This is a genomic window from Arthrobacter sp. UYCu723, assembly GCF_054059215.1.
The window spans coordinates 2490321-2547745 of sequence record NZ_JBSSBW010000001.1 but is presented as its reverse complement, the minus strand read 5'-3'; the positions used below and the strand labels follow the sequence as shown (position 1 = coordinate 2547745).

The window sequence follows — 57425 nt, the reverse complement described above, 5'->3', positions numbered from 1 at the left end:
TGGGCGCCGGAGGCCCGGCGCTGAGCGGCTGCCATGAATCGAAAACCGAGTAGGCGATGATGCGCTCCTCGGACCCAAAACGCGGGTTGCAGCTGGTCATGGTCAAGAGCCGCTGCTCCGGCGCTGCGCCGGGCTGCATCGGCACCGGCGCCAGCACATCCGTCCGGTCCGGCAGCACGATCTCCTGGTTCCGGAAGACGTAGGTATAGAACCCGTCGGCCGTCTGAACGTAGATTTTGTCCCCGGGCACCAGCGTGTGGATGTTATCGAGAACCGCGCCGTGCGTCTGGCGGTGGCCTGCCATCACAAAGTTGCCCACGGCTCCCGGCATCGCCGTCCCCGGATAGCGGCCCAGGCCGAGTGTGTCGATGACGTCCCGGCTGGTGCCCTCGATGATCGGGCGGCTGTAGTCGGCGCCGAAGCGGGGAATGTAGATGACCCCGATCGCCGCTCCGTGGGCCGGCGCGGTGCCGACCGGCACGGCCGCAGGGTCCACCGGCGCTGCAGGGTCCGCCGGTGCGGTGGCGGGAGGGTCATTCGTGACGGGCACCTGGTGCTCGTGGACAAACTGTTTCACGGCAGCTCCCTGGGCCGCGCCCGCTTCAACGTTCGTCCACCACAGCTGCCAGGCGACGAAGAGGACGGCAATCACGCCGAGTGTTATCAGCAGCTCGCCCGCCACCTGGACGGCCATGAGGGAACGACGCCGGCGGGTGCTGTGGGTTTCCTGCGCAATCCCGGCGCGGCGGTTCAGTACCTTCGACATGCCACTCCTGTTGACTACCGCTGGAAGCTGCCAATAAAGCATCGCCCGTTCGGAAGAACCGGCAAGACTGACGTTGCCACAGTTCCGGACCGGATCTGCGCCATCACACATGCGTTGTCGCCCAGCACTCCAATTTCGACGGCGTCAGCGGCCAGTCCGGTGGGCGTTTTCGACGCCGAAACCTCCACCGTGGCCGGGGCGAACCCGACTGCGGACAGGCTCTCGCGGATTTGCTCCCGGCTCGGTTGCGGCGAGGCCACCAGCAAAGTCTGCAGCGCCGCGTCCACGGCGCTGGAAACGCCGGAGGGTGCGGCGGTTGCCGAAGCGGACGCGCCGGTGATTTCCTGGGACGGGACAGCCGATGCTTTCCCCTCCGGTGCAGGAGCGTTGCTCACTGAGCCGGAAGACACCGTCGGAGAAGGGGCCGAACACGCCGACACACCGATCACCAATGCCAGAACCGCAGCAACCAGCCCCGCATACCGGCGGCCGCTGTACCGTCGGCCACTGGGGCGGCGGAGCTGGGCGGGGTCGCGGGAAGTCACCCGAACATCCTCCCATACCGGGACTGGCACTCCGGTGCCGGCGCGGTGCCCGCCCCGCTCACGGGGACGGTTCCTGCACGGGCTGGGAAAGGCCCGGGTGCCGGAGCTCCCACACGTCGGCCGCGGCGCCGTGCGGCAATTCGATCTGCCATTCCTCGCCGGGGCCGGGGTAGGCGCGCAGGGTGGTGGGCACTGAGCCGTGGCGGTAGACCTCCACGATCGAGGCGTCAATGAAGATCCGCAGCTCATCGCCGCCCGCCACGGCGTCGGCGAACACGGTCCGCCGCTCCCCCGCCGTGATCAGGACCAGCCGCAGGGTGCCCTCTCCCCCGGCGACCCGGACCTCCGCCGCCGCCGGCAGGGCGACGGCCCCCGCCGCACCGCGGTGGAGCCGGGCGCCGCGGTAGGCGCGGAGTTCAGGGGCAGGTTCGACGGCGAGGACCCCGCCGTGCACGGACAGCTGGCGCGGGAACGTCAGGATCCCGGCCCAGCCGGCGTCGTCCGTCTGCGCCTGGCTGCGTCCAGTCCGGCCCTCGCGGTCCTCCAGTTCCCCGGACCAGCCCCAGAGCAGCGCCCGGTCCGGCAGGGAGAGGAGCTGCGGGGCGTAGAACTCCCGTCCCAGGTCGGCTTTCCCGCCCGACGCCGGGGTGAACACCGGCAGCCCGCTGCCGTCCACTGCCAGCGAGCCGAGGAGGTAGCCGACGCCGTTGGGGTGGTCGTGGTGGTCGGCCGCGAGCCACAGCGAGGCCATCAGCACCCAGGTCTCGGCGCCGGAGGAATCCGGGACCCGGACCAGCTGCGGGCATTCCCAGATTTCCGCGGGCAGATGCCGGGCCGCGAGCGGGTCCTCCGAGCTGAACCAGATCCCCTCGTACCTCCAGTGGCGGAGGTCCTCCACGCTGTAGAGGAGCACGGCGGCGTGGCCGGAGGCGAGCCCGGCGCCCTGGAGGGCGAAGCGGCGGCCCTGGAAGGTGAAGAGGAACGGGTCGCGGACGGCGGTGACCTGCGGGTCCGGGGGCACCTCGGCCGCGACGTGCCCGTCCTGGGACCAGGTGCGCAGGGCCTGATCCGCCCGGGCCAGGACTACGCGGGAGTGGCCGCCCACGGTGTCGACGCCGGAGTACGCGGCGGTGGGGACGCCGCCGTCGTCGGTCACCACACCGGACCAGCAGCCCAGCGCGTCCGGCCCGCCGGGCTGGGGCCGGAGCGCCACCGGCTCCTCGTCCCAGTGGACCAGGTCGGAGGAACTCAGGTGCCCCCAGCAGATGCTGTGGTGCCGCGCCGAGTCCGGGTTGTACTGGAAAAACACGTGGTAGCGGCCGTCCACGTAGCTCAGTCCGTTGGGGTCGTTGATCCAGCCTTGCCCGGGCCGCGGATGGAAGCGGGGGAAAGCTGGGTCCGGATGGTGCGCCGCGGTGTCCATGGCCAAAACACTACCCGTGCCGCAGCGGGTCGCCCTCAGAAACTTCGCAGGGTTCTGTGGGAACCTGAGATGGATGATTTTTCGGCAGGAACACACCAGTATGCAGCCGGCTTCGGAGTACCCGCAGCCGCCGTCCCCGCGGGCCGCCAGGGCCGGGGCAGCGGGTTCCTGTTCCTGCTGGCCACCCTCGCCAGCATGGCGGCGCTGGCCGCGACCTACTACTTCTTCGTCCGCACCACCACGGGCCAGTTCATCGACGAATCGGCCCTCGTGGAGGCGGTCGAAATCCACGGCACCGCCGGCAAGGCCGCCAACAAGCTCCTCGACTCGCTGCCCGCGCTGTCCCTGCTGATCTCCGCGGTGGTGGTCCTGATCGTCACCGTAGTGAAGCGGCGCTGGACCGCCGCGGGAATCGCGGTGGCGGCCTGCGTGGGCGCCAACGTGGCCACCCAGATCCTGAAGGACATCGTCCCGGACCGGCCCTACCGCGGGATCGAGACCCTGGAGCTGAACTCGCTGCCCTCCGGCCACACCACCCTGGCGGCGTCGGCCGCGGCGGCGGTGTTCCTGATGGTCTCCCCGCGCTGGCGTCCGCTCGCCGGTTTCCTGGGCGGCAGCTTCGCCGTCGCCACCGGGGTGTCCACGCTGATCAACCAGTGGCACCGGCCCGCCGACGTCGTCGCGGCCTTCCTCGTCGTGGCGGTGTTTATGCTGCCGGCGGGCTGGCTGATCATCCGCAAGGGGCCGCGCTGGAACGTCTGGGACGGCTACGGCCGGCACTCGTCCTCCTCCCCGCTGTGGCTCGCGCTGCCGCTGGTGGCCGGGCTCGCCGCAGCCGCTTTCTCATTGCTGAGTGTCGCCGCCGGGCAGGGCCTGGAGGACAGCACCACCCACTACTTCTGGGCCGGGACCGCGCTGATCGTCATCGCCGGCTACCTCGCCACGGTCACCGGCGTGTGGCTGTTCGGGCATGCGGCACGACGGCGGAGCGGGCCCCTGCGCTAGGCCGAGGCTTCCGGTCAGCTCCTGGGGGTCAACCTGCCAGCGGAGCGACCGGCTGACCAGAGTTCCTATGGCCTGCCCTCCCCCGGACCCGTCTAGTCAGCCACCGTCGTCGCCCGCGGCACCAGGACCGGCGGGAGCAGCGTTGAGCTCGCCGTTTTGCCGCTGATCCCCTGCAGCAGGGCCTCGACGCTGAGCCGGCCCATGGCCTTCAGGTCCGAACGGACTGACGTGAGCGGGACGGGCAGGTTGTCGGCCAGGATGAGGTCGTTGTAGCCGATGAGCGCTACATCTTCCCGCAGCCTTTTTCCAGCGGCCCGGATGGCACCCATCGCACCAAGGGCGGTGAGGTCGTCCACGGCAAAGATCGCCGTGGGCGGCTCGGGCAGTGCCAGCAGCTGCGCTCCGGCCACGCGACCGGCAGCCGTGCCGAATCCGTTGCTCACCACATACGGGTCCTCCACCGGATAGCCCGCGGCTTCGAACGCACGCCGGAAGCCCTGGGACCGTTCCCGTCCGGTGCTCGCCAGCAGGTCCCCGGCGATGATGCCGACCCGCTTGTGACCCAACTCCAAAAGGTGCTGCGCGGCCAGTCTGCCGCCAAGCTCGTCGTCGGTCGCCACGGACAGATGCCCCTCCAGCCGGCGCATCACGAGCACATAGGGGACGCCGCGGCTCTGCAGCTCGTAGCCGGCCGTGTCGCCGATGTGCGAATCCCCAATAATCACCCCGTCCATCCGCCGGGACAGCATGGCATCGAGCCGGGCCCGGCGGTGCTCGGGGTCGTCGTAGGTGTTCGCTACTACGGTGCTGTAGCCGGCCGACTCCGCAGTCGCGTCAATGCTCTCGTAGATCGTGGCGAGCGCCAGATCGGTCAGGCGGGGAACCAATACGCCAATCAGTCGTGAGCTTCCGGTCCGGAGCCCGGCGGCGCCTAGATTGCGGTGGTAACCGAGCATGGCAGCGAGCTCGCGCACGCGCCGGACGGTCTCGGTGCTGATCCCCGCGGGGTCGTCGCTGAGCGCCCGGGAGGCGGTGGAGACATGCACCTGGGCGTGACGGGCCACCGTGGCCAGCGTGACGGGCTTGGAGCGCCCGGGTGCGGGTGAATCGGCGATGGTGGTGCCCCCTTCGGGTGTTCCCAGAAGTCTAGAGCCATCCGGTTGAAATCCCATGCAAAGGTTTGCGCCGTTTCCCGAGGCCAGCATGATCATCCAAATTTTAATCGGGAAGAAACCTTGACGAAACAACAGGATTCTAGTGTGATGTACGAAACATTCCCCTCCGCGCAGTGTTGCAACCGGCGCAGCGCAATCGATTGCACTAACCGTCACATGTTCGGACCGATGCTCGACGAAGGAGCCCGATGCTCGATCTCACCGACCAGAGCCAGGAAGCCGCCGAACGACTCGGTGACGGCATCTTGGAACTGGCCAAGTACCGGGAAACGGCCCGGCCCGGCTGGACCAGGGAGGTGTTCAGCGAGGCGTACCGGGAGTCCCGGCAGTGGGTTTCCGAACGGATGGCTGCCGCGGGGCTGGAGGTCCAGGTGGACTCCGCCGGCAATATCGTCGGCCGGCTCGCCGGCACAGATCCCAACGCCCCGGCGCTGGTGACCGGTTCACACACGGACACGGTCGACGGCGGCGGCCGTTTCGACGGCGTCGTGGGGGTGCTCGGCGCGCTGGAAGCCGTGCAGCTGCTTCGGGAATCCGGACAACGGCTCAGCCGCGACCTTCTGGTGGTGGACTTCCTCGGCGAGGAATCCAATGCCTTCGGCCTCAGCTGTCTGGGCAGCAGGGCCATCGCCGGCGAACTAACCCCCGCCGATCTGGACCGGCAGGATTACCGCGGCGTCAGCCTCGGGCAGGCGTACCGGGACTTCGGGCTCAATCCCGGGGCCGTGTTCCAGACACGCTGGGCCCGCACCGCACCGCTCCATGCCTTCATCGAGCTGCACATCGAACAGGGCCCCACGCTGGAACAGCGCCAGCTGCCGCTGGGCATCGTCACCGCGATCACCGGGATCGAGCGGCTCGTCGCAACCTTCACGGGAAGCCCCGACCACGCCGGCACCCGGCCGATGAATGATCGAAAGGACGCCATGGTCGCCGCGGCCGAAGCGGTGCTCTCGGTCCGCCGCGAAGGCTGCGGAGCCCCCAACCACGGGGTCGCCACCACCACCCGAATCGAATCCGAATCGCGGTCGCCCAACGTGGTCCCGTCCCTCGTCCGGATGACCAGCGAAGTCCGGAGCGTCGACAACGCCTGGCTCAGCGGGGTCCGCGGCCGCCTGGCCGAGGAGATCCTGGCCAACGCCCGGAATCTGGGGGTCGACGTCGAGTTCGACTGGACCACCGACAACACCGTGGTTCACGCCCACCCCCGTATCCACGACGTCGCCGCCGCGGCCGCCAACGCCATCGGCATTCCATGGATGCCCATCCCCAGCGGGGCCACCCACGACGCCGTTCACATGGCGGCGCTGGCGCCGATGGGCATGATTTTTGTCCCCTCCAGGGCTGGCAAGAGCCACTGCCCGGAGGAATGGACCGATTTCGCGGACATTGCCACCGGCGTCGGTGCCCTGGCGCAGACGCTGACCCTGCTCGACCGCACCGAGCCGTCCCCCGCAGTTCTGAACTGAATCGACTGGACCTGATAACTGAACAGAACTGACCTGACCTGACCTGAGCTTCACTCACCCAGCAGCACGCCACTCCCTTATCCGCTCGCATCCTCATCCAGCATCGGAGCATCCATGACTACTGCAGAAACTCCCGGGGCCTCCACGGACATCCTCTCGATCGCCAACATCCCCGTCCTGTGGGTTCTGGCCATCGGTGTCTTCGGGGCCATCATTCTCCAATCCGTCATCTACATGCGCGCCGCCAGGAAGGCCGGGCCGGCCGCTGACATTTCCCAGACCGAGTTGAAACAAGCATTCCGTGCCGGGGGCGTGGCGGCGATCGGCCCGTCCCTCGCCGTCGTGCTGGTCAGCATTGCGCTGATGACACTGTTCGGGACGCCCGCGGTGCTGGTCCGGATCGGCCTGGTGGGTTCCGCAGCCACAGAATCCGCATCGGCGAGCCTCGCCGCCACCACCATGGGGGCAACGCTCGGCGGCCCGGGTTACAACCAGAGCGTCTTTGCGGTGGCGTTCATGGCGATGAGCATGTCCGGTGCCATGTGGATGATTTCGACGTTGATCCTCACCCCGATCCTCCGGCGCGGTGATTCGAAACTGCGCAGGGTCAACCCGGCCCTGATGGCGATCGTTCCCGCGGCGGCCCTGATCGGGGCGTTCGCCAGCCTTGGCGTCGCGGAGCTCGGCAAGACCCCCGTGCATATCATCACGGTCATCGTGTCCGCCCTGGTCATGGGCATCTGCCTCGCGCTGGCCAAGAAGTTCGACGTCGCGTGGCTCCGGGAATGGGGACTCGGGATCTCGATCCTGGTTGGCCTGTTCGTCGCCTACGCCGCCCACACGTCCGGCATGGCTGCCTAGGCAGCGAATTCCAGCCATATCCCGTCTCGAAAGGATTGATTTTCATGACTGCTCTCGCTACTGATGCCTCACGCGCCGCGACCCTCCTTGAATTCGACCGCACCACCTCCCGCTGGGGCCAGATCACCATGGGCTCCGCGCTCATCCTCTCGCTCGCGGCTCCGCTCTACCTGGTCCTCTTCGGCGACCTGGGCATCACCTCCGGCCAGGTCTGGACGGCCTTCTTCGCCGTCGCGGCCGCGTTCTTCGTGTTGTGGTTTGTCGAACCCATCACCTACTACCCGGTCCTCGGCCCGGCCGCGATGTACCAGGCCTTTATGATCGGCAACATCGCCAACAAGCTGCTCCCGTCGGCCCTCGTGGCCCAAGCAACCATTGGCGCCAAGGCAGGCACCAAACGCGGCGAGTTTGCGGCCCTCATGGCCATCTGCGGAGCCGCGATGGTGCACGTGTTCTCGATGCTGCTGTTCGTCGGTGTGCTCGGCACCTGGCTGGTCAGCGTCATCCCGGCCGGCGTCGTCGACGTCGCCCGGCTTTACATCTTCCCCAGCATCATCGGCGCGGTTCTGGTCCAGCTCGTCGTCACCATGAAGCAGCCCCGGGTGACGGTTATCGCCGTCGTCGTCGCCGTCGTCGTCCTCTTCGTCTTGGTCCCCGCCGTCCCGGCGCTCGCCAAGCCGGCCACCGGGATCGTGGTCCTGCTGACGGCGACCCTGGCGTGGTTCCTGCGGCCCCGCAAGGACGTGCCCGCCGCCACCCTCGTGAACTAGGCGCATCTGCACCCAGCGAACCAGGCCCGCTGAACCAAGCCCACAGAGCGCCCCGAACCAGACTCCGAACTCCGAACTCTTCCGGAAGGAACACCATGACCACCAGCACTGCCTTGTTTGAACTCACCGACACCCGCCGGGCCGAAATGCACGAGCTTTACCGCCACCTTCACACCCATCCTGAACTCTCCATGCAGGAGACCAACACAGCGGCGTTCATCCAGCAGAAGCTCGACGCGCTGGGGCTGGAAACGTTTATCTGCGGCGGCACCGGCGTCGTCGGGATCCTGCGCAACGGGACTGGACCCGTCGTGGGCTACCGTGCGGACACCGACGGCCTGCCGATGAAGGAAGACACCGGTCTGGAGTTCGCCAGCACCGCCACCGGCACGCTCGCGGACGGCACGGCCGTCCCGGTGATGCACGGCTGCGGCCATGACACCCACATGACCGTCGCCCTGACGGCCGCCCAACTGCTGAGCGAAAACCTGGACGCGTGGTCCGGGACCGTGGTCTTCATCTTCCAGCCCGGCGAGGAAACCGCCGCCGGGGCCAATGCCATGATCGAAAACGGCCTCTGGGACAAGGCCCCGAAGCCGGAAATCATCTACGGGCAGCATGTCTGGCCGGGCCTGTCCGGGACAGTCAACATCAGCAGCGGTACGGCCATGGCCATGGCCGACTCCTGGAAGATCACCGTCCACGGCCGCCAGGCGCACGGCTCCCAGCCGGAACAGTCCATCGACCCGATCGTCCTCGGCGCCCACATGGTGGTGCGGCTGCAGACCATCGTCTCCCGCGAGGTCCACCCGATGAAGTCCGCCGTGGTGACCGTGGGCACCTTCCATGCCGGGCTGAAGGAAAACATCATCCCGGCCACGGCCGAGTTCTCCGTCAACGTCCGGACGTTCGACGTCGACGTCCGCACCCGCGTGCTCGATTCCCTGCGACGCATACTGCACGCCGAAGCGGACGCCTCCGGAGCCCCCGCCCCCGAGATCGAGGAAATCTCCAGCTTCCCGCGGTGCTACAACGACCCCGCCTCCGCTGACGCCCTGATCAGCGAGTTCCAGGCCGCCCTCGGCGAGGACTGCGTCAACGTGGTCCCGCCGGTGATGGGCAGCGAGGACTTCGGGCTCCTCGCCGAGGTGCTGGAGGTACCGTCCGTGTACTGGATGTTCGGTGCCTACACGCAGGAAAGGCTCGACGCCGAGACTCCCCTTCCCGGGAACCACTCCCCGTACTTCGCACCGGACATCGAACCGACCCTGAGCACGGGCCTCCGCGCCGCCTTGACCTCCCTGCTCTCCCGGGTGGGCCGGTCCGGGGCCGCGCTATGACCGAGGCGGCGGCCCGGTCCGGGGCCGGCCCGGCCACACGCCCAGCGGCCTTCGCGGCCGCCGACGGCATCAGCGCGCTGTCCGCCACGGAGCTGACCGCGGCCATCCGGCGTCGGGACATCTCCGCACGGGAGGCCCTCGATGCGCACTTCGCCCGGATCGACGCCGTGAACGGACAGCTCAACGCGGTGGTGACCGAGGACCGCGAGGGTGCTGCGGCGCTGGCCGCGGCCGCCGACGCGCTCACCGCCTCCGGGGCGGAGCTCCCGCCGTTCCACGGCCTGCCCATGACGCACAAGGACACCAACAACACCAAGGGACTGCGGACCACGCAGGGCTCGGTCATCTTCCGGGATTTTGTGCCGGACTTTGATGACCTCATCATCGCCAGGTTCAAGGCGGCCGGGGTGGTCACCACCGGCAAGACCAATGTGCCGGAGTTCGCGGCGGGCTCGCACACCTTCAACGACGTCTTCGGCACCACCGTCAACCCCTACGACACTGCCAAGAGCGCCGGCGGCAGCAGCGGCGGCGCGGCCGCAGCCATCGCGGCCCGCATCCAGCCGCTCAGTGACGGCAGCGACATGGGCGGCTCGCTGCGGATCCCGGCGTCGTTCTGCAACGTGGTGGGGTTCCGGCCGTCGGTGGGCGTGATCCCGGTGGCGCCGACCCGCAACGCGTGGGCCTGGCTCGCCCGGACCGGCACCATGGCCCGCGACGTGGAAGACATTGCCCTGGCCATGGCGGCCGTGGCCGGGCCGGACTCCGCAGTGCCCTACGCCGCTCCGGTGGCGGCCGGGCGATTCACCGAACCGCTGCGGCGCGACCTGACCGGCCTGCGGATTGGCTGGTCGCCGGACTTCGGCCTGGGCGTGCCGGTGGAGAAGGAGGTGCTGCGTGTCCTGGAAAGCCAGCTGCGGATCTTCGAGGATCTCGGCGCCACCGTGGAGGAATCCACGCCGGACCTGCGGGACGCGGATGAAGTGTTCGGCACCACCCGGGCGTTCGATTTTGCCCTGGGCCTGGGTGAGCTGGTGGCCAAGCACCTGGACGTGGTCAAGCCCGAGGTGCGCTGGAACGTGGACAGGGGCCGGGCACTCGGCGGCCAGGACCTGGTCTCCGCAGCCCTCGCCCGGACCCGGCTGGACACCAGCGTGCGGCGCTTCTTCGGCCGGTACGACGTGTTCGCCAGCCCCACCGCGCAGTTGCTGCCCTTTGAGGCGTCCCTGCGGTACCCGACGTCCATCAACGGCGTCGAGTTCGAGACTTACCTGGACTGGATGCGCTCGGCCTGTCTGATCTCGGCGACCGGCATCCCTGCCATCTCGGTCCCGGCAGGGTTCAGCGACGGTGGCCTGCCGGTGGGGCTGCAGCTGGCCATGAACCACGGGCAGGATTTCGAGCTGCTCCAGGTGGCCTACGGCTTCGAGCAGGCCACCGGCCACGCGAGGCGGGAGCCGGCGGTGGGGTGAAGGGACGGCGGGAATCGCGGTGGCGGCCTGCGTGGGCGCCAACGTCGCCACCCAGATGCTGTTCGGGCATGCGGCACGACGGCGGAGCGCACCCCGCCGCTGACCGCGGACGCGGGCATAAGTGGCGGTGGGGCCGCTGAAGCTGAACGGCAGCCGGGCACACGAAAAGCCCGGGAGCCCCAGGACTCCCGGGCCATTTCGGGTTCTGCGGTGGCTATTTGAGGAGTTCGCAGATGTCGACGGCCTTGCCCGCGGTCGCGTCGACGTTGCTCACGTTGTTGGTCTTCGGTGAGTCAACCTGGAGCACAACCCGTCCGGTGTACTGGTAGGCCCCGGCCCCACCCTCATCTGCGGGCCTGTCCGTCGAGAAGTAGACAAATCCGTTTTGGCCGGTGAGGGTGAGCGTATAGGTCTTTCCGTCCGGGTTCAGGACGTACCTGGCCACGGAACCGGACGTCTTCACCGTGTACGTCTTGCCGTTCTCTTCATTGGACCAGGTGAGGATGACTCCGGTGCCAACCTGGTAGACGTTGCCGTTGCTGAGTTCAATCACCCTGATGTTGCCGCCCGTCGCCGCGAGACCAAGGTCAAAGTCTCCGCACGACTCCGCTGCCGGGATGACTACATCCGGATCGGTGTGATAAGCGCTCGCGGGCGAAGCGGCGAGAAGCACGGCTGCTGTTGCAGCCAGCGGCGCGATCCAGCGGGACTTTTTTTGCTAACATGGGTATCTTCTCCATTTAGTACGGCGAAACGCATCACCCATCCGGGCGGAGACCATGCGTGGCAAATAGTCACGGGCGAACCCTGACGGCGGCACTCCTGCGGCCCCACGTAGGGCCGGTTTTTGGATGCACCGGCGCGCTCGCCCGAACGTACTAAGCCCCCTGAGCTTCCGCCCGAGTAGTGGGTACTCGTTAGTTCCCCCCGGGGTACCCGCCCCGATTGAGGTCAACCCGAACCCCGTTTACATCCGGCCCGCCGAGGGCCAGAATTAGTCCCGCCCAGCCACTGGCTCAGCAGCGCGCTGGCACTTCCGTCCATACGGTCAAGCCACGTCTCGAGGGAGTGTCATGAGTTCTGATTCTCCGGCTTCACCGAGCGCTCCACGGAGCGCCTCACCGAACGTTTCACGGCGCGCCACCACCCTCGCGTCCGTCCCGTCGCAGGAGCGGATCAACACCTTCCTCCGCGACTCCGTCTACGCCCGGCGCCAGCATGAGCCGGGAATCTGCGACCTCGCCCTCGGCAACCCGCACGAGATGCCGCCGGCCGCCTATGTTGCAACCCTGCGGGACGCGCTGACGCCCCGGAACGAGCAGTGGTTTGCGTACAAAACCAACGAGCCGGAGGCGCAGGCCGCGGCGGCCGCCTCCCTGCAGCGCCTGCTCGGGCTGCCCTTCGAACCGGCAGACATCCACCTCACCACGGGCGGCTTCACAGCGATCCCGCTGGCGCTGAAGGCCGTCGCCGACCCCGGCGACGAGGTCATCTTCACCCTGCCGCCCTGGTTCTTCTACGAACCGCTGGTGATCGAGGCCGGGCTGGTGCCGGTCAAGATCCGCTGCGACGCCGAGACGTTCGACGTCGATCTGGCGGCTTTGGGGGCGGCCATCACCCCGCGCACCCGGGTGGTGATCGTCAACACGCCCAACAATCCGACCGGCCGGATCTACCCGCCGTCGCTCCTGAAGGATCTGGCCGCCATGCTGGAGGGGGCCTCGCGCAGCAACGGGCGGCGGGTCTACCTGCTCTCCGACGAGCCCTACAACCGGATCGTGTACGACGGCGCCCGGTTCCACAGCCCCGCCGAATACTATCCCTACACGCTGCTGGCCTACTCCTACGGTAAAACCCATCTGGCGCCCGGCCAGCGGATCGGCTACCTGGCGCTGCCGCCCGCCATGCCGGACCGCGACCCGCTGCGGGAGGCGATCAGCGCCCTGCAGATGGCGATGGGCTGGATCTACCCCAACGCCCTGCTGCAGCACGCGCTGCCGCGGCTGGAGGAGTTCTCGATTGACGTCGGGGAGCTGCAGCGCAAACGCGACCTGCTGGTGGACGCTCTGACCGGCCTGGGGTACCAGGTGACGCGGCCGGAGGGGGCGTTCTACCTGTTTGTCCGCACCCCGGCCGACGACGACGAGCAGTTCACCGCCGCCCTCGCGGACCAGGGCGTCTTTGTGCTGCCGGGCACCCTGTTCGAGACCCCGGGCTATTTCCGGATCTCACTCACCGCGAGCGAGGACATGATCCAGCGGGCCCTGCCGGTCTTCGCTGCGGCGATCCAGCACTTCCCCCAAGTAGCTGGCAGTTAAAGCCGTTATGAGCCCTCAAAACGGCCCCTGCTGCCAGTTAGTTGGGTAGCGCGGCCGCAACACCCGCGCCTGATCCTCAGTAGTTGCGCCGGTGCTTGAGCCTGGGAATGGTGACGGCGAAGACCGCGGCGGCAGCGAAGCCGAGGACGCCGGTGGCGGCCACCCCGGCCCCGAGCGAGGCCACGGCGGTCACGCCTGAGAGCAGCACCGGGCCGCCGGTGGCCCCGGCGTCGGCCATGAACCGCCAGATGCCCAGGAACTGGCCGCGGCCGTTGTCGGGTGAGAAGTCTGCCCCCAGCGTCATGTTCAGGCCCGAACTGATGCCGTTGCCGAAGCCGATCAGGAGCGCCGCGAGCAGCAGCCCTACGAAGCCGGTGCTGAGCGGGATCAGCAGCATGGCCGTGCCCATGATGAGCGTCGACGGGATGGCCACCCATTGCCGGCCCTTGCGGTCCATCAGCTTCCCGGCCGGATAGAACACCAGCATGTCAATGGCGCCGGAAAGCCCGTAGATCAGCGAGGCCTGCGTCGCGTCCATCCCGAGGTGCTCGGCCCACAGCGGGATCACCACCTGCCGGGACGCGCGCAGCGCACTGAGCAGCAGCACCCCCATCTTCACGGACAGGAACACCCCGGCGTGGGAGACGGCGATGCTGCGCAGCGTCGCCTGCTGGACGGGGACGCCATCGTCCGCCGCGGGTTTGGCCACCAGGTCCGGGATGCGCACGGACACGACGGCGGCCGCCGCCATCGCGACGACGCCCACCCAGTAGGCGCCGGTGATGCCCGCGAACTGCATCGCGGCCGCGCCGATGAACGGCCCGATGAAGATGCCGATCCGGTTGACGCCGCCCAGCGTGGACAGGGCGCGGGCCCGGAGGATCACCGGCACCGCCTCGGTCAGGTACTTCTGCCGGGCCAGGCTGAAGACGCTCGCGGCCATCCCGACCACCAGCATCGCCGCCGCGAGCAGCCACAGCCCGCCCGGGACCAGCGGGGACAGGGCCGCGGCGGCCAGTGCGACGGCGCTGGCCGCCGCGGCGCCCACGATCGCCCAGCGTTCGCCGAACTTCAGGGTAATGAGCGAGGCGGGCAGGTTGAAGAACCAGGAGCCGAGGCCGATCAGGGTGACCACCAGGGCGGCGACGGCCACCGACGCGCCGAGGTCGCGGGCGGACAGCGCCACGACCGGAAGGATCGCTCCCTCGCCGATACTGAACAGCAGCGCCGGTCCGAAGGCGGGAACGGCGATGCCGCGGAGGCTGAAGGGGGCGGTGTGTGTGGTGGTCATCCCCTTCATCCTAGGCCGGGCTGCGGGCCCGCAGGCTCAGGCGTCGAAGTGCGTGCGGACTTCCGTTGCGCTGAGATTCCGCAGGACATCGGCGGCGACGTCGCGGAGCTTCTGGTTCCGGTTGCTGGACACCCGGGTGAGGATGCCCATGGCTTCCTCCTGGGAGCAGCGGTTCTGGGCCATCATCACGCCGCAGGCCAGGTCGATCGACGTGCGGTGCTCCATGGCGGCCTTCAGGTCCTCGGCCCGGGACTGGGCGGTCCCGATCCGCACAGCCAGGCGGACGGAACGTTCTGCGAGGTCGGCAAATCCGGAGGCTTCGGCAATGATTTCCTCGGTGAACATATCGGTCTTGGCGCCGAAGAAGTTCAGGGCCGCGGCCGCGTCCTCGCCGATTTTCAGGGGCACGCCCAGGGTGCTGCGGACGCCCTGGGTGGCGAGCTCGCGCTGGTACTCCGGCCAGCGCGGATCGGTGTGGACGTCCGCCAGCAGGACCACGGAGCCTGTCCGCAGGGCCTCGATGCACGGGCCGTCGCCGAGGCTTTGTTCGATGCGGTCCAGTTTGAGGGCCCGGGGGCTGCTTCCCGCTACGGTGGCGGTCTTTTTCCGGCGCTGCAGCGTCACGCCGCATTCGATCTCGGCGCCGGCGGCGTGGCTGAGCGTGGCCGCAGAGAATTCAGCGAGGCGGCCGAGGAAGTCCTCGACGTTTTCCGTTCCCATCAGGAGGTCCTGCAGTTGCAGGGCGGCTTCATCCCCGAGGTTGTTGGTCATGCCCTAATCTAAGCCGGTCCCCGGCGCGAAACAACTTGACTGCCGAGCGGTAGCGTGAAGCTTCGCGAGGGCCCGCGTGATGATACGCGGCTCCTCTGGTGTCTGCGGAAGTCTCATGTCGGAACAGGTGTGGCGGCAGAGGAATAATCACCCTTTCTTCCTATGGCACGGCGGTCGCCTGATGGACGCCGCAGAGACCCTGCACCAGGATGAAGCCGTCCTCGTGGCCACAGCCGCCCGGACCAGCTGGACACAATGGTGGAGCTTTTGGGGGGAAGAAGCTGGCTCGAAAGGCCGTCCGACCTCCCGGCTATTCGCCATTACTCGCACTCCCGCACCCGGTATCATGCGCAATGGAACTGTGACATCGACGTGTACTGCAGGTTTCCCGGGATGGAAGCCTCCCCCGATATAGCCTTCGGCGCGCTCTGGCACGACAGGCACTATCTGGTCATGGCGGCCAGGGGCGTGCCCGTTCCTTCCATCCCCGCAGCGGTGATCTTTCCGGCCCTCCACAGCTTCCGTGCCATGGATGATCTTCGTCATCAGCGCGAGTACTCAGGTTTGCTCCAGCGGGTGGCTACCAGCATGCATCAGGAGATCGTCGATCTAAGCGCAGAGCTACATGCGACGCCGGCCCTGAACCCGCTCCTGGACGACCCAGGCAGGGCAGACCTGCTGATCCGGCCTGTGGCTGTCAGCGAGGAGTGGCGCTACCGGACAACGGTGCAAGGCCCCGGCACGGCCTGCCTGGTCGCCCTCCTGGAAAGCCCCTGTCGATCCAAACCGAGAGTGCTCGCTCGGGCGGTCTTCCCTCCCGGCAGAGCTTACGGCACGACGACCTCTACCTTGACGACTCCGTTACCGGGCTGCTGCAGGCCCACGTTGCGCGCTGGCGCCGCGGACTGGCCGGCCTTCCGGCAGCAGCACGGAAGGTCAGGGCATCGCGCGAGCAGTAATGCTCTGGCCTAAACGTACCCGTCCACAATCGCAGCCGCGATCTCCCGGTAGGCGCGCCGGGTGTCCGGGCGCAGCACATCCAAGGTGACCAGGTCGCCGTCGGCCACGCCGCGGTCGTGCGGGACCGCGATCAGCTGGCGGCAGATCCCGGACAGGTGGTCCTCGATCGCGTCCTTGTCCACCCGGGAGGAGACCTCGTCCTTGTCCGTGATCACGACGACGGCGTTTCGCGCCAGTTCCTCGTAGCCGTGGCTGGCCAGCCAGTGCAGCGTGCTCCGCGCCCGCTTGGCGCCGCTGACGGCGTAGCCGGCGGCGATGATGAGGTTGTCCGCGGACTGCAGGATGCCGCTCATGGCGTTGTGGGTAACGCCGGTGCCGTAGTCGGTGAGCGCCACCGAGTAGTAGCCGGAGATGAGCTTGCGGATCCGCAGGTACTCCTCGGCCGTCAGCGAGTCCGAAACCTCGGGGGCCTGTTCGCCGGCGATCAGGTGGAGCCTGCCGGCGTGGTGCATATAGCGTGCGAGGTCCGTGAGGGTGTCGACGGACTCGATGTTCCGCAGCAGGTCTGTGATGGTGCGCGGGCTTGCCTGCTGGTAGATGCCCTCGCCGAGGGCGCGCTCCACGAGGTCGCCGGAGTCCGGGTTCGCGTCGATGGCGCAGGGCGGGTCGCCACGGAATTCCGCCATGGTGAGGCCGACGCCGACCGTGGTGGAGGTCTTGCCGATGCCGCCTTTGAGGCTCAGGACGGCGGTGTTGTAGCTGCCCTGGAGCTGGCGGGAGATGCGCCGGGCGAGTTCGTCCTCTTCGCGCTGGCGTGCGCTCGGACCGAGATTAATTCCGCCGCCGGTCATCTGGTACAGGGCACCGCGGAAGCCCCCCCACCGGCTTTGGCTTCTGCTCGCGGACGAAGAGCCCGGGTGAACTGATGAAGTCGGGAACCGGGGCGGTCGCCAGGGCGGCCGACCGGGTGGCGGTACGGGTCGAGCGGCCCGGCTGGGCGGGGACGGCGGGTGCGGTGACGGGGGCGGCGGGAACATCCGCAGACTTGGTGCCCTTGGTGGCGGACCCTGCGGGAACGAGCGCCGGAGCGTCGGGCGTGTCCGCGGCATCCGCGGCGGCGGCGGCCTCGGCCCAGGAACTGCTGCGGACAGTCCGCGCAGGTTCGCTGCCGACTTCGTTGGGCGTGATGATCGGCATGGTTCCTGTCCAGGCGTCGGGGTCCTCGCCGCGGCGGCGGTAGCGCCGCAGGGGCACCTCCGGTTGCTCCGCGTCGACGGCAGCGTTGACTGCTTGATTGTCCACCGGTTTGGGCATGATTGTTCCCCCAGGGCTCACAGAGCAGTCCGCTGCTGTGCTCGTTTGAATTGGTCCAAACAGCAATTCTAGTGGTGTGTCTCCAAAATAATCTATGAGACTTCCGTTAAACTGAAGGTATGTCGAATCCAGCTCCTGCTTTGGTGGTCTCCGATGGTCAGCGTGCCGCGTTGGAGGTGCTGTCGAAATCGCAGACGGCGTCCCATCGTGAGGTGCAGCGGGCACAGGTCTTGTTGTTGGCCGCGGAGGGGCCGGCCAATGAATCGATCGCGAAGGTCGCCGGGACAAGCCCGGGGACGGTGCGTGCGTGGCGGGCCCGGTTCGAGGATGAGGGCCTGGCGAAGCTGGGGAAGGTCCGTGCCGGGCGGGGCCGTAAGCCCTCGATTCCGCAGTCGAAGATCGATGAGATCGTTGAGCTGACGCGGAACTCCAGGCCGGAAGGGCATACGCACTGGTCGGTGCGGACCATGGCCGCGAAGGTCGGGGTGTCCCCGGCGCAGGTGCAGCGGATCTGGGCCGCGCGGGGGCTGAAGCCGCACCGGGTGGAGGCGTTCAAGCTTTCCACCGATCCGCGGTTCGAGGAGAAACTCATCGATGTGGTGGGCCTGTATCTGAACCCGCCGGAGCAGGCGATCGTGTTGTGCATGGATGAGAAGTCCTCGATCCAGGCCCTGGACCGGACCCAGCCGTCACTGCCGATGAAGAAGGGCCGGGGCGAAACGATGACCCATGACTACAAGCGCAACGGCACGACCACCCTGTTCGCCGCCCTCGATGTGGCCACCGGCAAGGTCATCGGTTCCTGTCTGCCCAAACACCGGCACAACGAGTTCCTGACGTTCCTGAAGACACTCGAGAGGGAAGTCCCGGACGGACTGGAGGTGCACCTGATACTGGACAACTACGCGACACACAAACATGCCAACGTGAAGGCCTGGCTGGAGAAACATCCCCGGTTCCACCTGCATTTCACGCCCACCTCCTCGTCCTGGCTGAACCTGGTCGAGCGGTGGTTCCGGGAACTGACGGACAAGGCCCTGCGGCGCGGAGCGTTCCACTCAGTCCCGGACCTGATCACGGCGATCGAGGGATACCTCGCCGCCCACAACGATGAGCCCAAGCCCTTGGTGTGGACGGCGACAGCGGAATCCATCCTCGAAAAAGTCGCCCGCGGCCGCGTCGCACTCCAAACCGTCAAGCAAAACTGAGACACACCACTAGGCGCAGGCTTGCACACTCGCTGACCAGCGCAGCAGCACACGCCGCGCCTGCCGACGCGATGAGCTAGTTCAGGGGGCATTCCGAGGTCTAATCGGTAACCCGACGTTTTCGACGGCACTCCCCCGCTGACGGCCGCAGCCAGGCAAGCTGCAGCTAACGGGCCAGCGCCAGGGCAACTATGCAGACGGTCGCGACGGCCAGGACTGCCAGGCCCAGGTACGCCGGCCACGTCGGCTTGGAGCGATGCGGGTTGATGTCGTTGTACGCCATGCCTAGAGGCCCTCGGGTCCAGCGGCAGGAGCCGGGCGTCGACGCCGGGAGCGCATCACCAGGTAGACGCCGGCGGCAAGAAATAGCAGGCTGCCGAGCAAAATGCACAGCGCAAGGACGTAGTCGAGCAATGACACAGGTGAGACCTCCTGAGGGCAGCGGCATCATTGACTCGAGCCGTGGGATCCCCATTCTCCGGGCGAGCTGAGCGCTGGCGGAATTGGACCCTAGGTTGCGGATCCCCCACGAGGTTACTCAGGGACCCCCGGAGTTGTCCATTCGACGCGCGGCAGGACATCCCCGCAGCTCAGTGGTGCGCCCGCGTCTCCTGCAGCCGGGTAATGAACCATCGTGACTGCTCCGGGCCGTAGGGAAGGATCGGGATGGCCTTGGTGGCGTCGTCGGGGGTTTCCCGTGTGGCTTGGGTGGCCTGCCGCACTGCGGTGCTCATGGTGTTGGCCATGGTCTTGACGAACTGGTCGCTGCAAGGCTCCCCGTGGCCGGGGATCAGGAATTCATACCGGTGGCGCAGCGCGGACAGGTGCCGGAGGGCGCCCGCCCACTCCTCCGGGTACGAGTCCTCAAACGAAGGGTGCGAACCCTGCTCCACGAGGTCACCGGCGTACAGCGTCGTGCCTGTCCCAACGAGGAGGTCCCCGTCGGTGTGGCCGCGGCCCAGGTAGAAGAGCGTGACGGCCTGCCCGCCGAGGTCCACCAGGACCGGCTGGTCCTGGACAATCGCGTTCGGCACGACGAGTTCGACGTCGCTGCCTTCACGGGCGGCCATTTCCGGTTCCTCGGCGGCCACGGCCCGGCGCTGGCTGTCCCCGTTTTCTTCGATTTCCGCGGCGCAGTTCTCGTGCGCCCAGAACTCTGTCACGCCCTCGTCAGCAAAGACAGCGTTGCCGAAAAAGTGGTCGTAGTGCGCATGGGTGTTGACGACGATGAGGGGAAGATCGGTCTTCTCCCGGACGGCGGCCAGGATCTCGCGTCCCTGCCGGGGACCGCCACCGGTGTCGACCACCATGGCGCGTTCGGCGCCGACCACCAGGCCTGTGTTCAGCAGGGATCCCTGGGTTGTCAGAACGTAGTTGTCCGGACCGACCTCGGACCATCGTGACATGAAATCTCCATATTCCAACGCTGTTCAGCGCCTTTGGTGTTGCGATGTTCAGGCCTCGATTGTACCCAGCGGCAGGCAGCTGGGAGGGAACCCACGCCCCACGTGCGCCCTCCCCGCAAGGTTCGGCTACTCCGGCAGGATCCCCGAGCGGCTCAGCAGCGCCCGTGTCTTGGGGTGCTGCGGGGCAGTGAAGAGAACGCTCGGTGGTCCCTGTTCCACAATCACGCCCTGGTCCATCACGACGATCCGGTCTGCGATGTCCCGCGCGAATGGCAACCCGCTGCTTCTGCCCGCCGGAGAGCTTGCTGGGATAGTTCTCCATCTTGTCGCCCAGGCCCACCATTTCGAGGGTGGGAACGGCGATGGCCCGGGCCTCCTGCGCCGAAAGCTTTTTGACGTCCCGGAGGGGCGCCATGACATTGCCCAGCGCGGTTTTGTTCAGGAACAGGTTGAAGTGCTGGAACACAAAGCCGATGTCGGTGCGTTTCTGAGCGGTGACGCTCGCTTTTTCTGCAACCAACTCGCCGTTGCGTTCCTCATAGCCGATCAGGTGCCCCTTGACGTAAATCCGGCCGGCGTCGATGGTCTCGAGCTTGTTGATGCAACGCAGCAGCGTGCTCTTGCCGGATCCGCTGGAGCCCAGAATGGCGATGGTCTCGCCGCGGTGGACCACAAGGTCCACCCCTTTGAGCACTTCCACCCTTTTCTGCACGTGCACCTGGCCCCTGAGCCGCTGCCACATTGTGGGCTTCGTATCCGAGACGAAGGTCTTGTGGACGTCGCGGACGTCGATGATCGTCTCGTCAGCCATTGGCCCGTGCCTTTCGTTCCAGCACTACCACAACGCGCGAGAGTGGAAGGCTGATGATCAGATAAAGAATGGCGGCTGCAGTATAGATGGCCGTGGTCTGGAAGGTTTGGCTGTTGAGGATGTTTGCGGTCTTCAGGATCTCGGTCACGGCAATCACCGAAGTCAGTGCCGTGTCTTTGATCATGGCGATGAAGTAGTTGCCGATTGGCCCCATCGAGACCACGAATGACTGGGGAATGACCACCTTCCACAAGGTCTTTCCGGGCGTGTAGCCGAGGGACAGCGCGGCCTCGGTTTGGCCGTGCTCCACGGACAGGATGGCGGAGCGGAAGACTTCGGAAAGGTAGGCGGCGTAATTGAGCCCGCGCCCGAGGATGCCTGCCGGGACCGGCTCGATGCTGACGCCGATGCTGGGAAGTACAAAGAAGATGTAGACCAGCTGGACCAGCAGCGGGGTGCCGCGGATGACCTCTAGATAGACGGTAGCGATGGCGCGGAGGATTTTGAGTGAGGAAATGCGCGCCAACGCGATGAGCAGCCCCAGGACCAGCGCCAGCGCCATCGCGCCAAGGGCCAGTTGTACGACGACGGGTACGGCCTGCAGAAGCGCCGGGAACACGGCCAGGGTGTTTTTGATGAAGTCCACTTGGAGTCCCGAAGTAAGGTGGGGCAGGGCCGGCAGGCTGCTGCCGGAAAGCGGATGCCCGCCGGCCCTGAGTGTTGCTGGAACTTACTTGGCCACGTTCGCTTCGCCGAGACCGTACTTTTTAAGGATTTCGAGATACTTGGGGCTCTTCTTGAGCTCAGCCAGGCCCGAGTTCAGGTCCGCAAGCAGCTGGGTATCGTCCTTGCGCACGCCGGCTCCGATGATGCCCGGGTAGAACGGTTCGTACGGGGCGACCAGCTTCAGCTTGGTGTTCGGTTTCTGGACCAGACTGTAGCCCACCACAGCGCTGTCGGTGAAGAAGGCGTCGACCTGCTTGTTTTCCACAGCCGCGAGCAGGGCAGCCTGCGAGTCAATGAGCTTGACCTGGCTGCCCCCCAGGCTGTCGACGAGATCCTTAAACACGGTGCCTGTCTGGGCGCCCAGCACCTTGCCCTTGACGTCGTCGCGTGAGGCCAGGGTCGAATCGGCCGGGACCACCATGGCTTCACCCTCGGTGTACCAGGGATCGGTGAAGTTGATTTCCTTCTTCCGCTCATCGGTGATGTACATGGCGTCGACACTTGCGTCGGCCTTCTTGGCGTTCATTGCCGCGATCAGCGTGGCGTACTCGGAGGTGAAGACCTTGATCTTCCATCCCTTGGCTTCGGCAATGGCGTTGATCATCTCGCCATCGATGCCTTTGAGCTCACCGGACGCCTGGTCGGTGAATGAGAAGGGCGCATCGTTGGATGTCGCGATGGTGATGGTTTTCTGCTGGATGCGCCGCCTGACGAGCCGCACCCGGTGAGGGCAAGGACAGTTGCCACGCCCAAGGGCACGAGGGCGGAGACGATTGCGGAACATTCTTGAAGTCATTCTAAAGGGCCTTTGTTAGGAATGTGTCGGTCGGTTGAAGCGGTCAAGTCGCAGCACGGCGGTGGCCTTGTGGGCTGCCATGCCTTCGGCGTCGGAGATGGTGGTGACGTAGTTGGCCAGGCGCGGGGTCGCGTCCCGTTCCACCCGTTGGAAAGTGAGGGGTTTAAGGAAGCGGGAAACGGAGAGCCCGGCGGAGGACCGGGCGCCTCCGCCCGTGGGCAGCACATGGTTCGTGCCGGCGGAGCCTTTCTCCGAGTAAGCCACCGTGGACCACCGGCCCAGGAAGATGGAGCCGTAGTTCTGCAGGTTTTCATGGTAATAGGAATCGTCCGCGGTCTGGATTTCGAGGTGCTCCGGCGCCAGCCGGTCCATGATCTGGACGGCCGTTTCCCGGTCCTCGGCCACGTAGACGGTGCCGTAGTCCCGCCATGCCGGCCCGGCAATGTCCCTGGTGGGCAGCGTCCGCAGTTGCTGGTCGATGTGCCGGAGAACTGCCTCGCCCAACTCCCGCGAGGTGGTCACGAGGGAGGCCGGTGACTGCGGGCCGTGTTCGGCCTGGCCGAGAAGGTCTGCGGCAACCAGCTCGGCGTCGGCGGTTTCATCGGCGATGACGGCAACCTCGGAGGGGCCGGCCAGGAGATCGATGCCGACGCGCCCGAAGAGCTGCCGCTTGGCTTCGGTGACGTACGCGTTGCCGGCGCCCACCAGGATGTCCGCCGGCTGCTCGTCCAGAAGGCCGAATGCCATAGCGGCCATGGCCTGCACCCCGCCGAGGACGAAGGCCCGGTCCGCGCCGGCCAGGTATGTGGCGTATAGCACGGCTGGGTTTCCGCCGTCGGGCCCCACGGGTGGGGTGCAGGCCATTACGTTGCGGACCCCGGCCACCTTGGCCACGCCGACGGTCATGAAGGCGCTCGCGAGAATGGGGAACCGGCCGGCCGGGAGGTATGCACCCACCCGGCCCACCGGAACGTATTTTTGTCCGGTGAAGACGCCGGGAAGGAGCTCGGTTTCGAAATCAGTGAGCCGTTCGCGCTGCTCCACCGCGAAGAGCCGGGTCCGGTCCGCGCCGGCAATGAGGGCCTCCCGCAGTTCCGGGGAGAGCGAGTCGCCGGTCCGGGCGAGGTCGGCACTGCTGACCTCCAGGTTGCCGCCCTGCCATCCGTCCAGCTGCTGCGCATACCGGACGACGGCGTCCATGCCGTTGGCCTCGATGTCACCGAGCATCTCAGAAACCGTCGCCACCACCTCGGGCAGCCTCTGGGCCGGCACCCCGCCCACGTCCGGACCTTTCAGTGTGACGATGCTCCCCTGAACGTGCGCCGCGTCACGTACCGATAGCTGCATGGGTCAAAGCTAGTACTCCGCAACCCCTCGCACAACGGAAGCTGAAACGGTATATGCCACAGGGCCATCCGATGACAGCAGCGGAGTGTTTCACGCACGTAACGGGGGCCCTTCAGGCGGCATTGAGCCGAGTGAATCCGAGCCGTTCCGAGCCGGACGTAGGTTGCTTCATGACCTTTCCGCGGCGTGGAGGCGCTGAAATTCATGTGGTCGCTGGCTGGCGGCGTCTGCACTTTCGGCGTACTGCGTTACGGCGCCCACTATGACCTGGCCGACCTGGTGCAACGCTGAGGTATTTTACGTATCTGCCACCCGCAGCCTCGCCCTTGGTCCGGTCACCTTGGAGGGACTCACCGCGTCGAAGCTGGTGCTCTATGACGCCTTCGCCGGCTGGCAGGACCCGACGAGGCGGCAGCTCTTGGAGCGCGCCCGGCTCAAAGGACTGAAATTCGATCCGGCGATGAGGTGGAACACGATGATACCGCCCTGGGACCTGTCGCTGCCGGGCCGCCTCCACCTTCGCCCCCCCAAGCAATTGTCAACGGCCCGAGCTTCCCCAAGAACGTCCCTTTTGCCGAGCCGTTGTATGACACTATCGCCCTGATCCAGCGCGAGGGCGCCTTCTTGTCCCCCCACCCGCCAGATGGCCCAGATGGCCGCGCAGACCCTTCTGGCGAAGATCACGCCTGAGCAGACCGTTAAGGCCTCCGCGACCCGCAGCCAGTGATACGCCTAACGCGCCAATGCTATGACCACCCCGACGATGGTCGCGGCGGCCAGCACGGAAAATCCCACGTATGAAAGCACTTGCCGGCGGCGGCGCCGGATCTCGCGTCGGGCCTGCCGTACATATAGTCCACTCATTAGCCCCGCCCTTCAATGGATGCCCCTGGCCCGGTTCTGGCCGACGGGCGCGTTAGGTGGGCGTCCGCTCCTTGGATGAACGCTGACCGCGACGCCACCGCCATCGCCTCCTGCGGCGTCGCCGTGTAGCCTGTGGCTACTTCAGTTGCTTCGTCGTGGACTGGGAGGTTGCTCCCGATGGAATCCGGCACGTCACTGGAGCGGATGGTGTTCTTCAGCGACGCCGTCTTTGCGATCGCGCTGACGCTACTGGCACTGGACCTGAAGCTGCCTGCCGGCATTCCGGCGGAGCAGCTGGACGATGCCCTGGTCGCTGCGCTGCCGCAACTGCTCGCGTATGCGCTTTCATTCCTCATCATCGCCAGGACCTGGATGTCACACCATTCCGACTTCGCACGGATCCGCCGTTTCAATGTGAACCTGGGCCGGCTGAATCTGGCCCTCTTGTTCTTCATCGCCATGCTGCCCGGTCCGACGTCTGTGCTCAGCCAATACGGGGATGACCCACGCCCTGGCCGAGTGTTCTGTACGCCGCCAACATCGCCGCGGTCTACCTGACCATGGCGGCCATCTGGGGGTACGCCAAACATGCAGACCTGATGGAGCGGGAAATGGCACCCGACGGCCACCGGAAGGTATTCAGCATTCGGCTGGCCGGGGCGCTGGTCTTCCTGCTCTCGATTCCGGCGGCGTTTGTCCTCAACGCCTTCACACCGTTCCTGTGGCTGCTGCTGGTGCCAGTGTCATGGCTGACCCACCGGTTCTCGGCGCCGGCATAGGGACCCGCCGGCTTCACACGTCCGAAAGTACACCCCCGGGTTCTCGATCGTGTCGGCGACGAAGCGCGAAGCCGGCGGACGGCGAGCCGATCACCACCCAGGACTCGTCGATGATCCGCCCGACGCCGAGGATTCACACCATCCATTCAAACTCTCACGTGTTGCTGTTGATCCCCACCGGGGGGTCTGCAGCTGACTGCGACGTGTCGATGCTGACCAGAAGTGAGAGCACGTTAGCGACGAAATCCCCGCGAGCTTGGGCCGCGGCAGATGGCCATAAGCGACAGGACAAGCGTGGATGCATCTCGCAACACCTGTCACCGGCTAGAACCCAAGTACGTCTTTGTACCTGCCGACCATTGACTCATGAGTGTAGACGGACGGCAAAGTGACCCTTTCCGCCGCGACCGATGCCGCAATCTCGGCCGACAGGGTCGTAGGGTCCGAGACGTCGGTGAATCTCAGGCACGGAACGAGGTCCGCATCCCACGTTGAATCCTTGGGGACGACGACCGGCAGACCGCACGCAATTGCCTCAAGTACGGCCAACGGGAGGCCTTCCCGTTGAGCATCGCGCACCGGGAAGATGAACGCATCTGAAATGCGCAGAGCTTGCCCCACCCCGGCTTTGTCCAAGTGACCACTGAACACGACACGATCAGCAACACCTGCGGCGGCGGCCTGCGCGCGTAACGTCCTAGATTCGGGCCCGTCACCGACCACCAGTAGCTTTGTGTCGGGGGTACTGGTCACTATCGCTTCAATGACCCGGTCAACGCCCTTCTGGCGGACCAGCCGGGACACAGTGACTACGACAGCATCCTCAGCGCTAAGGCCAAACCGGCTTCGTGCAGCACTATCTGGCAGCAGGTTTGGCGGGGTCACAACACCATTGGCAATGACGGCGAACTCCGTCTTATCCCACGTACGGGAGTATCGGGACTGCTTGAGTTTGCCACCGACTATGTCGCTGACAGGGACCACAGCATCAACGAGCTTGTAGGTACTTCTGTCAACTAGGTCCCAATAGGCCAGGCGCAGCGCCTTCAGTGGCCATAGCCTCGGCTTACCGGCCAATAGTGCTAGTAGCTCAGAGAACGCGGTACCGTGTGCTTGAAAGACGTACCGCGGGGACCTGTTGAAACGGGCCATGCTGCTGGCGCCGGCGCTGACGCTCAGGACGGCGTTGTAGTGGCTGGCCTGCGACCATAGCGCTGTCTTGACCCACCAGGCCGGAGAGTATCGACCAGGCTTGGTACCCGAAATGGTCTTGACATGCACTCCATCAGCTACAAACTGCGCGCCGTGACCGGGCACTGTAGTGGTGAGGACGTGGACCTCTGCCATGGGTGCAAGTCCTGTCGCCAGGTCCCAGGCCACGCCCTCCATGCCACCAGCGCAGCTGTGCATAGGGATTGAGCGAGTAACGATCAAGATTTTCATGGAAGCCCTCATAGATTAATTGCCGCGATCGTATCTGCTGCCTGATATAAATGCGCCAGTCGGCTGCCCCGACCCGAATCAGCGAGCGCGCCCATCACACTTGAGCTTCTTCCCGAACACTTGGCTTAGCGATTCGCAGCTTGGGACTGCCCATGAATCTCATTTCTACCGCCAAGAAGAAGAGCCTAGTGACAAATATCGAGGTGACTAGGCCTACGGGAACCAAAACCAGAAGCGACACCCCGTTGTAGACTCCGAGCCCCAGCGGAGCCATTAAGTATTGATAGATCATCTGTTCGATGGGGGCATGGAGCAAGTAGAGGCTGTATGAGCTGACGCCTATCCACACCAGGACCCGAGCTTCAAGAACCCTGCGCAGCCAACCTGTTTTTCCCAGTGCCATGCTGACGATCAGGGCTGAGGCAGCGATAGAGAGTACGGGATTCACAAGGCCGTAGTTTCGGGTTGTCACGGCGAGAACTGCCGCCACGCCAAAGAACCCCCCGGACACCAAGGTCCACCGCGGCGCAACTGTGCGGCCGAGGACCATAAGTTTCCCACGAGCATGAACAGTGTGTGCACCTAAAGCGCCCACGGCAAAGCACCCGATGAAGTTGAACGACTTGAAGAACCACATTCCGCTGTCTTCCATAGCAACGGAAACGACTGTTGTGGCTGCCAGCACCAGGAGGGTGGAAACAACCGGGTCAACTTTGCGCCAAATGAGCAGCAGGAGCGGGAAAAGGAAGTAGATGTGCCACTCAAGGGCAATCGTCCAAAGTACGTGATTAATGCTCGAACCGTATGCGAAGTCCTGGAACAGAAAAACATGGACGATGGCGGATTCCCAAGTCACAGGTAGCGATGAGTCCCAGTGTGTGCCGGTTTTCTGTGACACAACCGTAAGCGCCAGCAGAACCGAGATCGCCAGAGCGAACCAGTAAGGAATCACGATTCGCCGGAAGCGTCCACGGAAGAATGAGAGTGCGCCGTCACGCAAGCGTCCGCCATTCCGGGCGGGGCTCAGCATGAGCGAAAATCCGGAAACGACGATAAAAACTGTGACGCCGAAGCTGCCAAAGCTCATCCAATAGGTAGCCGCACCAACCGGGCCGTGAATCTCGAAGTCCGGATAAACGGTCAGCCACGCGTGGTGCACAACCACGAACATAGCGGCTAGCGCTCGAACGCCGTCCAGGAAATGCATACGGCTGGGCGCGACGCCCACTCCCCCAATAGTCATGCCCACAATGATAAGTGCTCTCAGTGATCGATCGAGCCGCGAAGTCCTCCGCGAGCCGGTCATGGCCTGACCCGGTGGTCGCTGGAGTAGTACGCGTTCTAGTGGGTTCAGCCGCCTTACAGAGTGTGGTTGGCAAATACGGCCTTCCGAGAATGGTGCGGCATTGGTCAAAGACCCGGCGGATGCGGGACCTTTCGGATCGGGTATGACCTCTCGACGTCGGCAAGGTGCGAGCGGTCCCCCACGGCTTCGTAGACTTTTGCGGTCGATAGTCCCGCCCATCACGGCCTCTCCGTGCCCTTGGACGCCCAAGCCGTCGTCGTGGGTCTTTTCGAGCATATTCACCTAGACGCAGCTACTCGCAGCCTGAGTAGACGGACAGCGCTTGCGTGAGCTTCGCGTTCAGGATCGGTAGGAGGAATTACCAGTGCTTACCCCCAACATCCCCAGCCGGTCAGCGCCGGTTTTGCCGGGGAAATATGCTCAACGACGGGCTACCCATGGTCGAGGCCACGAGTCAACCGGGCACAGGTGGCTGAAGAAATACGGGTCCGCGGAAAACGTTGCGGCGTCCGAACGAACCCTTTGTGCAGCGGCCGAACGGAGTTCGCAGTCTACGCTAGGTGAGACCCAACTCTTCCACGTATGAAAGTTCTAGACGCTGCGATTCGTGCCGTAGACCTGCACGGGGTGGGGAACGCGGGCGATTTTGTTCTGAACATCATCTGATCCGCCCGCATTGGGCTCGTGCAGCATGAATCCCATGAGCAGGCCGAGAAATATGACCGTCCTAATGTCCCCGTAAAATGTCACTGCGTCTGCCATGCCATGGATCCAAGTCCACAGAAAGGCAGCTAAGCTCCACCCCCAAGCCGCAGACACTGGCGAGGGAGTGGAACCCATCCTTTTGAAATGTCCCGTCACGACGATCGCGATCAAAGCGCAGAGCAGGAGGGCACCCACTATGCCGTTGTCCGCCCAGGTCGCTATGACTATGTTGTGCGGAGGAAAGTACCGACCCAGAGCTCCTCCACTGAAAGCATAGAAGTTCTCACCCCAGCCGCCGAAGCCCAGTCCAAGCCATGGGGATGAGGCGAACAAAGCCCCAGCTACATCCCAGATGATTACCCGCGTCCCCAAGGAGAGCGAAGAGTTGGAGGCCAATTCGACGGGAATCATAGCGTCAACCAAAGCTTGAACGAGCATCGCGGCTGGATACGCCAGCAATAGGAACGGAAGAATGTAAGGTCGCCCACGTGGCCGAGCTAGGTGCGTACCCACCCACGCAAGGGCGGGCATTGCGATCAGTAGGACCAAGCCAGTCTTCGACCCAGTGAAGCAAACCGCGACAGCAGACACCACCGCGGTCAGCAAGAAAAACTTTGACCGATACCGCTTGTACACGCAGACAAATGCACACGCTGAAACCCCGAGGAACATCGAGGCGGTGTTGGCGTTTAGCCAAAGGCCGCCCGCCTTGAGCGGGTCAAAGACGTTATCGGGAGAACCTGAAAAGAAGTTGCGCATCTTGTCCGATCCGATGAGTAACTCAGCGGCTGGACTCTTTAGAAACGCCTCTTCCAAGGACGGTAGCAACCTGAAGGCGATAACGAGGATCGATTCAACAAGAACCCCGACCGACAGCCATCTGAAGGTCGTTGTCAGTCCCTTCGGATCCTCCTTAAGAACGTACGCTGCGTGAAGCGCAATTGTGACGAGAGAAAGAACCTGAACAGCAGCGATGACAGCGAAGTTTGGGAGTGGGGACCAGAGTGCCGCTACGAGGGTAACTGCGGACATCACGAGCAGCACTTGGACATAAACCGACGAAAATCGAGGTCTTTCGCGCAGCAGCATCACGAGCGCACAGACTGCCACCCATATCTGAAAAAGTGAAGCCGATTCGATTAGACCCGGCACCACGAGCTGCGGGACAGCCAAAAGTGCAATGACCGATAGTCGTGCCCTCAGCGGCATCTGGAAAAGCGCCAGACCTCCCATTACCGCAACAACGATTCCTGTTGCCAGCAGCATGACGCCATCGACAGTTGCCGCGCTTACAGAATGCAACATCAACTGCGTTTACTGCGGGATTGGGCGAACTGGAAGACAAATGATCCGGTGGCCATCTTGCTAACCAACCTACCTATCTTCCCGAACTGGTAACGGATGAGCAGACCTCCGCCACCCGATATTTTGGCGCCGCCCCCTGCATACCTGACCCCATCGACCAGTGTCGAGGTTACACGCCCGCCTCGGCCTGTGGCTCGGCGCTTGCTGGACCCCGGTAGATTCCCCATGCCTCAATGATAAGGGCGGCAACGGTCCCTAAGATGAACATGGGCTGAGTCGAAGAAGTCTTCTAACGCACCCAACGTTCCGTCAGCGGAATCGAAAGGTGTAACCCAGGGTCGGAAACACCACGTACGCTCAGCTTGGACGGACTGCCTCTGATGTTCGTCATCACGGTTACATGTGTCCTTGAAATCGCAACGGAATCACATATCCGCCAGAACCACCCCGGGATTGGCCATCGCGTCGGCGACGTAGCGGAGGAAGCCCCCGGCAGTGCCTCCGTCGCACACCCGGTGGTCGAACGTGAGGGTCAGCTCGGTGACCTTGCGGACGGCGAGCTCGCCGCCGACCACCCACGGCTTGTCGATGATCCGCCCGACGCCCAGGATTCCCACCTCGGGGTGGTTGATGATCGCGGCCGAACCGTCCACCCCGAACACGCCGTAGTTGTTCAGCGTGAAGGTGCCGCTGCCCAGCTCCGCAGGGGTCGCCTTACCCTCCCGCACGACGGCGGTGAGCCGGCGGATCTCGGCGTCCAGTTCGCGGGCGCTGAGCTTGTCCGCGTTGCGCACTGAGGGCACCATCAGGCCGCGGTCGGTCTGCGCCGCAAAGCCGAGGTTGATGCCGTCGAAGGCTACGATCTCCTGGCTGGACCCGCCCGCTGCGTCCTCGGTGGTCACGATCCCAGGACTCCGGATATCGCGATTTAATGCCTCGGAGCCGGCGCCTTGGATTTGACCTCGTATTTGAGGATGAGGTCGGTCCCGGGGTAACGCGTCGCGGTTTGGGTGAGGTGTTCGCAGAGTTCGGCGATCGCAGTGGTTTTTGCCTTCGTGGGCAGCGGGTCCAAGCTGATCGTCAGGATGCCGGGGACGGTGGGGTCAATGTTTCCTGACTGGCTGAAGGCCTGGCGGATGAGGGCGTGGGCTTCATCGGCACTGCGCTTGTAGCCGGTGTTCGTGCGGATCTCCCGGGCGAGGGTCATCATCGTGTTGTAGGCGCCCATGCGGATGCCGTGGTGGATGAATTTCGTCTCGGTGTCCAGGACCTGTTGGCCGGGGGCGAGGTCGCCGAGGCGGATCCTGGCAGGGAGCTCGGCGTGGGCCGTTTCGGCCTGGGTGAGGGCTGTTTCCGCGTCCCAGAAGGGTGCCTTCAGCTGGTTGATCATCGCATTGGTGACCATGAGCTCCTCGGTGTCGGGCGGCGGGGTCTTCAACACGAGTTCGGCGGCATCAACGGTCGCGGTGACCTCGGCGTGGTGTTTCCGTGCTGCCACAACCCGTTGGTAGGCCTTGGCCTTGGCGGGGTTGGGGACCATCCGCTCCGGATCATCATCAGCGCTGGTGTAGGAGTCGTGGGAGTCCAGGTCGAAGTGCATGCGGGCGTAGCGGAACTGGTTTTCCTGCCGCCACCGGTTCCCCATCCGGTGGATCGCCTCCCCGGCCGGGACCGTGTGGTCGGTGGTGAGGATATGAATCTGACGGGTGCCACCACCGGACGCGGCCACGATGCGGGTGATCTGGCGGATCCGGAACACCTCCCCGGTCTTCGCAGTGGTGGTCAGGGGCAGGTCAACGAGCATGTCCGCTGCGGAGAAGGTGCGGGTTTCCCCGTGCTCGTCGGCGTGGGTGATCTCGGTAAACAGGGCCTCGTCAACGTCGTCGGTTTTGCCTTTCCGCCAGGTCAACACATCAAAACCCTGCTCCTTCATGTGTTGGAAGAGGGCCGGGGACCAGCCGCCGCGGTCAAAGCCGACCAGCACCCGCCGCTCATCGCCGATGATGTCCCGCAGCTTCGGCAACAGGGCGCGCAGTTCCCCGGCCAGGGAAGCGCCGGGGGCCGCCATGACCAGGAACACCGGGGATCCGTTGGCGTCAGAGACCCAGGTTTCCTCCGTCGCCGGGACCGGGAACTTCAACCGGGTGGAGTAGAGCTTCCCGATCTTCTTCGTGCCCTGGTAGGCGCGCACATGCCCATCCACATAGAGGACCGCGGCCAAGTTTTCTCCACCATTCTCCCCGCCCGGGCCCACGTTGCCCAAGTGGTGGGCGGCCAGGGCCGCAATCAAATCCTGCGCCTTCCCTGTCTCGGCGAGTTGGGCGATGCGCCGGCGGATCGTCTTCACTTCCGGGGCCCGATCCAACCCCAAGACCCGGCCCAGGTCCTCCGGGTTGAAGCGGGTGGCGCCCTCCGCCCGGGCCTCCCCGGCCAAGGCCCGCAACACCGAGTCGATCAGGATCGTTTCCAGACCGTAGAACCCGTTCGGCAACGCCCCGTAGGTGGCTTTCGCACAGGCCAGAAGGCCGGTGGCCTCCAGTGCGGGGAAGGCCAGGAACAACCCAGCATGCGGGACCCGTGCCGCCGGGGCAAACACCGGTTCAGCGCATTCGGCCAGGCCGGCTGCGGTGCGCTCACTGGTGCGTGGCACGGGGGCTGGCAGGATCGGCAATTCCGGCTGCACCACAACAGCCGACACCGGCGTTTCCGGCTCACTGGCACCGGGTGCTGTTGCTTCTATTGCGTCTTTGGTGGCCTGTTCAATGGCTTGTTCGGCGGCGAGTTTCAGGGCCCGGCGGACACTGAATTCCGAGACCCCCACAGCATCCCCGACGGCCTGCTGGGACAGGCCGGTGGCGCGCAGTTCCACGATCTGGTTGATGACATCGGCACTGAGCCGGGATGCCTTCTTGGGGCCCTTCTTTTCCGGCACCAGGGCCACGATGCCGCCGTCGGCCAGCAACTGACCCCACGCCCACACCGTGCCGGGCGTGACCGAGAAAGCTGCTGCGATCTCACCCAGCGGGGCAGCCTTGAGCTGTACCAGCTTCACTGCTGCCCAGCGGCGTGCGGTTTCGTCGCCGCCATCCCAGGCAAACGATATCTGGCCATGCAGGTACACGGCCCCGCCACCGCTGGCATCCTTCACCACCGAACCCGCCAACCCCAACGGCACGGCATCCGAAACCATCGCCACGGGAAGAGGTGGCTGAGCAGTCATAAGACTCATCATTCCACCCTTCTCAACGACACAGATTCTATGATCTATTATATCGAAGAATGGGTGAAGTTAACAGCCCTCACCAAGCAAAAACACCGAAAAATCAACAAACCCGCAAAACCGCCACCCGACCATGACCAGAGTCCTGGATCCGGGTGTTCAGCTCCGGGAACTTCTTGAGCCCTGCGGTGACAAAGCGGGCAATGAAGGCGAGCAGTCCGGGCGTGTTGTGCGGGTCCGCCTTCTTCAGCGCGGCACGCATCTCCACGAGCGCAGTGGCGTCCACGTCCACCCAGACGGTGGCTTCCGGGATTTCGGAACGGCTGCGGGACATGTTCGCCGCAACGGCCTTCCGCACCCCCCGGACGGCCGTGCGTCCGGTGATGCCTAGCCCAGTGCGGGAATCTGTGCCGGTTTGTGCCGCAGGTTCCACGGCCGGACGCTCCACCGCCGGACGCTCAGCCACGAGCGCCGGCTTGATCACGGCCTCGACATCGCGGCGCATGATGAGCCCACTGGCCCCCGACCCCTGGAGATCACCCAAATCAACCCCATGCTGGCGCGCCATCCGCCGGACCAGCGGAGAAATAACGGCCCCCAGCTTCCCAGGCACCCGGGTCCGCAGAAGCACTAAGTCATCGGCAGCCTTCTCGGCCGCAGACACCCCGCTGGCAGACTCAGCCATCGCGGCCCGCTTAGGAGCCCGGGTCCGCCGGGCAACCCCATGCCCGCCCGGAGTCCCGTACCCAATCAAGACATTGCCCGAACCAGCCTTCTCCTCCTCGCGGTACGTTTCGGCAGCGACATCGGCGGCATCATCCGCGGCGGCCCGGCTGGACGCATCGACAGGCATCACCGAGATCAACGGCTTGCCGACGTCGAGCGTCTGGCCGGGTTCGCCGTGCAGCACGGCCACGGTGCCGGCGTACGGGGAGGGCACCTCCACCATGGACTTGGCCGTCTCCACCTCGGCGATCGGCTGGTCCACGCGGATTTCGTCGCCCACAGCCACGAGCCAGTGCACGAGCTCCGCTTCGGTGAGGCCTTCGCCGAGGTCAGGTAGGAGGTGCTCCACCATGGACTTGGCCGTCTCCACCTCGGCGATCGGCTGGTCCACGCGGATTTCGTCGCCCACAGCCACGAGCCAGTGCACGAGCTCCGCTTCGGTGAGGCCTTCGCCGAGGTCAGGTAGGAGGAATACTTTCGGTTCGCTCATGGTCAGTCTTCCCACTGGAGGTCGTCAACGGCGTCGAGGATGCGGTCCACGCCGGGCAGGTAGTAGTGCTCGAGTTTCGGCGCCGGGTAGGGCACGTCGAAGCCGGTGACACGGCGGATCGGCGCGGCCAGGTGATGGAAACAGCGTTCCTGGACTCGGGCGACGATTTCCGAGGCCACGGACGCGAAGCCGTGCGCCTCGGCGATGACGACCGCGCGGCCGGTCTTGCGGACCGAGGCGCAGACCGTCTCGTCGTCGAACGGCACGATCGAGCGGACGTCGATCACTTCCAGGGAGCGCCCTTCCTCGGCGGCCGCGGCGGCGGCGTCGAGCGCCGTCGGGACGGAGGGGCCATAAGCGATCAGCGTCGCGTCCGTGCCCCGGCGGGCGACGGCGGCACGGCCCTCGGACGAAGTCCCGCGCTCGGTGTTCGCCGCGTGCTCGGCACGCAGCGCGTCCAGATCCACCTGGTCCTTGGACCAGTAGAGCTTCTTGGGCTCCATGAACATGACCGGGTCGTCCGAGTCGATGGCTTCGCGGAGCATCCGGTAGCCGTCCGCCACAGTGGCCGGCGTGAAGACCTTCAGGCCGGCGGTGTGGGCGTAATAGGCCTCGGAGGAATCGCAGTGGTGCTCCACTCCCCCGATGCCGCCGGCGTACGGGACCCGGATGACCATCGGCAGCCTGACGGCGCCCTTGGTGCGGTTGTGCATCTTGGCGACGTGGCTGACGATCTGCTCGAAAGCGGGATAGGCGAACGCGTCGAACTGCATCTCGATGACCGGGCGCATGCCGTTCATCGCCATGCCCACCGCCATGCCCACGATCCCGGATTCGGCCAGCGGGGTGTCGAAGCAGCGGCTCGTGCCGAAGGTTTTGGTGAGTCCGTCGGTGATCCGGAAGACGCCGCCGAGCATGCCGACGTCCTCGCCGAAGACCAGGACCGAGGGGTCGGCATGCATCGCGTCGGCCATCGCCGCGTTCAGCGCCTTGGCGAGCGTGATGGACTGTGGGCCGGTCTGCTCTGTTTTCTGCTCGGACGCAGCCGCGGCCTTGGCGGCCGCTCGCGCGGTGGCCGCGCTGACGTTGCCGTTCGCCTCGGACGAGGTCGTGATGGTGGGGCTCATTTCGCGGCCTCTTCCCGGGCGAGCTCATCGGCGAGCAGGGCGGACTGTTCCGTCAGCTGCGGCGTGGGGGTGGCGAAGACGTATTTGAAGAGGTCCTGGGGGTCCACCGGGACGTCCTCGCCGAGGCCTTCGCGCAGCTGCGCGGCCACGGCTTCGGCGTTCTCGGCGATCCGGGCGGCACGTTCGTCGTCGAGCAGTCCGCGGTCTGTCAGGTAGGTCTTCATCCGGCTCAGCGGGTCTTTGGCCACCCACTGCGCGACCTCGCTGTCCTGGCGGTAGCGGGTGGCGTCGTCGGCGTTGGTGTGGGCCTGCATCCGGTACGTGTGGGCCTCGACGAGCAACGGCCCGGAACCATCGCGGGCCAGTTTGACGGCGCGGCCCAGCACGGCGAGCAGGGCCACGATGTCATTGCCGTCCACGCGTTCCCCGGCCATGCCATAGCCTACGGCCTTGTGGGCCAGCGACGGTGCGACCGACTGGTGCGCCAGCGGGACCGAGATCGCGTACTGGTTGTTCTGGACAAAGAAGACGACCGGCAGGTGGAAGACCGCGGCGAAGTTCAGCGCCTCGTGGAAGTCACCCTCGCTCGTGGCGCCGTCGCCACACATGGCCAGGACAACGGTGTCCTCCCCGCGCAGCTTGGCGGCATGGGCCACCCCGACGCCGTGGAGCAGCTGCGTGGTCAGCGGCGTGCACTGGATCCCGACCTTATGCCTGGCGGGATCGTAGCCGCCGTGCCAGTCGCCGCGGAACAGCGTCATGGTCTGGACGGGGTCTACGCCGCGGGCCATCACGGCCACCGAGTCGCGGTAGGTGGGGAACATCCAGTCGCCGTCGGAGAGGCAGAGCGCAGCGGCGACCTGGCAGGCCTCCTGGCCGTGGCTGGACGGGTAAACGGCCATCCGGCCCTGCCGGACGAGGGCCGAGTTCTGGTCGTTGACCCGGCGTCCGACGACGAGCTGCTCGTAAGCGGCGACGAGTTCGTCGTCGCCGGGGAGGCTGTACTCGTGGCCGGGCTGGGCGCCCTGTTCGGTCTGGAGGTTCAGGGTGCCGTCCGGACCCACCATCTGGATCTGGTGCCTCGCCGGGAGCATGTAGTCCTCGACCGTGATGCCGAACTTGCGGACGGCCTCGGTGGCGGCGTCTTCCGGCATTTCGGCTTGGCCGGCCGCTGGCACGCCGGGAGCCGCGTCCTCGGCGGCCGGGTGCTGCGCAGTGTGGTCTGCGGAGATCGTCATTGGTCCGTCCTTCTGTAGCCACCATTCACTCCCAGTATGCTGCCGAGCGCTGTTTCGTATCCACCTCCGCGGCAAATTATGGAGAAGTCCCTGAATTAGGCCTACTCTGGGAGACGAATTGTAAGTGTGAGCTGGATTACGAGCGGAAGTTGTAGATAAATGGCGCAGACGGAATCCGAGCAGGCGGCAGTGCCGCTGGACGACGTGGACCGGGACATCATCGCGGAGCTGACCCGGGACGGCAGGATGTCGGTGACGCAGGTGGCTGAGAACGTCCATATCTCAAGGGCGCACGCCTACACGCGGATCGCCCGGCTGACCGGGGAGGGGGTCCTGACCAAGTTCACGGCACTCGTGGACCCCATCAAGGCCGGACTGAAGTCATCGGCGTATGTCACGCTCAAGGTCCGCCAGCATTCCTGGCGAGAACTGCGGGAGCTGTTGCGGGCCATCCCCGAGGTCCATCACATCGCCCTCGTGGGCGGGGACTTCGACGTCATCCTGCTGGTCCGCGCCTTGGACAACATTGACCTGCGCCGCGTGATTTTCGACCAGTTGCAGTCGATGCCCGGGGTGCTGGACACCCAGACGTTTTTGGTGTTTGAGGACGTCGATACGCGGTAGCTTGCGGGCCGCCGCCTGTACTCGCCGCCGTCCGACCCCGACTTCCGAGAGCAGGGCGCATCAACCAGCCGTCAAATTCTTCAGCAGCGCGGTGCTAATTTCAGGCGAGTATCGGCCCGCCGCACAGTAGGAAATATCGGCGTGCGTCCGGCTGGCTTCTGTGGCTAGAATCCACCACCATTTGGCGCCCCTCACGGTGGCGACGGATAAGGGTCAGCGCGAAGGTCAGTACAATAGCCGTGACCGCGCGAACATTTCCGTTCCGGAGGCCTGCCGGACTGCAGCTTCGAACGATCGACACAGGGGGACCTCGTCTTGGATCTGCACGACTATCTACGCATACTGCGTCGCAACTGGGTGATGGTTATGGCGATAGCCTTGGCGGGACTGCTCGCAGGAGGCGCTGCCTCTATCTTGGTAAAGCCGACGTACACGGCCGACACGCAACTGTTTGTCGCTATACAGAGTTCAGGCTCGGTTCAGGAACTCCAACAAGGCAACACGTTTAGCCAGGCTCGAGTGCAGTCGTACGTCAAGACAGTGAGAACCCCCGCCGTTCTGCAGCCGGCGATTGATAGCTTGGGACTCAACATGACCGCAGGCGAACTATCAAAAAAAGTCGCTGCAAGCAACGAGCTCAACACGGTTTTGATCAACATTTCAGTACTAGACAACTCTCCCGCGCAAGCCGCGGCGACAGCACAGGCAGTGGCCAACAGCCTTATCAAGGCTATAGACACACTTGAAAGGCCGCGGGCAGGTGGGACCTCCCCCGTCAATCTGTCTATAGTCACGCCTGCTGAGGCTCCAACAACACCGTCTGCGCCCAACACCCGGCTCAATCTACTTCTGGGCCTCATCGTCGGGCTAGCGTTAGGCGTCGGAAGCGCCATTATGAGGACCACTTTGGATTTTCGAATTCGCGGCGAAGCAGATCTCCGCCAAGTCTCCGACGCTCCGGTTCTGGGGGGAATCAGCTTCGACAGCAATGCCACAAAGCGCCCATTGCTAACTCAGTCGGCCCATCAAAGCCCCCGCGCGGAGTCCTTCAGGCAGCTCAGAACAAATCTGCAGTTCGCGAACGTTGCCGGAAGAGCAAAAACCGTGTTGATAACTTCGTCACTGCCCGGAGAGGGCAAAAGCACTACTGCAACTAACCTAGCCATTGCCATGGCGCAGTCCGGTCAGACGATATGCCTCATAGATGCGGACCTGCGCCGCCCCATGGTTAACGAATATCTTGGGCTGGAACGCAATGCTGGCCTAACCACCGCTTTGGTAGGCGCAGTTGATGTAGACGAACTTCTGCAACCGTGGGGAGAGGGAAGTCTTTTCGTCCTGACTTCGGGCCAGATTCCCCCTAATCCGAGCGAGCTCTTGGGCTCCGAAGAGATGAAGAACCTGATTGTGAGGCTCGAGAGCGTCTTCGACGCTGTAATCATCGACGCGCCGCCGTTGTTGCCCGTCACAGATGCCGCAGTTCTGGCTCAGCACGTTGGGGGCGTCGTCATTGTCGTCGGGGCCCAGAAAACAAAGCGCCAAGATCTTCAGAAGTCACTACGTGCACTGGAGATGGTTAATGCAAACCTGCTCGGCGTTGTCTTGAACAGATTGCCGTTGAAGGGGCCCGACGCATACGCATACTCCTACTACAGCAGTCAGAAGGAACCTGAGAACCGAGCGGGCCAGCAAGCCAGCCCCGGCGAAGGATCTACCAACGGCAATATCGGCGGCGAGAGTTTTTCTTCAGCTTCTCGCCCCCCGATGGTATTTCCTCGCGACACCGTGGAGAGCCCAAGGCGCAGTGCTCTGAACCGCTCAGGTGAGCGCAGTGCTCTGACCCGCTCAGGTGGTTAGCCGTAGCAAGACTTTGACGAACTCAGGTCGCATGTGACGTCAAGACACCAGCGGCAGGTGGTTCGCCGAAGAGAGTTTTTTCGGCTGGGCCAGAATTCCGTCGGGCCGGGCCTTCCCTGCGGCAGCGTCCTCGACCGGAGCGGTACCCAATAGGGCGCGCAACTGCTCTTTCTTATTCCTTGAGGTCTTTGTTTTCCAGTTGTCATCGAGGTTGAAGACCCGCGCGACGTCCGGGCCGCGGGCTGAGTGTTTCACTTCCTCTCTGCAGCGGCCTCCGGATGGCCGGAGTAGTCTGTAGCACGTCCACGCCACCCCTGACGAAGGTTGTTGCCTGACCTCCGTGAGCAAGATCTTCCCGAGCAGAACCGGGTGGAAGGCGTCCACGGATACGGCCATGCGAGGCAGCCAGATCCGACGCACTTTGCGAAAGGCTACCAACGTCGAGCGGGCGTTAGAACGCCACACGGCGATTCCCTTGCGGTCGCGGCCCTCGTCCACACCGAGGACCCGCTGGCGTTCAGACCACGATGACCCGCGGCCAGGCTCGCCGAGGAAGCCACAAGGTTGCGCCGGATCCCCTACAGACCCGCCCACGGGGTCGTATTCGGCCTGGCCCGCACCGTTCCAGAGAACACGCCGATGGTCGTCCGAACCTTCGTCCTGGGCGCCGCGGTGTTGGTCGTGGTAAGGGGATTCATCGGGGGGCCTCTCCCGGGGGTTTGACGACGTTGTCTAGGCGTACGCCCGCGCGCAGCGGAGGGAATCGGCCGAAGTCATCAGGGCCTCTTCACGGAGGAAGCCCGCAGGCCGGGTACGGTCCAAGCTCGCCTCCCGCCGCAAGGCCGAAAGGCCGCAGGCTGACGTTGGCGTTCAGGATCGAGGCAAGGTTCGGGTGCGCGAAGAGGCAGGGCTGCGTCGCATGGCCGCCGGCAGACAGTTTTACTGGCCGCTAGCGGGCATTTTTCTGGCCGCTTACGGGCAGTATTTCACGGCCCCCAACAGGGTTGGCCCACATGGTTTAAGTCAAGTCAGTAGTGTTACTCCTCACGCCCCTCGCACTCAGGCTTGACCGTGCGCTGGCCAAGGGCGTAAAGGAAGACTGTATTACTCGATGCCGGATGGCTCGCACATGACCAAACTTCAGTGAGGATGGTTCTTTCAAGAGTCCACAGCGACTGCCGGCTCGGTGAGAATGGAGGATGCTGCCGGCCCTGTGTCAGCGCCCCGGGCTGGTAACTGATCCGGTCGGCAGGATCTGCCGGTGCACACACGGGCCGGACCCGGGCCACGTTCTCCCTGAACCACGCCGGGGAACCGGACCAGCCCACCCGTTCGGCGATCACCGTCGCCGGGATCACGGAATTGTCCTTCAACAACGCCCGGATCTTCGGCTCCATCGCCCGGATCGCGGAGTCCCCGGCCGCACGGCCATACCTTGGCGGACTCCCGGACGCCGCCGCCTTCGCGACGGTATTCCTGGAGACACCCAGCCGCGCCGCCATCGACCTCATCGACTCACCCTCGGCCAGATTCAACCGCTGTAAGCGGCAACTTAAAACGCCATGGGTCCGTGCTCATCACGAACGAGGCCTACAACCTGCTCACCGCACCACTGCGTCAGGCGGAACAGGACCTGGACAACGCGCAGGCCGCCCACCGGGCCGTGCCGGCCCGGCTTCGGCTCGGGGACATCGCCCCCGCACAGAAGATCCTGGACACCGAAACCAAGCTGCTCACCCACGCGGTGAAGATCGCCGCGTTCAACACCGTCACCGCCCTCGCCCGCGACGTCCGGATGAACACCGGCTACGCCCGTGCGTCCGACGAGGCCCACGCCCTCATCCGGCAGATGCTTATCCGGCCCGGCGATATCCGGCCCGCCGGCGGCCACCTCGAGATCACCCTGGACCCGCTGCCCACCGCCCGCGCCACGAAGGCCGCCGCCGAACTCTGCGACCATCTCACCGCCACCGAAACCGTCTATCCCGGCACCAGCCTGGTGCTGCAGTTCGGCATCAAAAACCGCCACTGACATCACACCGAATATGTGACCATGTCAGGAGCCCTGGTGCAGGGCCAATCAATAGTTACAAACCGGAAGTCATAAGCTGGGCGAGCCCGCTGGAGCGCGAAGCTCAACTGGCCGCCACACGGACGGATTGACGACCAATGCAATGACCGCTGATGCGCCCCACTCACTGGCCCACTGCGCAGCCGTTCCTAATAAGAGAGTTGTTAGGAACGGTATCGGTCGAAAAAGCATTCTAGCCCAGTGCCCGGCGATAAACCTCTTCAACCTTTTCGGCCTGGCGCCGTGCATCGAAATCGCGGACTACCCGTGCCCGCGCATTCCTACCGAGACTACTGGCTAAAGCAGTATCAGTCAGTAGAGTTATCAACGCTTCCGACAATGTCTTCGAGTCGCGTTCGGCGACGAGAATGCCCGTCTCACCGTCCGCAATGGCGTCAACTATTCCCCCGTGCTCGGTGGCTACCACAGGCCTACCCGTGGCTCCTGCTTCTAGGAGGACCTGTCCGAGACCTTCTTGATCACCCGACTTGGCCGTAACACTGGGCAGACATAACAGCCGAGCCGCCGCCAGCTCCTGCAGCACCACGGGATGGGACTGCGCTCCTAAGAAGAAAACGCTGCTCTCTAAACGGAGTCGAGCGACCAGGGCACGCAGAGAATTCTCCAGAGGACCTGCTCCGACGATTCTCAGTTTCGCCTCCGGAATCTGTTTGACCACCCCGCCGAAAGCCCTGATCAAGTACTCGGTTCCCTTCTTCTCGACGAGTCGGGCCACATGAAGGACCACTGGGGCCTCCGGAACGTCGCTGAACTGAATAAGTGAAGTATCCACGCCCGTCCCGATCACGCTGGTGTTCTGCGGGCGCGCACCCATCTGAATCGCCAAATTACGAATGTGTTCTGAAACGCAAATGAAGTGACTTTGGGATGCGAGCAGTTTTCTTCTAAAAGCAGAATAATAAATCCATGCTGGCTTCTTGGACTGCACCAACGCCCGCCGGGAGGTGGTCACATCATAACCGTGCAATGTCGTCACGTGAGGTATACCAAGCTGTTTGGCAGCGCGAATGGAATACATACCTTCTACGCCAAAGTGTGCGTGAAGAATATCAACATTGCGGTCGCTAAGCGTCTCGACTAGCGGTCGACTATCGAGTAACGTCGTGTGTCGGATCACGGCACGGCGGCCGAGATCTGAGATACTCACGGTTTCGAGACCGGTCACTGGATTTTGTATCGCATCACGCGATGTAACCAAAACCCGGGACGAAGGCATCGACAGTGCTTGCAAGGGAATGAACTGCTCCGAGGGCTTGAATACAGTATGCCGAAAAACTGCAACGAGAAGCCCTTTAGACCCACCTTCACAGTCTGGCCGGGAATCCATTTTGTAAGTGCTGCCGATCATAATGTAGATGCCCTGTTCTAGTCGTCGGTTGGTTCATTGCTTGGCGCGCTGACGACGCACGCGACGCCCCAAACCCTTTGCGTGGGGCTTCAAATGGTCACCTATAGGATGTCGGAGGCGTTTCACGGATGCGATATTTATTACCCAGACAACTGCTACAGTAACAACACGCCATAGAGGCGGCATATCAACGACCATGACGTAGCAAGAAGCAAGAATTGCTGGCGCCGCAGCACCAATCTGGGCAGCAACCCTCCTCACAAGACCTAGACTTGCGGCACAACCAATGGTTAGCAGCAATCCATATACTGATGGACCCAGGCCAATTGCAATAGGTCCAAGAGTATTTAGTCCCACCCACTGGACGGCGATCTGACCCGCGATAGCCGCCAACGTGCAGAAAAGCACACAACGGTTACGGCCAGATGCCGTTAAAGCCCGAGACAACGAGTAGCCTAGGACTTGGAACATTAGCCCTGAGGCCAGTCCGGTCAGAACACTCGTTGTTAGCATCGAGGCTTGCGGCCCAAATTCGCCCCGTTGATACAACAGGTTGACTATCGATCCAGCGCCGGCCACCAATAGTGCGGATACCGGCAACAACAGAACGACCACGGCGTCACTCATTCTTCCCACCTGATGCCGGTATTCGTCATCTGCGAGGACAGACAGTTTCGTCAGGCCTAAAATTCCCAGTGGAACCGCGACAACGGACATTACGGATTCAGAGACCGTCCGGGCATAATCAACGGCCGCAATGAGCCCGGGGTCGCCGAACGAGGCAAACACCCGCTCGAGGACTATGGAGAGCTGGAGCGCGATTGGTAGAAAAAAGAGTGGGGCAATGCCTCTGGCACCACTGACAACAAACCTCCATCCCTGGGCCAAGTCCGAAAATGTAGGTACGCCCAGGAAGCCGCCGCGGATGAGCAGCAATAGACAAATCCCGGTATTTAGCACCCACGCAACTAGTAAACCGACAGCCAGCCACGGAACCCAGCCCGTAACGACTGCTGCCACAGTTCCGAGAAGCAGACCGATGCTTTGGACCATCTGTCGCGTGGACGTAGGAACATAATTGCCGTGCGCTGCAAGCGCGTAAGCGAGGGCAGCCGAAAGTCCGTACAAAGGTATGACCCAACACAACAGCCCTAGCAGTACCTCTGCCTGATCAGAGACTTCAGGAGACGCTCCAGGAACCACTATGGCCACCATTGCGTCGCGGAGGCAGTAGACAGCCCCGGCCACGAAAAGCAGAACGAGTGTAATCCAAACCGAGTAACCCCAAAGCATGGCTTTCGCCCTGCTTGGGTTTAGCTGGGCCTCTCGCGCGTAGTTCGGGGCAAAGGCCGCTGACAAGAGATCACCAGAGACAAGGTTGGCAGGCACGATAGAAGCCGTTTGAGCGACTCGAAATCCAGAGGCAATAGATCCTGTCCCAAAGGCCCCTGCAAAAACAACTTCGCGAACCAAGGCAACAACCTTGCCAACAAGGCTTCCAGCCGCCAGAATGGCGAAGCCGCGGACGAATCCGCTCACGGACGCTTCACAAGTGCGCGAGCAGTTCTCGCCACGACTCCCGCAATGGATCGCTTCGAGGACGAGCGCGAAGACGTATGCTGGATGGCAAGATCGCTGTACATAACTCCGACATGACTCCAATCACATCGCGCGACTGTAGCCTTGATCCGCTCGACGTCCGCCGGCCCCTTGACCAGCGTCGAAGTCCGCAAGATGGCTGCCGCTATCTCGGCAGGTTCACCTGTGGTGACGGAACCGGTGACATTCGGAACTATGAAGTCCGAGGCCGGGCATTGGGCAGTGAGGACAATAGGAACTCCGGCCGCCAAGGACTCCAAAGCGACCAGGGGCATAGTTTCGGAGTGGCTCGGAAGACAAAAGACATCGGCGGCAGCCAGAAACGGACGGACATCGGCGTGCTCTCCAACGAAAAGAACCCTCTGCGATAAGCCCAATCCTTTGACTTTGGAGTCGTACATCCGATGATCCTGCGACGCGCCTCCCACCACAATTAAACCGTAGTCCTGTGGGAGCAGGGTCAGCGAAACCAAGAGCTCATCCAGCCCCTTTCGTTTCCATTCGTGTCCGATGAACAAAATGACTCGTGACACGTCCTTCCCGGCCCACTCCTTTACTACTTGAGGCACCTGCAGCTTCAGAGCACCGGAAAACCCTAAAATGTCCACTCCATTAGGTATAACCGAAACCCGATCGCCTCCGCCAGCGAGATGTTCGACATCTTCCCTCCCCCCCTCGGAAACGGATACCAGGGTCTTTCCAAGTATCTTTCTACTCAACGCTAATTCCTTCGAAATGCGCATAAGGCGCACAGGGTTTAGCAAGGCGCGATATCTTTGAATTCGGGTCAGGGGGCGTGCCAACAGGTCAGCAGAAAACACATTGTGCATCACCAGGATCTGCCCAACCAGAGACTCGCAATTATGGTTAAAAACCGTGAACCCCCTAAGTCGAAGAGGCAGCGCCAGGGCACTCGAAAGGATCGTGAAGGTAAATATCTGGGCAGCATGTCGTAACATCCACCCTACGCGGGATTTCGGGACCCACGTCAGAAGCCGGTTGCCCAGGGGCGTTAAGAGGATCGTGACGTTCGCACCCAAGTCGATTTCGGCAGTATCGGTTATCACAACAACTCGCGCACCTCGAAGGGCTTGGTGGCGCGCAACCTGCTTGACAACTTCGCCACCGCCGGACGCCCGAATGTCTCGCGCAATATGACAGACGTTTAACACAGTTTTTAGTCCAACCTCTTAGGAGTCGATCCGCCATCGACCTGCCGTTTTTACCTCGGCGACACGCTTACCTCGCGCACATGCCGCGCTGGAATGCGATCCATCACGAATTTCAGAGAGAGTTCGCTACTAAGGAGCGCGCATCCTTTCCCCGGCCAGACCAAGAATGTTTCTCGGCCACATTAATTCTTCTGCTGACGTGGAGATCGATCGGTGCGGAGACTTCAAGTTCGACGCGCCGCACAAATTCTGTCGAATTAGTCTCTACGAAAACATCTGCGGCTACATGTTTCACTCCAGGAATCGGAGTTGAAATCACGGCGAGACCAGCTGCCAGATATTCGTACGTCTTTAGCGGGCTGACGCCTTGCGTGTAACTGGTCATCAGATAGGGGATCAATCCCACTTTGCATCGCATCATGAGTTTTGATAGCTCGGGAAGCCCGAGAACGCCGTGATATTTCGCGCCGCGGCGAATCAAGTCCTCAAGGCGGCCCCGGCTTGCACCTCCTCCTTCGGCAACCGGGCCGGCCAGATGCAACTCAACCCCGGCGTCGAGTATGGCACCAAGTAAATTGAAGTCAACTTTTTTTTCACTTAGATTTCCAGCAAATAGGGCACCCTGTCTGTCAAGGGAATACCCGGGCTCAAATTGCCGTATGACCTCAGTATCAGCGACGTTGGGCCAAAATATTACGTTCCCGAAACCTAGAGATTCCAGATGCTCGACGACTACTTGGCTGCTTCCCACAGCGGTAATACCCGTTTCGGCAAGACGGCGCTCTTCCCGATCAATCAACTTGCTGTCGATGCCGGGAAATGCGCCATAAAGATCAACACAGTGATAGAAACTTGCCGCGGCAGCGGCTTCAAAGCCATACGTTACGGGGGAATAGGTCCAAAAGACGGGTCTCGGGCTGGCCGCCCAACTTTGGAACCGTCTGTTCAATATCGCGCGGTTGAGGGTATTCCACGGGCTGACGTGCAGCGGGATGACTTTCGGGGAAATAATGGAAACATTTACGGGAAGAGGTCGCGACTCGGTCACTGCGCCGCTTGATCCTATTAGCCGTTTTGCCATTCTTCGCAGATCACGCGAGTTAATTTCCGGCTTCCTGAGGCCCAACGACTCGACAAAGGTCGTTTTATATTCTTTGGCTAATTCTCTCACCATGTAGTGCTGATTGGTTGCAATGGGCTGATTCCAGTCGGCGGTTCCTAAAACCAAAATTTCTTCTTGATTCTGCATCGTTAGCGCTGTTCCTCTACATGTTCCAGCGTGCTGGCATTGCAGCCGAGATTGACCAGCACGGCGATTTTGCGTGCGTCGAAAATTTTAAGTGGCCTATCCACTCTTGGCGCCCTGCTGGCTGCGAATCGATTCTTCCACCCATTGCAATATTTCAGATTGGAACCGTTGCAGGGAGAACTTCACGGCATGAGAGCTGATGTTGGCCCGGTCAAGCTCCATAGCCTTCATCAGGGCGAAGGCCAAGGACGCATCGTCGTCAGGCTTGAAGTAGGCCCCAGTCACTCCATCGACGACTGTCTCGCTTGCCCCACCGATTCCGTTGGACACCACAGGCGTTCCTAGGGCGATTGCCTCGACCGGCATTATTCCGAAGTCTTCAATCGGTGGGAAAACGAAGACAGTTGCCCGCTGGTAAATGGCCCGCAGGAGGCTGTTTGAAGGTCTCAAGACGATATGTACTGGTACGGATGCCTCCATGGCTAGCTGTCGGAGCTTGGCCTCTTCCGGTCCCGAGCCAGCGATCACGACAGGCAAGTTGGAAAGTTCGCCGCCCCTTATGGCAAGGTCCAGTCGCTTATATGGAATGAATCTGGACGCACCCAACACGAACCTGTGCGGCAGAGCGTCGAGGATCGCCCGGTCGTTTTCGTCGAGTACCAACGCCCAATCAGGAGTGGCGATGATTTCTTCAACATCGACTGGAGGATAAATGACCCTCGCGTCTCGCCCCCAGGCACTCTTTATGCGACTCCTTACGAACTCGCTGTTTGCCGCGATGCCAGTCGCCTCTGCGGCCCGTTTCCTGTCTAAGGGTTTCAAGAAGACGGATGCGGCACGAGCCAGAACACTGTCTCCCCGCCCGTCCAATGCAGGTTCCCATATGTAGCGGGCTGGCGTGTGCACGTAAAGAAGCTTGGGGGTGCCCTGAGCCACCGCTACATGATGAGCAAAAAGATGCGAACTGACTATAACTACTTCAGCGAGATGCTTTCGGGCCTTCGTCCATCGCCATACGATGGGCATGAATGGTAGCGATAATACTTTTCTGCCATGAAACGGCCGGGCAGCAAGAATGGTTTCCAGTACTCGCCCCTGGCCTGGGATCACCACCTGCCGGTCCCGCCAGAGACACACAAGGTCTGACCCTGGAAATGCGTGGCGAATCGCATTGGCTACGTTTTCGGAACCGCCGATCGTTGCGAACCACTCATGGACGACGAGCGCACGACGCTGGCCGTCGAGATTTATCGCATTAGACATGCCGCTTCCCCCTTCGGTACCCGGCGGAGGAGAGGCGTTGCCTTCCTTACGCGCTAAGAAGTATCACACAAGTGTGTCGGGGTCGCGTCCTGTCGCTATGCCGGGGCGTAACACAGGGGCGTCTTGGGACAAGGATCCGCACAGCGGCTGAACGAAAACGGCAGATGCAACCGTCTGTGTGCCTACGACAAGCGACCGTCTCGCTCTGAGGCCAAGGTCTGGTGAGATCCATCTCACTTCTGCGAGACACGAGAGCAGTCGCAATGGCAGTAACATACTCTCGTTGACGGGGTTGTTCTGTGCATGGGGGTAGATTTGGAAAAGACGCACGAGCAGGACCCATGGAAGCGCAGGTATGCCAGACGACTCAGACTCGTCGACGCCTTCGTAGTGGCGTGGGCCGTTGCCGGGGCCTTCGCTGTTCGTTTCGGGTTGTCTGACATCGGAACAGGCAACGATCGCGATGTCGATTATGCGCTGCTGTCGGCTACGTTGATAGTCACTTGGTGGCTAATGCTTGGCATTTGGGGCTCCCGCGAGCCAAGAGTATTGGGCTCGGGATCCGAAGAATACAAACGAGTCATCGCTAGTTCCGCGTGGTTGTTCGGTTTTGTAGCCATAGTGTCCTACGCCTTGAGAATAGATACAGCCCGAGGGTTCGTGGGTTTGGCCTTCCCTGCGGGGGCGCTCGGCTTGCTGGCCGCGCGATGGCTCGTGCGCCAACATTTGAGCTTGGAGCGCAAGAACGGCAGGAGCAACTCACGTGTGCTCATTATCGGCGGCCCGCATTCCGCAGCTCATCTTGCTAGCTCTCTCAAGAGTGCCCCGGATGCAGGTTATATGCCCGTAGCGGCCCACCTACCTGGTGCAGTGGCCGGTACGCCTCTGTCCGGAATTTCAGTCCCGGTGACCGGCGTGGAGACAGACTTCGACGCCATTCTGGCCGTAATCGAGGCCACAAATGTAGATGCCGTTGCTGTCTCGGCCGGCGTCAACATGCATCCTCAGGACCTTCGAAGGCTGGGGTGGGAATTGGCCGCACGCGACATCGGCATGATCCTGGCCCCTGCTCTCACCGATATCGCTGGGCCTAGAATTCATACCCAGCCGGTGGCCGGATTGCCCCTGATACACGTCTCAACACCCAAGCTCACAGGCGGGAAGAAAGTCGCCAAGCGGGCCTTCGACATTGCCGTTGCCAGCTCGCTGCTGGTATGCCTCTCGCCAATCTTTGGGGCTTTGGCTCTCCTTGTTCGGTTCACCGACCCGGGTCCGGTGTTCTATCCTCAGGAGCGGATTGGCCTTCGGGGGACAACGTTTCGCATGCTCAAGTTCCGCTCCATGCGGGTCAACGCTGACGCCGAGCTTAGCGCCCTCTTGGCTGCCCAAGGTTCTAGTGATACGCCGCTGTTCAAAGTAGAAAATGACCCTCGAATAACGCCGCTTGGCCGGATACTACGCAAGTATTCGCTGGATGAACTGCCCCAACTTCTCAACGTCCTGGGCGGAAGCATGAGCTTAGTCGGGCCGCGACCGCAGCGAGAAGGTGAGGTGGCCCTCTATGACGATGCCGCCCATCGCCGGCTCTACGTAAGCCCGGGAATGAGCGGACTGTGGCAGGTCAGCGGTCGCTCCAACCTCACCTGGGAGGAAAGTATCCGGCTCGATCTTTACTATGTGGAAAACTGGTCGCTCATGGCTGATGTAGTAATCCTCTTTAAGACATTCAAAGCAGTATTTGCAAGCACCGGCGCGGTCTGATCAGGGTCCGGCCAAAGTTCTCCGGCCTAGTGCCGGCAATCCTGATTTTGGGGAAGGCTACATAAATGCGTATTTCAGTAATTGGCTGCGGATACCTCGGGGCCGTACATGCAGCTTGCATGGCAAAACTCGGACACGACGTCATAGGAATTGACGTCGACGAAAGGAAGATCGCCGCGCTGTCAGCTTCTACGGCTCCTTTTTACGAGCCCGGGCTGGACGAGCTGCTTGAAGAAGTACAGTCGACGGGCCGCTTGGCCTTCACTACGGACATGTCCGCTGCCGCCGGGAGTAGCGTGCACTTTATTTGCGTCGGCACGCCTCAAAAAAAGGGTGAAAACGGCGCCGACCTGACCTACGTCGACGCCGCGGCCGGTGCCCTTCTAAAGTATCTGGCTCCCGGGGACATTGTGGTTGGAAAGTCAACGGTCCCCGTGGGGACTGCCTCGCGGCTTTCCGATCTAGTGCGGGGAACTGAACCAGGGGCTCATCTTGTTTGGAACCCGGAATTTCTGCGCGAGGGTCATGCAGTGGCGGACACGCTCAGTCCTGACCGGTTTGTCTATGGAATAACAGATGGTTCCGAAGATCACCCGGCCGTGGCAGTCCTTGACGAGGTCTACGCTGGCCCACTGGGTGCTGGGACTCCTCGCCTAGTTACCGACCATCCGACAGCGGAACTCGTGAAAACCGCAGCCAATTCCTTCTTGGCCACCAAGATCTCTTTCATCAACGCTATGGCAGAGCTCTGCGAGGCCGCCGGCGCAGATGTCACTAGGCTTGCTGACGCGATTGGGATGGATGACCGTATTGGCCGGAAATTCCTGAACGCCGGAATCGGGTTCGGGGGAGGCTGTCTCCCCAAGGACATTCGCGCGTTCATGGCCCGAGCCGGGGAGCTCGGCGCGGATCAGGCATTGACTTTCCTCCGCGAAGTGGATGCGATCAACATGCGCCGCCGGACGCGGGTTGTGGAACTGACCCGCGAGCTGTGCGGCGGAATGCTGCTCGGAAAGCGGATCACCGTCCTTGGCGCCGCGTTCAAGCCGGAGAGCGACGACGTCCGCGACTCCCCTGCACTGAGCATCGCCGCCCAACTACAGCTCCAGGGAGCCGTGGTGACGGTCACTGATCCAAAGGCGCTGGCCAACGCAGCAGGACGATTCCCGGAACTGCACTACGAACTGGATTCCGAGAAGGCGGTTGAGGGCGCAGATACCCTCCTGCTGCTAACTGAGTGGCAGCAATACCGGGAACTCGACCCGTACGAAATGGCCCGGTTGGTCTCATCCCCCCGCATTCTGGACGGCCGCAACGTCCTGGACCCTGCCAAATGGCGCGCAGCCGGGTGGAACTACCGAGGACTGGGGCGTCCGTAGGCGATGAGTGACGCTCTCGGAGCTTCCGATGCCGGCACCAGCCCCAAGGGAAGGCCTAGGCGCCCCAAGTCGATGCCAGGGCGCAGCGTGAGGCGCCGCCGTTACATCATTGCTTCCGCGTCGCTGGCCGTCACGGTGGTACTGGCAGTAGCAGCAGCATGGCTTGGCACTCGGGCGACCATCATCAAGGAGGAGCTTGAAGCTACCGCGCAGCTAATACCGGCGCTCAAGGACAACATCGTTGGCGCCAAGCCACAAGAGGCCTCGACTACATCGGAGACCATTAGGTCGCACACGGCTGCGGCACGCGATGCGGCCGGAGATCCGCTATGGACGCTGGCCGCTTCCATCCCGTGGATCGGCGGTAATTTCAGTGCCATCACAGAAGTTGCCCGATCAGGCGACGATGTGGCCACCTTGGGCGTGGCTCCCCTGGTCAAAGTTTTCGGTTCCCTCAACTGGGAAAGTCTTCTCCCCACCAGCACGGGTTCGAACTTGGAACCGCTCCAGGAGGCCGCCCCCAGTGTTTCATCGGCAGCTCACGCCGTGCGGCTCTCCGCTGAGCGGCTGGACAGAATCGATGCGAGCGGGCTGTGGCCCCAGGTGGCAGAACCCTTGACGCGAGCCCGCGAGCAGCTGGAGACCGTAACCGGCGCGCTCGATGCGGCCGCAAACGCCGCCCAGATCGCTCCTGGAATGTTGGGAGAAGGCAGCCAGCGAAACTATTTACTCATGATCCAGAACAACGCCGAGGCCCGCGCCTCCGGCGGCATACCGGGGGCGCTCGCGATCTTGACCCTCGATGCAGGCAAACTGACGCTGGGCAAACAGAGTAGCGCTGGCGATGTCGGCGTCATGTCCCCGACCCTGTCCGTGGACCCGGAACAGGAGCACATCTACTCGGGTCGCATGGGTAAGTTCATGCAGGACGTCAATCTGACGCCCGACTTCCCTACTGCAGCCACTACGGCGCAAGCTATGTGGGAGAGAAAGTCCGGGCAGCACGTGGACGGCGTGATCTCCTTGGACCCCGTAGCGCTGAGCTACATTCTGGACGCGACAGGACCGGTGAAGATAACCGACCCCGAGCTGATTGCTGTCGCGGACACCGGGCTGTCGACTGAGCTGAGCGGCAAAAACGTGGTGCGGACTCTGCTCTCCGACGTCTATGCGAAAATCGCCCGACCCGAAATCCAGGACGCTTATTTCGCCGGCGTCGCGAAAGAAATTTTCGGGGCCCTCTCTAGCGGAACTGGCGACGCTAAGGGTTTGATAAAAGGCATCACACGCGGCGCCTCAGAGGGCCGAGTTCTGATCTGGTCCGGCACGAGTGATGAGCAGGCAGTCATCGCCAAGTATCCCCTGAGTGGATCAATCGTCGGCCCAAGCGTCGCGCCGGCACAGTTCGGGGTTTACTTCAATGACGGCACTGGCGCAAAGATGGACTATCACGTGAAGCGGACTGTGCAGCTCATGAAGGAGTGCACAGGTAACGACTATGGGCGAGTCAGGGTGCGCATCACCAGCACCAACACGGCCCCTGCAGACGCGGCAACGTCACTGCCCGCGTACGTCACCGGTGGCGGCATTTATGGTGTGCCGGAGGGGACAGTTCAGACCAACGTGATCGCCTACGGTCCGGTCCAAGCCAACGTGGAAACAGCTACGGTGGACGGTACGAAGACAGACTTCGCGGCCCACCACCATGCCAACAGACCATTGGGGTCAGTAACCGTGACCCTGGCACCGGGGCAAAGTAGCAGCGTGGAGTTCACGTTCGGAAAAATTGTGCAGCACACTGAACCCGAATTGTTTGTGACTCCGACCGTCCAGGCTGTCAAAGACGTCATCCTGACGCCCGAAACCGCGGCCTGCGGACAGGAAAAGTAGACAACAGGTTAACTGTTTGTAAAGCGACTTGATTCGCTTTGGTAACAGGCACCGCGGGATGCTACCGTCTCTTTGGGCAACAAATGAGATTTCAACCTACGGTCACTCGGGGGATCGGAAATCTCCACATCGCGTGACGATACGTACATAAGGTCTCAGGGGGACACATGAAAAAAACATTTGCAGCCATAGCGCTTGCGGGCTCGATGGCACTGGTCGGCGCAGTTCCGTCAGTAGCAGCGGACGACTACCGGGCACCGCCCGCCAACTCTGCCGTTTCTGATGGCACGGTGGGCCCGGGCGAGCAGTTCGTCTTCCGCGGCAAGGGCTTCAAGGCAGGAGAGGGCCTCTCCATTAAGGTCACGCCTGGTGCAAGGCCTGCATCGACCGGCGCAAGCGTTGCCGGCCGTGGCATGAGCGTAACAGGGCAGATCACGTTGGCCCTGGAACCGCAGACGTTCTCGACCAACGCAGATAGCAGTGGCGCCTTTTCCTTCCCGGTTAGCATTAGCGAGGCCGGGGTCTACACCCTCACCGCGACCGGTTTGGAGTCTGGCATCACCGTCAGCTCGAGTATCACGGTCGAGGGCGCCACTGTGGTGCCCGCTGCAGCGGTACCCGCTGCCGGCGTCGCCAACAGCGGCACCGGGCTCGCCAACACCGGCGCAGACGCCAACCTGATGCTCTGGTCCCTCGTTGGTGCCGGTGCCCTGGCAGCCGGTGCCACCTCGGTAGTTGTGGTTCGCCGCCGCGCCAAGGCTGAGGCCGCAGCGTAAGTAACCCAAGCAACACAAAGAGGGCGGGTTGCCCTCCGGATATCCGGAGGGCAACCCGCCCTCTTCTTTTGTTTGAGCAGTGTGGCGTTCGCGCGACGGATCCATGTGGTATTTATTAGAACCATGGGGAGACATTGGCGGAAAGCACCGCGGCAGGTTGAGTACTACATTCCGTTGCCTCCGCCGCAGGCGCTCCCCTATCTGCTTCTGGCGGCCTTGGCGATAGCCGCCCTGGGCGTAGCGGCGATGGCACTCCTCAGGACGTCCTGAGGCTCACCAGTCAGTTGACGAAGGCCTTCAGCCAGGTCTTCAGCTCTTCCCCGAACTCCACCCGCTCCGAGGCGAGGGTAATGACTGCCTTCAGGTAGCTCAGCTTGTCCCCGGTATCGTACCGGCGGCCCTTGAAGACCACCCCGTAGACGCCGGATCCTTCTCCGTCTGCGGCCGCGAGGGTCTGGAGCGCGTCGGTCAGCTGGATCTCGCCGCCGCGGCCGGGTGCTGTTTTCTCCAGGACGTCGAACACGGCCGGGTGCAGCACGTAGCGGCCAATAACGGCCAGGTTCGAGGGGGCGTCGGCGACGGCGGGCTTTTCCACCAGGCGGTTCACCTGGAAATAATCCTCGCCGGCAACCGCAGAGATGTCCGCGCACCCGTACGCGCTGATCTGGGACGGATCCACCTCGATCAAAGCAACCACGGAGCCGCCGGTCTTGGCCTGCACCTCGATCATGGTGCTCAGCAGCTCGTCGCGCTCGTCAATTAGGTCATCACCCAGCAGGACGGCGAAGGGCTCGTCCCCCACGTGCTGGCGGGCGCACAGGACCGCGTGGCCCAGGCCCTTGGGATCGCCCTGGCGGAGGTAATGGAGGGGCGCGAGGTTGGACGCGTGCTGGACAATCTCAAGGCGCTCCAGGTCGCCCTTGAGTTCCAGCGTGCGCTCCAGGCTGGGCTCCCGGTCAAAGTGGTCTTCCAGGGCGCGTTTATTGCGCCCGGTGATCATCAGCAGGTCCGTCAGACCTGCTTTGATTGCTTCCTCCACCACATACTGGATGGCCGGCTGATCGACCACCGGCAGCATTTCCTTCGGCATTGCCTTCGTGGCGGGCAGGAAGCGTGTTCCCAGTCCGGCGGCAGGAATGACGGCTTTTGTTACGGTTTTCCCCAATGTCATGCCTGAACCTTACAAATTAGAGGGCGGAAGTGGCAATCCCGGCACGCAATTGTCGGGTTAGTGACCATTAAATAACGGTGGCCGCTTCTCCTGGAAGGCACGGAAACCCTCGGCGTAGTCTGCGCTCTTGCACAGCCGCGCCTGCTCCGCGTTTTCCTCCGCCATCGCATCCCACAGCCCGAGGCGCTGGTCCCGGAGGTGTGCCACGAGTTCCTTGCTGGCAGTGAACGCCCCGGTGGCACCGGTGGCCACGCCCGCCACAATGGCGCGGGTATTCTCCAGCAGTCGCTCCGCGGGCATGGCCCGGCTGAACAGCCCCCGCGCCACGGCCTCGGCGCCGCTGATAAGTTCCGCCGTATAGATAAGGTCCAGGGTCCGGTGCATGCCCAGGCGTTCGGTGAAGTACCAGTGGCCGCCGGAATCCAGCGTGGCCCCGAGTTTGGCGAACGGGGATCCAAACTTGGCGTTCTCCGCTACGTAGACGACGTCGGTGGCCAGCAGCAGCCCGAGCCCCACGCCCAGGCAGGCGCCCTGGGCGGCTGCGAAAGTTGGTGCCGGGAAGGAACTCATCTTCTTCAGCAGCGGCTGCACGAGCCCGCCGAGGTAGGCCTCCGCGTCGTCGCTCTCCGGCGTTACTCCGGCGATGTCCCGCCCGGCGCAAAAGGCCCGCCCTGTTCCGCGGAGCAGCAGCGCCCTGGCCTCGCCGCGAGCGGCGGCGTCAGCGGCGTCGTCGTACGCCCGCCCAAGATCAGCCAGCGCCTGCTCGTCCAGCGAGTTCAGTTTGTGCGGTGCGTCCAGCACGATCTCGGCGATGCCGCCGGCGATGGAGAGGGAAATCATGGGGCTCCTCGTTGCAGTGGGGCGGGGGTTCTCGGAGACTGGCTAAACGTCGAAGTCGACGGTGACTTCCGGCGTCGTCGGGTGGGACTGGCAGGTGAGGACGTAGCCCGTGTCCAGCTCATCCTGCTCCAGCGCGTAGTTCTCGTCCATCGTGACGGCACCGGTGACCACCTTGGCCCGGCACGTACCGCAGACACCGCCCGCGCAGGCGAAAGGGACATCCGGCCGGACCCGGAGGGCGGCGTTGAGGATGGATTCACGGGCGTGGGTGGGGCTGGCAACCTCGCCCTGCAGCCCGTCCAGCTTGAAGATGATCTTGAACGTTTCCTTGGACTCGTCAGCGATCACCGGCCGGCCAATGTTCCCCTCCGGGCGGTCCGGCTTACCGGAGGTGAACAGTTCGAAGCGGACATGTTCGGGCTTGACGCCGCGGGCGGCGAGGGTGTCGCGGCACAGCTGGACGAGTTCGAACGGCCCGCAGAGGAACCATTCGTCGACGTCGTCCGCGTGGATTGCCGTGCCCAGCAGCGCCTGCAGCTTCTCGGCGTCGATCCGGCCGCTGAGCAGCGGCGCAATCCGCTGCTCGCGGGAGAGCACATGGTGCAGGGCGAGGCGCGACGGGTACTTGTCCTTGAGGTCCGCGAGGTCTTCGAGGAACATGACGTCCATCGCGGCCTTGTTGGCATAGACCAGATCGAAGCGCGTTTCCGGGTGCGCGGCAAGCAGCGTGCGGGCGATGCCGATCACCGGGGTGATGCCGGATCCGGCGGCGATGGCCACGAAGGAGCCCGGCTCCCCCGCCAGCTGGCCCGCCATATCCTGCGGATGGTTCATCGAGTTCATCACGTTCTGCTCGACCGACCTGCCGTCGCGGCCGTGCTTGGAGACGAACGCGCCCATCGGGCTCATGACGTCCAGGACGTCGCCGGCCTTGAGCTCGGCATTGGCCCAGGTGGAGAACAGGCCGCCCAGGTCCTTCTTGATGGCGACGCGGATCTCACTGCTGCCGTCGGCGAAGCTGCGCGGCTCGGCACAGATGGAGTAACTGCGGCGGACCTCGTGCGGCTCGCCGTTTGCGTCCGCCAGGGTGGTGCGCAGGGCCACGTACTGTCCCGGGAGGTAATCGAACCGCCCGCCCAGCCCGGCGGGAACCGCGAAGGTCACCTCGATGGCGTCGTCGGTGAGCCGGCGGACCCCGCTCACCGTCAGGGCATGGAAGGACGGACGACGGCGGCCGGTGGCCTGCGCCGATTCGGCGGCAGTCTGGCGGACAACGGGCATGGGAGCACCTGTTCCTTACAAAACTTTGAAGTAGTCGAACGGTTCCTTGCAGTCCTGGCACGCGTACAGCGCCTTGCAGGAGGTGGAACCGAAGCGGGTGAGTTCCCGGGTGTTCAACGACGAGCACTGCGGGCATTTCACGGCCA

47 protein-coding genes and 4 pseudogenes (2 of these 51 cut by a window edge) are annotated in these 57425 nt (G+C 63.6%); 17 read left to right on the top strand and 34 right to left on the bottom strand.

Annotation, left to right across the window (positions count from 1 at the left end):
• The 3 genes from ACVWZ8_RS11965 to ACVWZ8_RS11955 all read right to left on the bottom strand — a co-directional run.
• On the bottom strand, positions 1-766 hold the 5' portion of the coding sequence (locus ACVWZ8_RS11965; protein WP_456504773.1) for a class E sortase. The gene continues 38 nt to the left of window position 1, outside the view; the window shows 766 of its 804 coding nt (coding positions 1-766); it begins with the start codon at positions 764-766; the stop codon falls past the left edge of the window.
• Positions 767-780: 14 nt separating this feature from the next.
• Positions 781-1161 carry a DUF6993 domain-containing protein gene (locus tag ACVWZ8_RS11960; RefSeq protein ID WP_456504772.1) on the bottom strand — a complete coding sequence of 127 codons (381 nt, stop codon included), beginning with the start codon at positions 1159-1161 and terminating at the stop codon, positions 781-783.
• Positions 1162-1369: 208 nt separating this feature from the next.
• Positions 1370-2734, bottom strand: coding sequence for a glycoside hydrolase family 32 protein (locus ACVWZ8_RS11955; RefSeq protein ID WP_456504771.1), 1365 nt, complete (start codon positions 2732-2734; stop codon positions 1370-1372).
• 69 nt (positions 2735-2803) lie between these two features.
• Between ACVWZ8_RS11955 and ACVWZ8_RS11950 the strand changes: the two genes are divergently transcribed.
• Positions 2804-3739: a phosphatase PAP2 family protein gene (locus ACVWZ8_RS11950; protein ID WP_456504770.1), complete on the top strand. Its 936-nt coding sequence runs from the start codon at positions 2804-2806 to the stop codon at positions 3737-3739.
• A gap of 92 nt (positions 3740-3831) precedes the next feature.
• On the opposite strand, the gene ACVWZ8_RS11945 is transcribed toward ACVWZ8_RS11950, so the two are convergent.
• Complete coding sequence (locus ACVWZ8_RS11945; protein WP_456504769.1) at positions 3832-4911, bottom strand: LacI family DNA-binding transcriptional regulator; 1080 nt, start codon at positions 4909-4911, stop codon at positions 3832-3834.
• A gap of 191 nt (positions 4912-5102) precedes the next feature.
• Here ACVWZ8_RS11945 and ACVWZ8_RS11940 point away from each other — a divergent pair, with 191 nt between their 5' ends.
• The 5 genes from ACVWZ8_RS11940 (at position 5103) to ACVWZ8_RS11920 (ending at position 10826) form a co-directional block, all read left to right on the top strand.
• The gene (locus tag ACVWZ8_RS11940; RefSeq protein ID WP_456504768.1) at positions 5103-6383 is read left to right on the top strand and encodes a M20 family metallo-hydrolase; all 1281 of its coding nucleotides are present in this window, start codon (positions 5103-5105) and stop codon (positions 6381-6383) included.
• A 114-nt stretch (positions 6384-6497) separates the two neighbouring features.
• Positions 6498-7244 carry a DUF5058 family protein gene (locus ACVWZ8_RS11935; RefSeq protein ID WP_456504767.1) on the top strand — a complete coding sequence of 249 codons (747 nt, stop codon included), beginning with the start codon at positions 6498-6500 and terminating at the stop codon, positions 7242-7244.
• Between the two features lie 44 nt (positions 7245-7288).
• Entirely contained in the window at positions 7289-8014 is a 726-nt protein-coding gene (locus ACVWZ8_RS11930; protein ID WP_456504766.1) for a hypothetical protein, read from the top strand.
• Between the two features lie 95 nt (positions 8015-8109).
• The gene (locus ACVWZ8_RS11925; protein ID WP_456504765.1) at positions 8110-9354 is read left to right on the top strand and encodes an amidohydrolase; all 1245 of its coding nucleotides are present in this window, start codon (positions 8110-8112) and stop codon (positions 9352-9354) included.
• A complete protein-coding gene (locus tag ACVWZ8_RS11920) occupies positions 9351-10826 on the top strand; it encodes an amidase (RefSeq protein WP_456504764.1) in 1476 nt (491 codons plus the stop codon). Before ACVWZ8_RS11925 ends, ACVWZ8_RS11920 begins: the two co-directional genes overlap by 4 nt.
• 214 nt (positions 10827-11040) lie before the next feature.
• On the opposite strand, the gene ACVWZ8_RS11915 is transcribed toward ACVWZ8_RS11920, so the two are convergent.
• Positions 11041-11499 carry a hypothetical protein gene (locus ACVWZ8_RS11915; RefSeq protein WP_456504763.1) on the bottom strand — a complete coding sequence of 153 codons (459 nt, stop codon included), beginning with the start codon at positions 11497-11499 and terminating at the stop codon, positions 11041-11043.
• Positions 11500-11899: 400 nt separating this feature from the next.
• Between ACVWZ8_RS11915 and ACVWZ8_RS11910 the strand changes: the two genes are divergently transcribed.
• Positions 11900-13144: an aminotransferase class I/II-fold pyridoxal phosphate-dependent enzyme gene (locus ACVWZ8_RS11910; RefSeq protein ID WP_456504762.1), complete on the top strand. Its 1245-nt coding sequence runs from the start codon at positions 11900-11902 to the stop codon at positions 13142-13144.
• 76 nt (positions 13145-13220) lie between these two features.
• On the opposite strand, the gene ACVWZ8_RS11905 is transcribed toward ACVWZ8_RS11910, so the two are convergent.
• The 4 genes from ACVWZ8_RS11905 to ACVWZ8_RS11890 form a co-directional block, all read right to left on the bottom strand.
• The gene (locus ACVWZ8_RS11905) at positions 13221-14435 is read right to left on the bottom strand and encodes an MFS transporter (RefSeq protein WP_456504761.1); all 1215 of its coding nucleotides are present in this window, start codon (positions 14433-14435) and stop codon (positions 13221-13223) included.
• A 36-nt stretch (positions 14436-14471) separates the two neighbouring features.
• Entirely contained in the window at positions 14472-15206 is a 735-nt protein-coding gene (locus ACVWZ8_RS11900; protein ID WP_456504760.1) for a GAF and ANTAR domain-containing protein, read from the bottom strand.
• Positions 15207-16174: 968 nt separating this feature from the next.
• Positions 16175-17017, bottom strand: a complete 843-nt coding sequence (locus ACVWZ8_RS11895) for a MinD/ParA family ATP-binding protein (RefSeq protein WP_456504759.1) — start codon at positions 17015-17017, stop codon at positions 16175-16177.
• A complete protein-coding gene (locus ACVWZ8_RS11890; RefSeq protein ID WP_456504758.1) occupies positions 16998-17468 on the bottom strand; it encodes a hypothetical protein in 471 nt (156 codons plus the stop codon). Before ACVWZ8_RS11890 ends, ACVWZ8_RS11895 begins: the two co-directional genes overlap by 20 nt.
• Positions 17469-17599: 131 nt before the next feature.
• Between ACVWZ8_RS11890 and ACVWZ8_RS11885 the strand changes: the two genes are divergently transcribed.
• Entirely contained in the window at positions 17600-18688 is a 1089-nt protein-coding gene (locus ACVWZ8_RS11885) for an IS630 family transposase (RefSeq protein ID WP_456504757.1), read from the top strand.
• Between the two features lie 590 nt (positions 18689-19278).
• Here the strand turns inward: ACVWZ8_RS11885 and ACVWZ8_RS11880 are convergent.
• The 6 genes and pseudogenes from ACVWZ8_RS11880 to hisD all read right to left on the bottom strand — a co-directional run bounded on the left by ACVWZ8_RS11880 (position 19279) and on the right by hisD (position 23774).
• Entirely contained in the window at positions 19279-20094 is an 816-nt protein-coding gene (locus ACVWZ8_RS11880; protein WP_456504756.1) for an MBL fold metallo-hydrolase, read from the bottom strand.
• Positions 20095-20220: 126 nt separating this feature from the next.
• The gene (locus tag ACVWZ8_RS11875; protein WP_456506005.1) at positions 20221-20370 is read right to left on the bottom strand and encodes a hypothetical protein; all 150 of its coding nucleotides are present in this window, start codon (positions 20368-20370) and stop codon (positions 20221-20223) included.
• A 52-nt stretch (positions 20371-20422) separates the two neighbouring features.
• Positions 20423-20836 (bottom strand): annotated as a pseudogene (locus ACVWZ8_RS11870) (ATP-binding cassette domain-containing protein); the annotation flags it as partial.
• 61 nt (positions 20837-20897) lie between these two features.
• The gene (locus tag ACVWZ8_RS11865) at positions 20898-21551 is read right to left on the bottom strand and encodes an amino acid ABC transporter permease (protein ID WP_456504755.1); all 654 of its coding nucleotides are present in this window, start codon (positions 21549-21551) and stop codon (positions 20898-20900) included.
• 84 nt (positions 21552-21635) lie between these two features.
• A complete protein-coding gene (locus ACVWZ8_RS11860; RefSeq protein WP_456504754.1) occupies positions 21636-22352 on the bottom strand; it encodes an ABC transporter substrate-binding protein in 717 nt (238 codons plus the stop codon).
• A gap of 90 nt (positions 22353-22442) precedes the next feature.
• Positions 22443-23774, bottom strand: a complete 1332-nt coding sequence (gene hisD, locus ACVWZ8_RS11855; protein WP_456504753.1) for a histidinol dehydrogenase — start codon at positions 23772-23774, stop codon at positions 22443-22445.
• Positions 23775-24815: 1041 nt separating this feature from the next.
• Between hisD and ACVWZ8_RS11850 the strand changes: the two genes are divergently transcribed.
• Complete coding sequence (locus ACVWZ8_RS11850) at positions 24816-25196, top strand: TMEM175 family protein (protein WP_456504752.1); 381 nt, start codon at positions 24816-24818, stop codon at positions 25194-25196.
• A 53-nt stretch (positions 25197-25249) separates the two neighbouring features.
• On the top strand, positions 25250-25417 hold the full coding sequence (locus ACVWZ8_RS11845; RefSeq protein ID WP_456504751.1) for a hypothetical protein: 168 nt from the start codon (positions 25250-25252) through the stop codon (positions 25415-25417).
• Positions 25418-25741: 324 nt separating this feature from the next.
• On the opposite strand, the gene ACVWZ8_RS11840 is transcribed toward ACVWZ8_RS11845, so the two are convergent.
• The 8 genes and pseudogenes from ACVWZ8_RS11840 to pdhA all read right to left on the bottom strand — a co-directional run bounded on the left by ACVWZ8_RS11840 (position 25742) and on the right by pdhA (position 36977).
• Positions 25742-26806 carry a glycosyltransferase family 4 protein gene (locus ACVWZ8_RS11840; RefSeq protein ID WP_456505943.1) on the bottom strand — a complete coding sequence of 355 codons (1065 nt, stop codon included), beginning with the start codon at positions 26804-26806 and terminating at the stop codon, positions 25742-25744.
• A gap of 148 nt (positions 26807-26954) precedes the next feature.
• Positions 26955-28103: an acyltransferase family protein gene (locus ACVWZ8_RS11835; RefSeq protein WP_456504750.1), complete on the bottom strand. Its 1149-nt coding sequence runs from the start codon at positions 28101-28103 to the stop codon at positions 26955-26957.
• A 654-nt stretch (positions 28104-28757) separates the two neighbouring features.
• Complete coding sequence (locus ACVWZ8_RS11830; protein ID WP_456504749.1) at positions 28758-30137, bottom strand: O-antigen ligase family protein; 1380 nt, start codon at positions 30135-30137, stop codon at positions 28758-28760.
• Positions 30138-30601: 464 nt separating this feature from the next.
• Positions 30602-31054: pseudogene (locus ACVWZ8_RS11825) on the bottom strand (2-oxo acid dehydrogenase subunit E2); the annotation flags it as partial.
• A 50-nt stretch (positions 31055-31104) separates the two neighbouring features.
• The gene (locus ACVWZ8_RS11820) at positions 31105-33396 is read right to left on the bottom strand and encodes a putative transposase (protein WP_456504600.1); all 2292 of its coding nucleotides are present in this window, start codon (positions 33394-33396) and stop codon (positions 31105-31107) included.
• 130 nt (positions 33397-33526) lie between these two features.
• Positions 33527-34612: pseudogene (locus ACVWZ8_RS11815) on the bottom strand (biotin/lipoyl-containing protein); the annotation flags it as partial.
• 2 nt (positions 34613-34614) lie between these two features.
• Positions 34615-35739, bottom strand: a complete 1125-nt coding sequence (locus ACVWZ8_RS11810; RefSeq protein WP_456504748.1) for an alpha-ketoacid dehydrogenase subunit beta — start codon at positions 35737-35739, stop codon at positions 34615-34617.
• On the bottom strand, positions 35736-36977 hold the full coding sequence (pdhA, locus tag ACVWZ8_RS11805) for a pyruvate dehydrogenase (acetyl-transferring) E1 component subunit alpha (protein ID WP_456504747.1): 1242 nt from the start codon (positions 36975-36977) through the stop codon (positions 35736-35738). The genes ACVWZ8_RS11810 and pdhA overlap by 4 nt, the downstream gene beginning before the upstream one ends.
• Before the next feature lie 159 nt (positions 36978-37136).
• On the opposite strand from pdhA, the gene ACVWZ8_RS11800 reads away from it, so the two are divergent.
• Both ACVWZ8_RS11800 and ACVWZ8_RS11795 read left to right on the top strand, forming a co-directional pair.
• On the top strand, positions 37137-37601 hold the full coding sequence (locus ACVWZ8_RS11800) for an Lrp/AsnC family transcriptional regulator (RefSeq protein ID WP_456504746.1): 465 nt from the start codon (positions 37137-37139) through the stop codon (positions 37599-37601).
• Positions 37602-37916: 315 nt separating this feature from the next.
• On the top strand, positions 37917-39458 hold the full coding sequence (locus tag ACVWZ8_RS11795; RefSeq protein ID WP_456504745.1) for a polysaccharide biosynthesis tyrosine autokinase: 1542 nt from the start codon (positions 37917-37919) through the stop codon (positions 39456-39458).
• A gap of 39 nt (positions 39459-39497) precedes the next feature.
• Here the strand turns inward: ACVWZ8_RS11795 and ACVWZ8_RS11790 are convergent, their stop codons facing one another.
• Entirely contained in the window at positions 39498-39713 is a 216-nt protein-coding gene (locus tag ACVWZ8_RS11790; protein WP_456504744.1) for a hypothetical protein, read from the bottom strand.
• 782 nt (positions 39714-40495) lie between these two features.
• Positions 40496-40969 carry a hypothetical protein gene (locus ACVWZ8_RS11785; protein ID WP_456504743.1) on the bottom strand — a complete coding sequence of 158 codons (474 nt, stop codon included), beginning with the start codon at positions 40967-40969 and terminating at the stop codon, positions 40496-40498.
• 59 nt (positions 40970-41028) lie between these two features.
• Between ACVWZ8_RS11785 and ACVWZ8_RS11780 the strand changes: the two genes are divergently transcribed.
• Positions 41029-41490 carry a putative transposase gene (locus ACVWZ8_RS11780; protein ID WP_456504742.1) on the top strand — a complete coding sequence of 154 codons (462 nt, stop codon included), beginning with the start codon at positions 41029-41031 and terminating at the stop codon, positions 41488-41490.
• Between the two features lie 232 nt (positions 41491-41722).
• Here the strand turns inward: ACVWZ8_RS11780 and ACVWZ8_RS11775 are convergent, their stop codons facing one another.
• The 5 genes from ACVWZ8_RS11775 to ACVWZ8_RS11755 all read right to left on the bottom strand — a co-directional run bounded on the left by ACVWZ8_RS11775 (position 41723) and on the right by ACVWZ8_RS11755 (position 48181).
• Positions 41723-42898: a glycosyltransferase gene (locus tag ACVWZ8_RS11775; protein ID WP_456504741.1), complete on the bottom strand. Its 1176-nt coding sequence runs from the start codon at positions 42896-42898 to the stop codon at positions 41723-41725.
• 33 nt (positions 42899-42931) lie between these two features.
• A complete protein-coding gene (gene murJ, locus ACVWZ8_RS11770; protein ID WP_456504740.1) occupies positions 42932-44437 on the bottom strand; it encodes a murein biosynthesis integral membrane protein MurJ in 1506 nt (501 codons plus the stop codon).
• Positions 44434-45669, bottom strand: a complete 1236-nt coding sequence (locus tag ACVWZ8_RS11765) for a glycosyltransferase family 4 protein (RefSeq protein ID WP_456504739.1) — start codon at positions 45667-45669, stop codon at positions 44434-44436. The genes murJ and ACVWZ8_RS11765 overlap by 4 nt, the downstream gene beginning before the upstream one ends.
• A gap of 112 nt (positions 45670-45781) precedes the next feature.
• Positions 45782-46918, bottom strand: coding sequence for a glycosyltransferase (locus ACVWZ8_RS11760; protein WP_456504738.1), 1137 nt, complete (start codon positions 46916-46918; stop codon positions 45782-45784).
• Positions 46919-47014: 96 nt separating this feature from the next.
• Complete coding sequence (locus tag ACVWZ8_RS11755; protein WP_456504737.1) at positions 47015-48181, bottom strand: glycosyltransferase; 1167 nt, start codon at positions 48179-48181, stop codon at positions 47015-47017.
• 303 nt (positions 48182-48484) lie between these two features.
• Here ACVWZ8_RS11755 and ACVWZ8_RS11750 point away from each other — a divergent pair, with 303 nt between their 5' ends.
• The 4 genes from ACVWZ8_RS11750 (at position 48485) to ACVWZ8_RS11735 (ending at position 53987) form a co-directional block, all read left to right on the top strand.
• A complete protein-coding gene (locus ACVWZ8_RS11750) occupies positions 48485-49942 on the top strand; it encodes a sugar transferase (protein WP_456504736.1) in 1458 nt (485 codons plus the stop codon).
• Between the two features lie 65 nt (positions 49943-50007).
• Positions 50008-51321: a UDP-glucose dehydrogenase family protein gene (locus ACVWZ8_RS11745; RefSeq protein WP_456504735.1), complete on the top strand. Its 1314-nt coding sequence runs from the start codon at positions 50008-50010 to the stop codon at positions 51319-51321.
• 87 nt (positions 51322-51408) lie between these two features.
• Complete coding sequence (locus tag ACVWZ8_RS11740; RefSeq protein ID WP_456504734.1) at positions 51409-53211, top strand: DUF4012 domain-containing protein; 1803 nt, start codon at positions 51409-51411, stop codon at positions 53209-53211.
• Between the two features lie 167 nt (positions 53212-53378).
• Entirely contained in the window at positions 53379-53987 is a 609-nt protein-coding gene (locus tag ACVWZ8_RS11735; RefSeq protein ID WP_456504733.1) for an LPXTG cell wall anchor domain-containing protein, read from the top strand.
• A gap of 280 nt (positions 53988-54267) precedes the next feature.
• On the opposite strand, the gene galU is transcribed toward ACVWZ8_RS11735, so the two are convergent.
• The 4 genes and pseudogenes from galU to paaD all read right to left on the bottom strand — a co-directional run.
• On the bottom strand, positions 54268-55158 hold the full coding sequence (gene galU, locus ACVWZ8_RS11730; protein WP_456504732.1) for a UTP--glucose-1-phosphate uridylyltransferase GalU: 891 nt from the start codon (positions 55156-55158) through the stop codon (positions 54268-54270).
• Between the two features lie 57 nt (positions 55159-55215).
• Positions 55216-55998, bottom strand: coding sequence for an enoyl-CoA hydratase/isomerase family protein (locus ACVWZ8_RS11725; protein WP_456504731.1), 783 nt, complete (start codon positions 55996-55998; stop codon positions 55216-55218).
• Between the two features lie 42 nt (positions 55999-56040).
• Positions 56041-57279, bottom strand: a complete 1239-nt coding sequence (paaE, locus tag ACVWZ8_RS11720; RefSeq protein WP_456504730.1) for a 1,2-phenylacetyl-CoA epoxidase subunit PaaE — start codon at positions 57277-57279, stop codon at positions 56041-56043.
• Positions 57280-57294: 15 nt separating this feature from the next.
• Positions 57295-57425 (bottom strand): annotated as a pseudogene (gene paaD, locus ACVWZ8_RS11715) (1,2-phenylacetyl-CoA epoxidase subunit PaaD); it runs 443 nt beyond the window's last position.

What these genes read in the sequence shown, in the direction of transcription:
- ACVWZ8_RS11955 (WP_456504771.1), bottom strand. Translation starts at nt 2,734, where the DNA reads ATGGACACCGCGGCGCACCATCCGGACCCAGCTTTCCCCCGCTTCCAT.
- ACVWZ8_RS11950 (WP_456504770.1), top strand. Translation starts at nt 2,804, where the DNA reads ATGGATGATTTTTCGGCAGGAACACACCAGTATGCAGCCGGCTTCGGA.
- ACVWZ8_RS11945 (WP_456504769.1), bottom strand. Translation starts at nt 4,911, where the DNA reads ATGGGATTTCAACCGGATGGCTCTAGACTTCTGGGAACACCCGAAGGG.
- ACVWZ8_RS11940 (WP_456504768.1), top strand. Translation starts at nt 5,103, where the DNA reads ATGCTCGATCTCACCGACCAGAGCCAGGAAGCCGCCGAACGACTCGGT.
- ACVWZ8_RS11935 (WP_456504767.1), top strand. Translation starts at nt 6,498, where the DNA reads ATGACTACTGCAGAAACTCCCGGGGCCTCCACGGACATCCTCTCGATC.
- ACVWZ8_RS11930 (WP_456504766.1), top strand. Translation starts at nt 7,289, where the DNA reads ATGACTGCTCTCGCTACTGATGCCTCACGCGCCGCGACCCTCCTTGAA.
- ACVWZ8_RS11925 (WP_456504765.1), top strand. Translation starts at nt 8,110, where the DNA reads ATGACCACCAGCACTGCCTTGTTTGAACTCACCGACACCCGCCGGGCC.
- ACVWZ8_RS11920 (WP_456504764.1), top strand. Translation starts at nt 9,351, where the DNA reads ATGACCGAGGCGGCGGCCCGGTCCGGGGCCGGCCCGGCCACACGCCCA.
- ACVWZ8_RS11910 (WP_456504762.1), top strand. Translation starts at nt 11,900, where the DNA reads ATGAGTTCTGATTCTCCGGCTTCACCGAGCGCTCCACGGAGCGCCTCA.
- ACVWZ8_RS11905 (WP_456504761.1), bottom strand. Translation starts at nt 14,435, where the DNA reads ATGACCACCACACACACCGCCCCCTTCAGCCTCCGCGGCATCGCCGTT.
- ACVWZ8_RS11900 (WP_456504760.1), bottom strand. Translation starts at nt 15,206, where the DNA reads ATGACCAACAACCTCGGGGATGAAGCCGCCCTGCAACTGCAGGACCTC.
- ACVWZ8_RS11895 (WP_456504759.1), bottom strand. Translation starts at nt 17,017, where the DNA reads ATGACCGGCGGCGGAATTAATCTCGGTCCGAGCGCACGCCAGCGCGAA.
- ACVWZ8_RS11885 (WP_456504757.1), top strand. Translation starts at nt 17,600, where the DNA reads ATGTCGAATCCAGCTCCTGCTTTGGTGGTCTCCGATGGTCAGCGTGCC.
- ACVWZ8_RS11880 (WP_456504756.1), bottom strand. Translation starts at nt 20,094, where the DNA reads ATGTCACGATGGTCCGAGGTCGGTCCGGACAACTACGTTCTGACAACC.
- hisD (WP_456504753.1), bottom strand. Translation starts at nt 23,774, where the DNA reads ATGCAGCTATCGGTACGTGACGCGGCGCACGTTCAGGGGAGCATCGTC.
- ACVWZ8_RS11850 (WP_456504752.1), top strand. Translation starts at nt 24,816, where the DNA reads ATGGAATCCGGCACGTCACTGGAGCGGATGGTGTTCTTCAGCGACGCC.
- ACVWZ8_RS11845 (WP_456504751.1), top strand. Translation starts at nt 25,250, where the DNA reads ATGGCACCCGACGGCCACCGGAAGGTATTCAGCATTCGGCTGGCCGGG.
- ACVWZ8_RS11840 (WP_456505943.1), bottom strand. Translation starts at nt 26,806, where the DNA reads ATGGAGGGCGTGGCCTGGGACCTGGCGACAGGACTTGCACCCATGGCA.
- ACVWZ8_RS11835 (WP_456504750.1), bottom strand. Translation starts at nt 28,103, where the DNA reads ATGACTATTGGGGGAGTGGGCGTCGCGCCCAGCCGTATGCATTTCCTG.
- ACVWZ8_RS11830 (WP_456504749.1), bottom strand. Translation starts at nt 30,137, where the DNA reads ATGCTGCTGGCAACAGGAATCGTTGTTGCGGTAATGGGAGGTCTGGCG.
- ACVWZ8_RS11820 (WP_456504600.1), bottom strand. Translation starts at nt 33,396, where the DNA reads ATGACTGCTCAGCCACCTCTTCCCGTGGCGATGGTTTCGGATGCCGTG.
- ACVWZ8_RS11810 (WP_456504748.1), bottom strand. Translation starts at nt 35,739, where the DNA reads ATGAGCCCCACCATCACGACCTCGTCCGAGGCGAACGGCAACGTCAGC.
- pdhA (WP_456504747.1), bottom strand. Translation starts at nt 36,977, where the DNA reads ATGACGATCTCCGCAGACCACACTGCGCAGCACCCGGCCGCCGAGGAC.
- ACVWZ8_RS11800 (WP_456504746.1), top strand. Translation starts at nt 37,137, where the DNA reads ATGGCGCAGACGGAATCCGAGCAGGCGGCAGTGCCGCTGGACGACGTG.
- ACVWZ8_RS11785 (WP_456504743.1), bottom strand. Translation starts at nt 40,969, where the DNA reads ATGAGGTCGATGGCGGCGCGGCTGGGTGTCTCCAGGAATACCGTCGCG.
- ACVWZ8_RS11775 (WP_456504741.1), bottom strand. Translation starts at nt 42,898, where the DNA reads ATGATCGGCAGCACTTACAAAATGGATTCCCGGCCAGACTGTGAAGGT.
- ACVWZ8_RS11760 (WP_456504738.1), bottom strand. Translation starts at nt 46,918, where the DNA reads ATGCAGAATCAAGAAGAAATTTTGGTTTTAGGAACCGCCGACTGGAAT.
- ACVWZ8_RS11755 (WP_456504737.1), bottom strand. Translation starts at nt 48,181, where the DNA reads ATGTCTAATGCGATAAATCTCGACGGCCAGCGTCGTGCGCTCGTCGTC.
- ACVWZ8_RS11750 (WP_456504736.1), top strand. Translation starts at nt 48,485, where the DNA reads ATGGGGGTAGATTTGGAAAAGACGCACGAGCAGGACCCATGGAAGCGC.
- ACVWZ8_RS11745 (WP_456504735.1), top strand. Translation starts at nt 50,008, where the DNA reads ATGCGTATTTCAGTAATTGGCTGCGGATACCTCGGGGCCGTACATGCA.
- ACVWZ8_RS11735 (WP_456504733.1), top strand. Translation starts at nt 53,379, where the DNA reads ATGAAAAAAACATTTGCAGCCATAGCGCTTGCGGGCTCGATGGCACTG.
- galU (WP_456504732.1), bottom strand. Translation starts at nt 55,158, where the DNA reads ATGACATTGGGGAAAACCGTAACAAAAGCCGTCATTCCTGCCGCCGGA.
- ACVWZ8_RS11725 (WP_456504731.1), bottom strand. Translation starts at nt 55,998, where the DNA reads ATGATTTCCCTCTCCATCGCCGGCGGCATCGCCGAGATCGTGCTGGAC.
- paaE (WP_456504730.1), bottom strand. Translation starts at nt 57,279, where the DNA reads ATGCCCGTTGTCCGCCAGACTGCCGCCGAATCGGCGCAGGCCACCGGC.